The following is a 55,067-nucleotide window of genomic DNA, read 5'->3' as shown; positions in this document are numbered from 1 at the left end:
GGTGGGCGATGTTGTACCGCCCACGCGCCGCCGGCGCTTCTCCGAAACTGCGATTTCGAGGTCGGGCCGCTGCGCGGCGCCCAGCACGCACCCCGGCACCCGCCCGGGGGCCTGCACCGCCGCGCGCGCGTCCAGGCGCAACTGCCCCGGATGCGCCCCGGTGACCTCGCGGAACACCCGCCCGAACGTACCCAGGCTGCTCCAGCCGGTGCGGAAGGCGATCTCGGACACCGGCAGGTCGGTCTCGCGCAGCAGCGCGGAAGCGCGCTCGATGCGACGCGTCAGCAGGTAGCGGTGCGGCGGCAGCCCGAAGGCCTGCTTGAACTCCCGCGCGAAGTGCGCCGGCGATAACGCGCTGACCTCGGCCAGGCGGCGCACCGGCCAGTCCTCGTGCGAGGCGGCATCCATGCGGTCCTTGGCCCGCAGCAGGCGGCGCAGCAGTTTGGGGTCCTGGGGCATGCGGTTGGCGACGCGCGTCGTTCGGATGGTGGCCGAGCGCGAGCATACGGCACGGGCGGGTCACCGTTTCGACGCCGGAACGCGCCTCCACCCCTGTCTCAGATCTTCGGTTGCTCGGCCGTGAGTGTCAGCTTGATCGATGTGTAGAACGGATCCGGCCAAACCCCTTCGAAGCCCGAGGCCGCAAGTTCCTTATGCACGCATCGCGCCAGAGGCGTCTCCCCTTCACGCCAACTGCGGGTAACTGTGCCTTCGGCATTCAACCGGAACACCAGCGTGAACACCTTCAGATCCATGCCCGGCTGCGCGCAGGCACCCAGCGCCGACGCCAAGGCATCCCCCTGGGATTGCAACAATTGATTGCGCATACCCGAGGACAGGTTTGCCTCGTTGGTATCGGCAAGCGCCTTGGCCTCTTCGAACTTGACCGGGTCCGCGACTGCCAGGGAAGCCGCCATAAACATCAGCTTGAGCATTGCGAGCACTCCTTGGGTCCAAGTGGAAAGTTCACTTTGACCGCGCTACTGGAAGTGAACCTGACCCCGTTCTTGGAAGTGAACCTGGCCCCGATCTTCGAAAGCGCACTCTGACCCCCGTTCCCGGACTTCGTTCGCCAGGCCCGATCAGTCGCGCAGCAGCATCCGGCATATCGCGCCCGTGCAGGTGCCACCGGCTGGATCGAGAATGACCGAGTGGCCCGGGTCGCCGGTGGGAAAAGGCGCCCGGGTGTCAAGGATGAACGCCACCGCATTCGCACCGGAGAGCCCACCCGGGATTTCCATGTCGCCGAGCACGACGTAGGCCGGCAGGCGACGGATATGCTCGTCGAAGCCCGGGCCGATTCCCCCGGGATTGTTCGACGCATAGCGCATCTTCCAGTAGGCCAGGTCCGCGCCGCTGGCCGGCCGCAACACGCCGGAGCGCACCAGGGCAACCAGCCCTTCTCGGCCCGAAGGTGGCATCGGGTACAGACGCGCCAGCGGCGGCGGCGCGGGCGCGTCGGTCGAGGCAGCACCGGGCGTCGGTCGCGCTTCGGCCGGAACCGTCGCTGCATCTGTCCCTGCCCCGGCCGTGGCGCGCGACGCAGGCGCATGCGCAACAGGCGTGATCGGCTCGGCATCAGGCGCCGGCGTCACGACGACATGCTGCGGGGCATGCACATCGTCCGCCCACAGGGCTTCGGCCGCCTTGACGGCGTTCCGGCCGATCCAGTCCGCATTCAACAGCGCCAGACCCAGGACCACCAATGCGCCCACCACGACCCGCATCCCTCGGGAGTGCTTTTCCTCACCCACGGTCTGCTGCTCGTTCATCCTGCGCTCCCCCCCCCTAGATATCGCCTCGACTAGCAGAACTTGGAAGTGAACCTGAAGACTCATCTCGGCCACGTTTCAGGCGCCGAACAGCGCCGACAGGTCATCGGAGAACTTGAACCGCGAGACGATCCATCCGGAGTCCCCCTTGTACCAGACGAACATCCACAGTGCGCCATGCCTCTCTAGCCGTTGCAGGAACACAGACCGAATTACCGATCCACCGACGCTGTCGTTGCTCAGCAGCTCGTAGTCCAGGCTCTTTCCGAAGCTCTTCTCGTAAGCTGTTCCCGCCTGTACAGCACCTTCGATCGCCTTCTCGAACTCGGCGCCCGCTACCTGCATATGAGGCGCCAGGAGCATCAAGCCCTGTTGCGTCCTGCCCGCGACGATCTCCTGCATGACCCGGCCCGATACCCGCACGGCTTCATCGGCGCTCTCCACGCCCACCGGATCAACGGCTTCCAGCTTCACGACCTGCGGCGGCGGAGTCTTGTCGCCATTCGTGCGACGGTCGACAAGTGCTGCGAGCTTCCTTTCGTACTCGGCATAAGCCGCGTCCGAGTCGACCAATGGCTCCATGACAAGCATGGCGGCCTTGTTCGCGGCGAGCGACGCCCCAAGGAAACGCCGACCGAGCTCACTGCCGTAGAACTCCAGCAGGGCACGACGATCGGCCTCTGACAGCGCATCGGTCAGCGTACTCGCCACAGTCTCCATCATCGGCAACCGCGCGTACTCGCAACCGGCCTGCAGCATCTCCACGTAGGCCCGTCGGGCCTCGGGCCATTCCGGGTCAGTCGCCTTGAAGCCACCAAGCATCATGGGATGGTCGGCGACCTTGGCCTCGACATCTTCGGCCGCAGCGTTGTCCCTGCATACTCGCTCCGAGTCGGTGAGCGATTGAGCGAATGCCATCGCGTCGGCCAGCTGCCAAGCCGACTCCGCGGGCTGATCGGCTAGCGCGTGCCCCGTGATCCCCAACTGCAGGATCACACAGAACCACAACACTCGACGATGAATCATCTGCGACACAAGCCTTCCCCAATCCTGTTCATTCAGCAGCCCCCGTCCTTCCTAGTCTCGTCGCGCCTTTCCGGCACCTTGTCCAGCGCCACCAGCGTTACCGCCCAGATCGCATACAGCACCACCATCATCGCCATGACGTTGACCACCGAAGCGAGTTGAACCCAAGCCCGTTTTCGACCTGAGCGCACCACCTCTTTTCACTCAAGAAGTGAACCTGACCCCGTTAGCCGCTCACACCATCACCCCATCACTCAGCCAGCCGCCTGGTACGCCTGACCTGCAAAGTAGAGTCCGAACAAGGAGACGACCAGCAGGAACAGCCCGTAGCGCATGCGGAAGGGAATGGGGTTCCGCTCCAGACCCGGCTCGATGGCCTTCGGGTCCAGGATCCAGCCGTGATTGCACTCGGGGCAGGCCAGCTGATAGCGCTTGCTGTAGGTCATGCCAAAGAACAGATCGACACCCGCGTACTTGTACTGTAGCTGGGGCACGAAGTCCCTCTCCTCATCGCACCTGGGGCAGTGCCTTGCCTCCGCGGCACCGATGACAACCATGTTCTCGCCTTGAGTAATCAAGAACATCATGCGGAGCCCCCTTTCACCCGATAACGTATCGCCCCCACTCCGGCACCTCTCAGTCCAGCAGCCCGCTTTGAGGACTGGAAGTCAACCTGACCCCGCTAGCTTTAGTGACCCCGTCAGCTATCGACGGGGAACAACTGGTCGAGCAGGTCACTGGCAGATAGAGGCCCGACAAATCGCCGAACAGGAACGTCGCGGTAGTTCGCGCGCACCTTTCGCTCACCTTCCGCCGATCGGCGCCCCGGAGATCGTGAGACACGCAAATCCCCTATGTCCGACATTGGCTCACCAGGCCCTGCCCCGAAGAATCGAAAACTTTCCAGAGAAAGATCCTGAGATCGATGCGACATGAGCACGATGCACGAGCCAACCATTTCGGAGAAAGAGAGGCGTACTGAGCAATGAACGGGTATCTTCCCAGAATGCGCTTGCTTGAGCTGGATATAACGGACCTGCTTGCCAAGAGTGAGGACGATATCGAACCCAGAATCGTCAACCTCCGCATTGAATACCTGAAGCGATGCCAACGGATCGCGCAACCAGACCACAGAAGAAAGACTGGCAACAAGTGCATGCCGCAGCACGTTCTCCACGTAACTAGAGCGCTCTGCCAGCGCCTTGATGCGCAACTCCTGATGCAATCCGCTCACGCCTCCTCCCGCAGCCGCTACACGCCTCGTGCACTCATGGACAACGGATATCGCGCGGCTCAAAGAGCAGCACGCCAACACCTTTACGGAAGTGAACCTGACTCCGTTAGCGTTGGAAGCCAAGCCGACCCCGCTAGCCACCCCGTTAGCTAGATCCGCTGCTCGTTGCTCAGCCCTGCTCAGCCTCAATTCCCTGACGCGCGAACAACTCTATTCTCGGCAACACATACTGCATTGCTGAACGAGCGTGCCGGAAAGAGTAGTGCTTATAAGCTTCTAAGACGCGCCCATTCGGTGACGGTTTCGCACCTGCAGCAACCTCAGCCTCGTACTTTGCGATGATACCTTCGCGTCGCTCACGGGACGGCATTGCAGCGACAAGGTAAGCGCGAACGATGTCGCCGTAGCCCCGATCCGAATCAAAGAACTTCCTTCCCTCCAAGTTCTCACTGAGGATTCTCACTAACTCTTCGGCATCTATCACGCCATCAACGAAATCTTGATATACAACGTTCCGCTTAACCTTCAATACTATAAGTGGACAAAGAAGCAGAGGATGTAGATACGAATTTTCTCCAACTCCCGAAAGCGAAAGCGCCAACAGTGTGAAGCACTTTTGTTGATCCCTAAGAGAACAACCCGTTGCACCGAACATTGCCACGAATGCTGATATGACCTGCGCCTTATCGTACTGGAGCTCAGGGTGGGATCTAGATCTGAAGAACCCCTCTAGATCGTAATTTTCGAGCTGAGCTTGGACGAATTGTCTTGTGCTGGGAGTTGGCAGCGCCAGTGAGAGATCGAAGAATCTCCGCAGATAATCTTCTGCCGCAGCCTCCAGTCCATAGACGTGCCTGATTGAGTTCGACAGCTGTCGCGTGTCGGTTGCAACCACAAAAAGAACCCCGGGCACCGAGAAAAGATGCTTGACGGTTTCCAGAACTCGGATCGCATAGTCGGGTCTGCAGCGATCCAACTCGTCAACGATAATCACCAATGACGCACCGGCATCGTCACTCCCGGAGACTTTTAGAGCGAAATCTTCGAGGGCGGCTCGGAAGCTGCGAATGGAGTCCCGGGACTCCTCGTATCGCTTAATCTCATCTTCGGCAATTTTCTCAGCAGCCGACGCGAGCACCTCTTCCGTAACCTCGGAGAGATCGAGCAGCCCGAGCGTGCCTGCCTTCACCAAAGCCGGAACTGCTCTTGCAGCAACGCGCGCACCGACCTTTTTTAGCTTCTTAAGCTCAATTCCTGCGCGTTGAGCCGGGTCGATTCCAAAAGCATCGATGCCAACACTCAATTCCCCAATCAATGCGATCAGGGGGTCAGACGAAAAATCGGTCTCCCAAGCATTGAAGTAGAGCGAGCGAACGCCCTCGCTTTGGAGATGATGGCGCCACATCTTGAGGAATGTCGTCTTGCCGTTACCCCACGGAGCTTCGAGATTTACGACGAACGATGCACTCGTAGTTTGAGCCAGGGAAGTCAGAGCCTCCGCAAAGGGCTTAAGACCGAAGCAGTCGACCCCAAAGGGGTCTTCCGGATTGACCTCCAGCGGCGGCGGCTTCAGAAGAGAGCTCAATCAATCACCCGCACTTGCTGTACCCGCAATTCAAGCAAGTCGCGCACCCGTCCATAATCACCAGCGCCTTGGTGCTGCACTTGTGGCACATGGTGGCGCTGGGCGGGAAGCTGGTGCCGTCGCCGGTGACGGCGATATCCTCGGTGCCGGCGCTCGCGGCGGCCGGTGCCGCGGTCACGTCACTGTTTTTTTTTGAGCGCTCCTCGAACTGCTTGCGCTTCTCGGCGATCAGGGCCTTCTGGTGGGCGCTCATCTCCGGGTCGTGGATCAGGCCGATGGACTTCATGTGCTCCTCGACCACGGCGCCGATCTCGGCCACCAGGGAGGGCATGTACACGCCGCCGGCCTTGAAGTAGCCGCCGCGCGGGTCGAACACGGCCTTCATCTCCTCCACCAGGAAGGTCACGTCGCCGCCCTTGCGGAACACGGCCGACATGATCCGCGTCAGGCCGACGATCCACTGGAAGTGGTCCATCGACTTGGAGTTGATGAACACCTCGAACGGGCGGCGCAGCTCGTGCTCGGTGCCGGCGTTGAGGACGATGTCGTTGATGGTCACGTACATGGCATGCTCGACCATCGGCGACTTGATCTTGTAGGTGCTGCCGATCAGGACTTCCGGGCGCTCGATGCGCTCGTGCATGTGGATGATGTTGTCCTTGGCCGCCTCGGCCTCCATCACGGCCCGGTCGACCGGCGCGGCGACCACCGGCGGCGCGGCTTCGCGCGCCTTCTCCTCGGCGGTGACCACGGCGTAACCCTTGATTTTCTTGTCGATCTTGACGGCCATCTTGCGTGTCCTGTGTGCGTTGCGTGGGAGCGGCGACGGCGCCGCCACCGTCCCTCCCCGTCACGGGGAGGGACGTCTTGCGTGGGTGCTGCTTACTTCTTGGCGGCTTTCTTGGCCGGGGCCTTCTTGGCCGGTGCGCGCTTGGCGGCGGCCTTCTTCGGGGCGGCCTTCTTCGGGGCGGCCTTCTTCATCGCCTTCTTGGCCGGGGCCTTCCTGGCGGCGGCCTTCTTGGCGGGTGCCTTCTTCACGGCCTTCTTGGTCGCGGCCTTCTTCGCCGGCGCCTTCTTCATGGCCTTCTTCGCCGCGACCTTCTTCGCCGGAGCCTTCTTGGCCGCCTTCTTCGGAGCCGCCTTCTTCGCGGTCTTCTTGGTGGTCTTCTTGGCCGCAGCCTTCTTCGCCGGCTTGGCCCCCTTTTTGGGGGTCTTCTTGCCCAGCTTCTTGCGCAGGGCCTCGGCCTCGGCGGTGGCGGCGTCCTTGGCGGCGGTCAGCTTCTTCTTGGCCGTGGACATGGTCTTGCTCACGGCCTTGCCGACCTTGGCGGTGCGCTTCTTGACCGCCTTGCTGACCTTGGCGGTTTCCTTCTTCACCGCCTTGGTGGCCTTGGTCGCGGTCTTGCTCGCGGCCTTGCGCGCCTTCGTGGCGGCCTTCTTCGCCTTCTTCACCGTGTTGCTGGTGGTGGTGGCGATCGCGGTGCCGACCTCGGACGCGGTTTCCTTGACGCTCTCGGCGGCCTCGGACAGGGTCGCCGTCACACCATTGCCATTGCTCATGGAGCCCTCCTGGGGGCGCTCTTGGTTTGTGGTAATCGGGGACACGCTAGCTTTCCGGGCGCCATGCAGCGGTGAAGCGGTCGCGGCGGGCGCCCGGAAACAGCGCGCGCCGCGGCCTTCAAGCCTCAGAACTTGCCGTAATACCCTTCCTTGAGCGCATCGAAGAGGTTGGCGGCGGTGTGGGTCTCGCCGTCGTACTCGATCTCCTCGTTGCCCTTGACCTCCAGGATCGAGCCGTCCTCCAGCTCGAAGCGGTAGGTGGTGTTCTCCAGGTCCTTCTCCTTGACCAGCACGCCCTGGAAGGCGGCCGGGTTGAAGCGGAACGTGGTGCAACCCTTCAGGCCCTGCTCGTAGGCGTAACGGTAGATGTCCTTGAAGTCCTCGTACGGGTAGTCCGTGGGGACGTTGGCGGTCTTGGAGATCGAGCTGTCCACCCACTTCTGCGCGGCGGCCTGGACGTCGACGTGCTCCTTGGGGGAGATGTCGTCGGCGGCGATGAAGTAGTCCGGCAGCTTGGCCTCGGCCTCTTCGGCGAACGGCATCGCCTTGGCGTTGACCAGGTGGCGGTAGGCCAGCAGCTCGTAGCTGTAGACGTCCACCTTCTCCTTGGACTTCTTGCCCTCGCGGATCACATTGCGGCTGTAGTGGTGCGCGAAACTGGGCTCGATGCCGTTGGAGGCGTTGTTGGCCAGCGACAGCGAGATGGTGCCGGTCGGGGCGATCGAGCTGTGGTGGGTGAAGCGCGAACCGACCTCGGCCAGCTCGTCCACCAGCTCCGGCGCCACCGACGCGATGCGCTGCATGTAGCGGCTGTAGCGGGCGTGCAGCACCTTGCCCGGGATCTCCTGGCCGATGCGCCAGCCGTCCTTCGCCATTTCCGGGCGCTGGCGCAGCATTTGCGCGGTGACCTCGAAGCGCTCCTCCATGATCGGCGCCGGGCCCTTCTCGATGGCCAGCGACAGGCCCACTTCCCAGCCGGCCACGGCCATGTCGCGGGCGATCTGCTCGGTGAAGCCCAGGCTCTCGGGCGAGCCGTACTTCATCTTGAGCATGGTCAGGGTGCTGCCCAGGCCGAGGAAGCCCATGCCGTGGCGGCGCTTGCGCATGATCTCGTCCCTTTGCTGTTGCAAAGGAAGACCGTTGACCTCGACCACGTTGTCGAGCATGCGGGTGAACACGCGCACGACTTCCTTGTATTCCTCCCAGTCGAAGCGCGCCTTGTCGGTGAACGCGTCGCGCACGAAGGTGGTCAGGTTGACCGAGCCGAGCAGGCAGGCGCCGTACGGCGGCAGCGGCTGCTCGCCGCAGGGGTTGGTGGCGCGGATGTTCTCGCACCACCAGTTGTTGTTCATCTCGTTGACCTTGTCGATCAGGATGAAGCCCGGCTCGGCGTAGTCGTAGGTGGAGACCATGATCATGTCCCACAGGTGGCGGGCGCGGATGTGCCCGTACACCTTGCAGGCCACCAGGCCGTCGTCGCGGGTGATGTAGTTCTCGTGGGTCGGCCAGTCGCGCCAGACCACCTTGTCGGCGTCGGCCAGGTCGATGTCGCCCTCTTCCTTGCGGCTGACCGGGAACACCAGCGGCCAGTCGCTGTCGTCGGCCACCGCCTTCATGAAGCCGTCGGTGATCAGCAGCGACAGGTTGAACTGGCGCAGGCGGCCGTCCTCGCGCTTGGCGCGGATGAAGTCCTTCACGTCCGGATGGCTGACGTCGAACGTGCCCATCTGCGCGCCGCGGCGGCCGCCGGCGCTGGAGACGGTGAAGCACATCTTGTCGTAGATATCCATGAAGGACATCGGGCCGGAGGTGTAGGCGCCGGCGCCGGCGACGAACGCGCCGCGCGGGCGCAGCGTGCTGAATTCGTAGCCGATGCCGCAGCCGGCCTTCAGGGTCAGGCCGGCCTCGTGGACCTTCTCCAGGATCCCGTCCATCGAGTCGGTGATGGTGCCCGAGACGGTGCAGTTGATCGTGCTGGTGGCCGGCTTGTGCTCCAGCGCGCCGGCGTTGGAGGTGATGCGGCCGGCCGGGATCGCACCGCGGCGCAGCGCCCACAGGAAGCGCTCGTACCAGTAGGCCTTCTTCTCGTCGGTCTGCTCGGCGTCGGCCAGGGCGCGGGCCACGCGCTGGTAGGTGCCGTCGATGTCCGCGTCCAGGGGCACGCCCTGCTTGGTCTTCAGGCGGTACTTCTTGTCCCAGATGTCCTGGGAGGCGGGCTGCAGCGGGATCTCGCCGCTCGTCTTGGTGTTGTCCTGGACCACTTCGAGGCGCACCGTGCTCATGCTGGTTGTTTCTCCTTTACCGCACCTGGATTCGTACTTCCGGGGCCGGACGGGAGCGGGGACGGCAACGCCGGCGGGTCGCGTGGATGCGCGCCGCTCGCCGGGTCAGACGGTGGTGTTCCAGCGGCCGGAAAGGCCGCTACCTGCTGTCTTTTGCTGCCGCATCCGCTCGCCACCCCCCGGCGATTTGACCTTGCGAGGCGTGTTCAGGGAAACACCATCGCTTGGGCCTGGATTCCGTCGCACCGCTACATCTTGTGGCGCAACAGGCCGTCAAGCTACGCCCGGTCCATTACAGTGTCAACCACTTGCGTGACCGGGTTTGCAGTGTTCCAGCCGGGTGCGCGGACGGGCCGGGAGCCGGCGCGGCGGAGCGGCAGCCGGGCATGGCGGACGCTACTTCACCGGCTGTTAAAACCGGGCGCAGCAGACTCGTTCAGGTTCATGAGAACCCCCCGTCAAACCCCCTGCCCGTCGAGGAATCCGGCCCGATGCGTCCCGCTGCCACCCTGCTCGCCCTGACCTGCGCCGCCGCCTTCGGCGGCTTCGCCGCCACCGCGGTGGACGGACTGCTGGACAACCGCGCCGAGGCGACCCCGGCGCCGGCCCCGGTGGCCCCGCTCGCGCCGGCGCCGCTGCCGCTGCCGGCCGCCGCCGCGGCGCTTCCGGCCGCGATCGACGGCCAGGCCCTGCCCTCGCTGGCGCCGATGCTCAAGCAGGTGATGCCGGCGGTGGTGAGCGTGCACACCAAGCAGCGGGTCAAGGTGCGCAACCCGTTCTTCGACGACCCGATGTTCCGGCGCCTGTTCCCGCAGGTGCCGCAGGAGCGGATCAACGAGTCGCTGGGCTCGGGCGTGATCATCGACGCCGCCCGCGGCTACGTGCTGACCAACCACCACGTGATCGAGGGCGCCGACGACGTCTCGGTCACCCTGGCCGACGGCCGCACCCTCAAGGCCGAGTTCCTCGGCTCGGACCGCGACACCGACGTGGCCCTGATCCGGATCCCGGCCGAGAACCTGGCCGGCCTGCCGCTGGGCGACAGCGGCCGGCTGCAGGTGGGCGACTACGTGGTCGCCATCGGCAACCCGTTCGGCCTCAACCAGACGGTGACCTCGGGGATTGTGTCGGCGGTCGGCCGCAGCGGCATCCGCGGGCTGGGCTACCAGAACTTCATCCAGACCGACGCCTCGATCAACCCGGGCAATTCCGGCGGCGCGCTGGTCAACCTGCGCGGCGAGCTGGTCGGCATCAACACCGCCAGCCTCAACCCGCAGGGCAGCATGGCCGGCAACATCGGCCTGGGCCTGGCGATCCCGTCCAACCTGGCGCGCGACGTAGTCCAGCAACTGGTGACCACCGGCGAGGTGCGCCGTGGCACGCTGGGCATCGACGCCCAGGCGCTGGACGCGCGCCTGGCGCGCAGCCTGGGCCTGGCCGAGGGCCAGCAGGGCGCGCTGGTGACCCAGGTGTACGCCGGTTCGGGCGCGGCGGCGGCGGGCATCCGGCCGGGCGACGTGATCATCGGCGCCGGCGACCAGCGCATCGCCGACCCGTTCGCGCTGCATAACTTCGAAGGCCTGCAGCCGGTCGGCGAGCGGGTGCCGCTGCAGGTGCTGCGCGACGGCAAGACGCTGACCCTCAGCGCGACCCTGCGCGAGCAGCCGCGGGCGCTCGATGGCGGCACGGTGGATCCGCGCCTGGCCGGCGCGCGCCTGGCCGAGCTCCCCGAAGCCCAGCGCCAGGCGCGCGGCCGCGGCGGCGTGCTGGTGGAGGAGGTGCAGCCGGGCAGCCGCGCCGCGCGCAACCAGCTGCGCCCGGGCGACGTGATCGTGGCCACCACCGCCGGCCCGGTCGCCGACCTGCCGGCGCTGCGCTCGAGCCTGGCGCAGGCACCGCAGCAGTTGGTGCTGCTGGTCACCCGCGGTAACGTGCAGGGCCGGCTGCTGATGCAGTGAGGCGGCGCCGCGGGGCCGTCGGGCCGGGTCCTTCGCGCCGGGATCTACGTTGGAGCCGTAACGGGGCCTACACCGGGCCCGTGATTCCATGGCCACGTCACGCCATGCCGGCGTCGCCCCCACCGCACGTCCACCAGGAGAACCCCGATGACCCCGACCTCCACCGAGAACATGAAAGAGAACCTGGCCGAAGCCGGTTCGCACCTGAAGGCCGCCGCCGGCGCCGCCGGCGAGGCGATCAAGGGGGCCGGCAGCGCCGCCGGGGACGAGCTGCGCCTGGGCCGGGCCAACGTCAAGGCCGAACTGGCCGACAGCGCGCTGGCCGGGCTGGCCGCCGCCGAACTCGGTGGCGATGCCGCGCGCGAGCAGATGGACGCACTGATGGACAAGGGCCGCGACCTGATCGACAGCGCCTCGGAACTGATCCGCGAGCGTCCGCTGGCTTCGTTCGGCGTGGCCTTCGCCGCCGGCTGGCTGGTCGCCGCGCTGACCCGCCGCGACCGCTGAGCCGGTCGCCACGGCCATGAGCGAAGGGGAACGCCCGGGCCCGCCCGGCGGCGCGGGTGCGCCGCCGCTGGACGAGACCCTGCGCACGATCGGCGAGGCCGGCAAGGCCTCGCTGGGCGCCACCCGCGATTCGCTGCGCGCGCTGCGCGCGCTGGTCTCGGCCGACCTGGCCCTGGCCCGCAGCGCGCTGGGCCGCGGCATCGCCTGGGCCGGGGTGGCGATCGTGTTCGGCGCCTCGGCCTGGCTGCTGGCCACCGCCGCGGGCGTGGCGCTGATGCAGCGCTTCGGCCTGTCGTGGCTGGCCTCGCTGAGCATCGCGGCGGTGTTCAACCTGTGCATCACCGCGCTGGCGGCGTGGCGCACTTCGCGCTTCTTCGACTACATGGGCCTGCACGCCACCCGCCGTCAGCTCAGCCGCATGGGACTGTTCGACGAATACGGCGACGAGCACGGCGACGACCTCGACGAGCCGCCAGGCAACGCCGGCAACGGCACTGGCACCGGCGTCGGCGACGACCCGGCGCCACGCGCCGATGCGGTGGCCGCCTCGGTGACCACCGCGGCCACGCCTGCGCAGGAGCCGCCGCGATGAGGTTCGAACTGCTGCGGCAGCGGGTCGAGCGCGCCGAAACGCGGGTGGAGTCGTGCATGGACCGCGCGTACTCGCACCGGCAGGTATTCCGCGAGGCCTGGCGCCGCGGCTGGACGCCGGGGCGGATCGTGGTCGCCGGCCTGCTGTCGGGGTTCCTGGTCGGCCGCGCCGAACCACTGTCCAAGGTGGGCGGTGCGCGCTGGCTGCAGATGCTGGGCACGGTCTCGACCATGCTCGCCTCGCTGCGCGCGGCCGCCGCGTCCGAAGAGGCGGGCGAGGCGGCCGATGCCGCCGCCGATGTCGCCGCCGAAGCCGCGGTCCAGTCCGGTGCGGCCGGACCGGTGCCGGCCGCGGGTACCGCGCCCGCGGCGACACTCGCCGCGCCCGGCGATGGGCAGCGGGTGCGGGCACCGTCGCCGGCCGAAGCGGCCACCGAAGTTTCCGAACGCTGATCCTTCCCTCCCACGCGTTGCCGGCCGGCGGTTCCGGCCGCTCGACCGAGCCCGCGCCGCATGACCGAGTCCACGCCCCTGCCGCCTGCCGCCGAGCCGGTCGAACCGCTGCCGGTCCCGATCGACGCGCACATGCCGCGGCCGCGGCCGCGCGCCTCCACCGCGCTGGTGGTGCTGGCCACGCTGGCGGTGGGGTTCACCCTGTGGGCGGCGCAGGACGTGATCCTGCCGGTCCTGCTGGCGGCGTTCTTCGCGCTGATCGGCAACCCGCTGATCCGGCTGCTGCGGCGCCTGTACGTGCCGCGCTTCCTGGCCGCGGTGCTGGTGCTGGTCGCCGGGCTCGCCGGCGCCGGTGCGCTGGCGGTGCAGCTGGCCGCGCCGGCGGCCGAATGGGCCGAGCAGGCGCCACGCGAGGCGCGCAAGCTCGGCCGCCAGCTGCAGGACCTGACCCGGCCGATGCACGAGGCCAACCGCATCGCCGAGGACATGGCGCGCGCGGCCGCCGGCGAAACCAACCGCAAGGTCGAAGTGGTGCGCACCCGGGTCGACGACCCGTACGCGGCGCTGACCCGCACCCCGCAGATGGCCGCCTCGGTGCTGGCGGTGGTGCTGCTGACGTTCTTCTTCATGGTCTATGGCGAGAACCTGCAGCGCAACGCGATCGCGCTGCTGCCCGGGCGCCAGCAGAAGAAGTTCACGGTGGAGATCCTGCACGGCATCGAGCGCGAGGTCTCGCGCTACGTGCTGACCATCAGCCTGATCAACGCGGTGGTCGGCCTGGCGTTCGCCGGGATCCTCTACCTGCTGGATTTCCAGGCGCAGGAGGCGCTGCTGTGGGGCACGGCGGTGATGCTGCTCAACTACGCCCCGTACGTGGGCCCGCTGATCGGCATGTGCATGATGCTGCTGGTCGGCTTCGTCGCCTTCGACGAGACCTGGCGCTCGCTGCTGCCGGCGGTGGCGTACCTGGTGCTGCACACGATCGAGGGGCAGATCGTCACCCCGATCGTGCTCGGGCGGCGGATGGCGCTGTCGCCGCTGGTGCTGATCCTGGCGCTGATGCTGTTCGGGTGGATGTGGGGGATCATCGGCCTGCTGCTGTCGGTGCCGCTGCTGGTCTGCGTGAAGCTGGTGCTGGAGCACGTGGAAGGCATGGGCGGCTGGGCGCGGCTGCTGGAGTAGTCGCGCCGGCTCCGTAGAGCGGGGCCTGCCCCGCTGCGCAGCCGGGCGAGCCCGGCTCTACGTCCGGGGCCTGGTTTGACGCGACGTCGCGGCCGGGCGGGCCCGGCCCTACAATGCCCCGGTGAGCTTCACCGTCCGCGCCATCACCCTAGACCTCGACGACACCCTGTGGCCGTTCGCGCCGATCGGCGCGCGCATCGACCAGGTGCTGCACGACTGGATGCTCGAGCACAGCCCGGCCACCGCGGCGATGTATCCGGTGGCGGCGATGCGCGAACTGCGCGAGCGCTCCTTCCGCGAGCACCCGCACCTGCACCACGACCTGTCGGCGCTGCGCCGGCTGACCCTGCGCGAGGCGCTGGAGGCCAGCGGCGCGTCGCTGGACCTGCTCGAACCGGCCTACGAGGCGTTCTACGCCGCGCGCAACCAGGTCGAGTACTACCCCGACGCGCTCGACGGCCTGGCCCGGATCGCCGCGCGGGTGCCGGTGGCCGCGCTCAGCAACGGCAACGCCGACCTGGAGCGGGTCGGCATCGCCCACCTGTTCGCGTTCCAGCTCGGCGCGCGCGAGCACGGCGCGGCCAAGCCGCAGGCCAGCATCTTCCACGCCGCCTGCGCGCGGCTGGGCTGCGGCCACGGCGAGGTGCTGCACGTGGGCGACCACATCGAGATGGACGTGGCCGGCGCCGCGCGCGCCGGGCTGCGCAGCTGCTGGATCAACCGCGAGGACCGCACCTGGCAGCACGAGGAGATCGTGCCCGACCTGCAGTTCACCACCCTCACCGCGCTGGCCGACTGGCTGGACGCGCACATGCCCGATCGCCACCCCGCGCCGAGTAACGCTGCCGGCGCCCCGGCGCGGACCGACAACCGAGACCACGTCGCATGAACCACAACGCCCATTACGCCGACCCCGGCAGTTCCGCGCTGCCGCTGCACCTGCTCGACCGCGACGGCTACGGCGCCTGGCGCTCGGCGCAGCCGGCGACGGTGTCGGCGTGGCTGGATGCGCAGGAGTTCCAGCCCGCGCCGGGCTCGGTGGCGCTGCTGCCGGGCGAGGGCGGCATCGCCGGGGCGATCGTCGGCATCGGCGATCCGCTGGATCCGTGCAGCTACGCGCATGCGCCGACCGCACTGCCGTCCGGCGCCTGGGCGCCGGCAGCCGACCTGGCCCCGGATCAACGCGCGGCGCTGCAGCTGGGCTGGGGCCTGGGCAGCTACCGCTTCGAGCGCTACAAGAACCCGCCGCGCGCGCCGGCGCGGCTGCGCCTGCCGCAACTCGATGGCGAGGCGCTGGACGTGCTGCTGGCGACCATGCGCGTGCGCGACTGGGTCAACACGCCGACCCAGGACATGGGCCCGCAGCACCTGGAGGCGATCGCCCGCGAGCTGGCCGCCGAGCACGGCGCGCACGTCGAGGTGGTCGCCGGCGAATCGCTGCTGGCGCACAACTTCCCGGCGATCCACGCGGTCGGCCGCGCCTCGCACCGCGCGCCGCGGCTGATCGAGCTGCGCTGGGGCGACCCCTCGCACCCGCACGTGGTGCTGGTCGGCAAGGGCGTGTGCTTCGACACCGGCGGGCTGGACATCAAGCCGGCCGACGGCATGCGCAACATGAAGAAGGACATGGGCGGCGCCGCGCACGCGCTGGCGCTGGCCGCGCTGGTGATGTCGCGCAAGCTGCCGGTGCGGTTGAGCCTGCTGGTGCCGGCGGTGGAGAACGCGATCGGCCCGGACGCGTTCCGCCCGGGCGAGGTGATCGCCACCCGCGCCGGGGTCAGCGTGGAGATCGACAACACCGACGCCGAAGGCCGGGTGATCCTGTGCGACGCCCTCACCTATGCCGGCGAACAGAAGCCGGCGTTGATCGTCGATTTCGCCACCCTCACCGGTGCCGCACGCATCGCGCTGGGCCCGGACCTGCCGGCGCTGTTCGCCAACGACGACGCGCTGGCGGCCGAGTGGATCGCCAGCGGCGAGCGCACCCGCGACCCGGTGTGGCGCATGCCGCTGTGGCGCCCGTACCTGCGCTACCTGACCAGCAATGTCGCCGACCTGGCCAACGCCGGCTCGCGCATGGCCGGCGCGGTAACCGCGGCGCTGTACCTGGAGCGGTTCGTGCCCGGTGGCACGCCGTGGGCGCACCTGGACACCTACGCCTGGAACGACAGCAGCCGCCCCGGCCGTCCTGCCGGCGGCGAAGCGCTGGGGCTGCGCTCGGCCTGGGCATTGCTGAAGGCGCGCTACGGGTAGGAGCGGATTCATCGGCGACCCGAGATCGTCGGACATCGCGACATTGCACGCGGCGGGCGGGCGCCACGGTCTTCGACGGCGCGCTGGAATGCGGCTCCGGGTGAGGGCGTCGGGTCGCCCATGAGGATGGGCTCCTACCAGTGGCCGGCAGGCCAGACGGCACCGTGATTCTGTGTAGGAGCCGATTCATCGGCGACCCGAGATCGTCGGACATCGCGACATTGCACGCGGCGCGCGGGCGCCACGGTCTTCGACGGCGCGCTGGAATGCGGCTCCGGGCGACGGCGTCGGGTCGCCCATGAGGATGGGCTCCTACCAGTGGCCGGCAGGCCAGACGGCACCGTGATTCTGTGTAGGAGCCGATTCATCGGCGACCCGAGATCGTCGGACATCGCGGCATTGCACGCGGCGCGCGGGCGCCACGGTCTTCGACGGCGCGCTGGAATGCGGCTCCGGGGGAGGGCGTCGGGTCGCCAGCAAGCTGGGCTCCTACAGCCAGCCCTTTTGGCGGGCCAGGCGGGCGGCCTCGATCCGGTTGCCGGCGCCGAGCTTGCCGATCGCCTCGGACAGGTAGTTGCGCACGGTGCCCTGGGAGAGGTTGAGCTGGGCGGCGATCTCGCCGGAGGTGCGGCCCTCGCCGGCCAGGCGCAGCACCTGGCGCTCGCGATCGTTGAGCGGATCGGCTTCGCCCCAGGCCTCCACCGCCAGTTCCGGGTCGATCGCGCGGCCACCGTGGCGCACCTTGCGCAGCGCCTCGGCCAGGCGCTCGGCCGGGGCGTCCTTGAGCAGGTAGCCGACCACGCCGGCGTCCAGTGCACGGCGCAGGAAGCCGGCGCGGGCGAAGGTGGTGACGATCACCACCTTGACCGGAAGCTCGTGGCGGGCGATGCGCTGGGCCAGCTCCAGGCCGGTCAGGCCCGGCATCTCGATGTCGGTGACCAGCACGTCCGGCTGCAACCGCTGCAACTCGCGCCACGCGCTCTCGCCGTCGGCCACCGCGCCGACGACCTCGATGTCCGCCTCCATGCCCAGCAGCGCGGCCAGCGCGCCGCGGACCATGGCCTGGTCTTCGGCCAGCAGGACGCGGATCATCGGCGGTGGCGTGGCATCTCGGTCATGGCACGACGGTAGCAAAGGCGCCATCGATGTAGGAGCCCATCCTCATGGGCGACCCGACCAGGCGAACCATGCCAGCCCGCGGCCACTGGTGCTGGTACTGGTACTGGTACTGGCGATGTTCCGCACCGGCCGCGCGGGACCGCCCCTGAAGATGGGCGCCTGCAGTCCGGGACGCGCGCGGCGGGTGCAGAGCGTCGCCAGCGCCTGTGGCCGCGTCCATGCAATCCCAGGCATGGCATGGACGGTAGCCGGGTCCGCCTCGTCGGGTCGCCCATGAGGATGGGCTCCTACAGCTGCACGATGCACCACGGGAGACCGCGGAACGCAGGCATCCACTGCGGCCGGCACGCGGCGGAACCGGCGCGCAGTGCAGCGATGGCGGCAGCAGGGATGCCGCGCGCGCTACGGGTGGGCCGGTTCGGCGGCGACCGCCGACCAGTGCGGCAGTTCGGCCACCAGCCGCGTGCCGCGCGGCGACGCGGGCTCGATCGACAGGCTGCCGCCCAGCGCCTGCAGCCGCTCGCGCATGCCGGCCAGGCCGTTGCCGGGGCGGATCGCGCCGCCACGCCCGTCGTCCTCGACCTGCAGTCGCCAGTGCTGCGCCTGCCGGCGCAGGCTGATCCGCACCGCGCTGGCGCGCGCATGCCGGTGGATGTTGGTCACCGCTTCGCGCACGCACAGGGCCAGCACGGTCTCCTGCGCCGGCGGCAGGTCGTCGGTGTGCGCGTCGACCGACAGCGACACGCCCTCGCCTTCCAGCAGCACCTTGGCCGCGGCCAGCTCGGCCGCCAGCTCCGCGGCACGGATGCCGGTGACCGCGCGCCGCACCTGGGCCAACGCATCGCGCGCAACCTGGCCCAGCTCGCCGATCTCGCGCCGGGCCGCGCGCGGGTCGCTGTCCAGCAGGCGACCTGCGAGGTCGGCCTTGAGCGCGACCAGCGACAGGGTGTGGCCGAGCAGGTCGTGCAGGTCGCGGCCGATGCGTTCGCGCTCGGCGGTGGTGGCCAGACGGCGCACCTCTTCCTGCGACAGGCGCAGCTGGGCGTCCTTGCGGTGGCGCTGGCGCTCGACGTGGACCAGCAGGCCGACCACCAGCGTGGTCACCGGCAACCACACCACCGCCGACCACGGGTAGCCGATCGAGCGGGCGGACACCAGCAGCACGACGTTGGCCAGCAGCAGGGCCGCCGCATAGCGCCAGCCGTTGCGCCAGGGATGCGCGCCGAGCATCACGCAGCCGAACACGAAGTAGCTCATGCCGCCCGGATACCAGGGCAACAGCAGCAGGCACAGCAGCATCATGCCGATCGCACAGGCGCCGACCCGGCGTGCCGGCAGCGCCAGGGCGCCGACATAGAGGGCGATGAACAGCGGGTAGGACACCGCGGTCAGCAGCCACCAGCGCGCGTCGTAACCCTGCGGGGTGAACACCGGGGTCACGAACACCCACATCGTCCACAGCAGGTGGACGTACTCGGCCCAGGCGGGCGCGCCGCGACACTGGCTCTGCATCAGCACCGAGTCGGGCGCGGGCCGGAACCAGCGCGGTGCGAATCCTTCGAACTTCAGCGCGCCCATGGCGATCACCGGGTCAGGAAGCCGCCAGGCGGCGACGGGCCAGGAACAGGAACAGCGCGGCGATGCACAGCAGCACGCCGGCGTGCAGCCAGGGCACGGCGCCTTCGGCGAACCCCACCTGCCGCTGCGCCAGCCGCGCCAGATGGTACGACGGCCACAGCGGCGCGATCGACTTCAGCGCGCCCGGCAGCATCGACAGCGGGATGAACAAGCCCGACAGGAACGCCATCGGCAGGTAGACCAGGTTGATCAGCGCCGGCGCGCCGCGCCCGCCGACCAGGGTGCCCAGCCACAGGCCCAGCGCGCTGAACGGCAGCACCCCCAGCAGGCAGGTCGCGACCAGGCCCAGCCACTGCAGCGGTGGCAGCCGCACGCCGGCCACGGTGGCGGCCAGCACCGACAGCAGCACCAGCACGATCGCGCTGAACAGCATCGCCATCGCCACCTTGGCCAGCAGGTAGGCGCCCGGCGGCATCGGCTGGGCGCGCTTGAGCACCAGCAGCCCCTGCTCGCGGTCCAGGGCCACGGTCACGCCGAAACCGAACAGGGCCACGCCCATGATCCCGAACACGCTATAGCCGGCGAGCAGGTAGCGCGCGGCTTCGGGCGACCGGTTGCCGCCGAAGATCTCGCCGAACAGCAGGTAGAACAGCGGCGGGAACAGCAGTACCGGCAGCGAGAACGACGGCGAGCGCCACAGGCGCAGGAATTCGAAGCGCGCCTCCTGCAGGTAGGCGTTCCACGCCGGCGCCGGCAGGGCGTCGGGATGGGTACGGGCATGGGCGTCCATCAGGCGGCCTCCTCGGCGTTCATCGGTGTCCCGGACCGTGCGGTGAGCGCGAGGAAGGCGTCGGCCAGGCCGGCGCGGCGCACCTCCAGTTCCGACAGCGACGGATCCTCGGCCAGCAGCCGGCGCACGACCGGCTCGGCCTGCGCGGCGATCACCTGCAGGCGTCCGTCCGCGCCGGCGCGGGCGTCCTGCACCCCCGCCCAGGCGGCCACCTGCGCCGGCGCGAGCGCGCTGACGCAACCGATCCGCCGCTGCGACACGCGCGCGCGCATCTCCTCGACCGTGCCCTGCGCCAGCAACCGGCCGTGGTCGATCACCATCACCCGGTCGGCCAGCGCCTCGGCCTCTTCCAGGTAGTGGGTGGTCAGCAGGACCGCGCAGCCCTGCGCGGCCAGCTCGCGGATCGCGCGCCACAGGCCCTGGCGCGCGTCGATGTCCAGGCCGGTGGTCGGTTCGTCGAGGAACAGCAACTGCGGCCGGCCGCACACGGCCATGGCGAACTGCACGCGCCGCTGCTGGCCGCCGGACAGCTGGCCGTAGCGGCGACGCTGCACCTCCTGCAGCCCGGCCAGGGCCAGGCATTCCTCCAGCGCGCGCGGCTGCGGGTAGTAGCTGCGGGCCAGCGCGACCAGCTCGCGCACCTGCAGCGTGTCGGGGATGCCGGCGGTCTGCAGCATCACCCCGGTGCGGCGCCGCGCCTGCAGCGAGTGCGGCGGCAGGCCGAACAGCTCGGCGGTGCCGGCATCGGGCGCGTGCAGGCCCAGCAGCAGGCCGATCGCGGTGGTCTTGCCGGCGCCGTTGGGACCGAGCAGTGCCAGCACCTGGCCGGCATGCAGTTCGAGGTCGAGCTGCTCCAGCGCGCGGGTGCGGCCGTACTGCTTGCCGGCCTGCTGCAGTCGCGCCAGCGGCGCGCGGGGTACGGTGTGCATGCGTGGTGGCCTGCGGGGAATTCGCGGCCAGTGTCGTCGGCCGCACGCGGGCGCGGCAGTCGCCGGCTGCAGGCAAAGCGCATGACAGGTGTCACTACGTCGCTGGCGGGGTGGCCGGCACGATGCACCGGTCGCCCGCGCCCCGTGTCGAATGGCGGCTGGCCCGTTCGTCCTGGCATGGAGGTATTCCATTCCGGAGGGAGCGCCGCCCGCCACAAAGTGACTTCCGGCAACTGGTCGCCGTGTACCCTTGCCGCGGACACTGGACCGGGAACCCCTAGAGAACGCAATGAACGCTTCCGCCGAACTGCTCAAGGAACTGAAGCTCGAGCGCAGCCGCACGCCGTCCACCCCGCCGCCGTCGCGGCGCGGGCTGTGGATCGGGCTGGGCGTGGCCGCGGCCGTGCTGCTGGCCGCCGCGGCCGCATGGCTGCTGCTCGGTGGCGAGAAGGCGCCGGAAGTGCGCACCGCGCCGGTGGTGGCGATCGCTTCCGGCGGCGGCGGCAGCGCCTCGGTGCTCGACGCCAGCGGCTACGTCGTGGCCCGGCGCATGGCCACGGTCTCGGCCAAGGTCACCGGCCGGGTCAAGGAAGTGCTGATCGAGGAAGGCATGCGGGTGGAGGAAGGCCAGGTGCTGGCGCGCCTGGACCCGATCGACGCCGACGCGCAGCGGACCCTGGCGGCCTCGCAGGTCTCGGCCTCGCGGAGCCAGGCCGACAGCGTGCAGGCACAACTGGTGGAGGCCGAAGCCAACGCCAACCGGCTCTCGCAGCTGGTCGGCCAGCAGCTGGTTTCGCGCGCCCAGTACGAACAGGCCATCGCCCAGCGCGACGCGCTGCGCGCGCAACTGGCGACCGCCCGGCGCAACTCCCAGGTCGCCGGCGACCAGCTGCGCATCGCCGACCAGGGCGTGGACAACACCATCGTCCGCGCGCCGTTCTCCGGCATCGTCACTTCCAAGGCCGCGCAGCCGGGCGAGATCGTTTCGCCGCTGGCCACCGGCGGCTATACCCGCACCGGCATCGGCACCATCGTCGACATGGAGTCGCTGGAAGTGGAGGTCGAGGTGGGCGAGTCCTACATCGGCCGGGTGCAGCCGAAGATGCCGGTGGAAACCGTGCTCAACGCCTACCCGGACTGGCGCATCCCCGGCGAGGTGATCGCGATCATCCCGGCCGCCGACCGCGGCAAGGCCACGGTCAAGGTGCGGGTGGCGCTGAAGGAGAAGGACGCGCGCATCGTGCCGGACATGGGCGTGCGGGTGAGCTTCCTCGAGGCGGCACCGGCGCCGGGCGAAACGGAGAAGCCGCAGGGCGTGCGCGTGCCGGCCGCGGCGATCGTCCAGCGCGAAGGCGCCGACGTGGCCTTCGTCGTCGGCGGCGAGGACACGGTCGAGCAGCGCGCTGTGAAGACCGGCATCGCCATGGGCCAGGACCGCCAGGTGCTGTCGGGGCTGGCCGCGGGCGAGACCGTGGTGCTCGATGCACCGGAAACCCTGCAGGACGGCGACACGGTGCGCCTGGCGGGCGCCGGCGACACCGAGTAGCACGGTTGCCGGCGTGACAGGCGCGCCTGCGCGCGCGAACCATCCATCACCCCGCCTGCGCGGCTTGCGCGCCGGCCCAGACGAGGAAGTCGAACGATGTCCACCCTGGTCACCCTCCGCAACATCACCAAGACCTACCAGCGCGGCCCAGAGAAGGTGCAGGTGCTGCACGGCATCGACCTCGACATCCCGCGCGGCGACTTCGTCGCGCTGATGGGACCGTCGGGATCGGGCAAGACCACTCTGCTCAACCTGATCGGCGGGCTGGACACGCCCACCGGCGGCGAGATCGAGATCGAGGGCGAGCGCATCGACCGGCTCTCGGCCGGCCAGCTCTCCAACTGGCGCAGCGTCCACGTCGGCTTCGTGTTCCAGTTCTACAACCTGATGCCGATGCTGACCGCGCAGAAGAACGTCGAACTGCCGCTGCTGCTGACCAAGCTCGGCGCCGCCGACCGCGCGCGCCGCGCACAGATCGCGCTGACCCTGGTCGGCCTGGCCGACCGCCGCAGCCACCGCCCCAACGAACTGTCCGGCGGCCAGCAGCAGCGCGTGGCGATCGCCCGGGCGATCGTCTCCGACCCGACCTTCCTGATCTGCGACGAGCCGACCGGCGACCTGGACCGCCATTCGGCCGAGGAGATCCTGGACCTGCTGCGCATGCTCAACCGCGAGCACGGCAAGACCATCATCATGGTCACCCACGACCCGAAGGCGGCCGAGTACGCGACCCACACCATCCACCTGGACAAGGGCGAACTGGCCGACGCGCCGGTCGCCCACTGACCGGAGGACGACGCGATGAAATACCTCTCGCTCGTATGGGCGCAGCTGTTCCGCAGCAAGACGCGGACGCTGCTGACCCTGCTGTCGGTGGTCACCGCCTTCCTGCTGTTCGGCATGCTCGATTCGGTGCGCGTGGCCTTCAACTCCGGCGGCAGCGTCGATGGCGCCAACCGCCTGGTCACCACCTCGCGCCTGTCGATCACCCAGAGCCTGCCGGTGCGGCTGGAGCAGCAGATCCGCACGGTGCCCGGGGTCAAGGACGTGACCTACGCGATGTGGTTCGGCGGCATCTACCAGGACCCGAAGAACTTCTTCCCGAGCTTCTCGGTGGCGCCGAACTACTTCGACGTCTACACCAACCTGCAGCTGCCGCCCGAGCAGCTCAAGGCGTTCCAGGACACCCGCACCGGCGCGGTGGTCGGCGAGACCCTGGCCAAGGAGTTCGGCTGGAAGATCGGCGACACCATCCCGCTGCAGGCGACGATCTTCCCGCGCCAGGGCAGCAACGACTGGCCGCTGCAGCTGGTCGGCATCTTCCGCTCCAAGGACCGCGCCGCCGCCAGCGGCGAGGAACGCCAGCTGGTGATGAACTGGACCTACTTCGACGAATCCAACGACTACATCAAGGGCCAGGTCAGCTGGTACACGGTCGCCCTGGACAACGCCAACCAGGCCTCGCGCGTGGCCCAGGCCATCGACGCGCTGTCGATGAACTCCGACCGCGAGACCAAGAGCCAGACCGAGTCGGCGTTCCAGCAGTCCTTCGCCAAGCAGTTCGCCGACATCGGCCTGATCGTCACCTCGATCATGGGCGCGGTGTTCTTCACCCTGCTGCTGCTGACCGGCAACACCATGGCCCAGGCGGTGCGCGAGCGCATCCCCGAGCTGGCGATCCTGAAGACGCTGGGCTTCAAGGACGGCCTGGTGCTGGTGCTGGTGCTGGTGGAGTCGGTGCTGCTGGTCGGCCTGGGCGGGGTGATCGGCATGGGGCTGGCGCGGGTGATCCTGCCCGGACTGGCGAGCAAGGCCCAGGGCATGCTGCCGGCGACCATTCCGCTGCAGACCTGGATCGTGGGCGCCGTGCTGATCGTGCTGATCGGCCTGGTGGTGGGCGTGCTGCCGGCGCTGCGCGCCAAGCGGCTGAAGATCGTCGATGCACTGGCTGGCCGCTGAGGAGAACCGACCATGAAGAAGCAATGGCTTTGGAACCTGCTGACGATCCTGCTGCTGGTCGTCGGCCTGGGCCTGTGGATCTGGCTGCCCTGGCAGGGCGTGCTCGGCGTGGCGGTGGCGCTGGCGCTGTGGCTGTTCCTGACCCGCAGCGGCCGGCTGGCGCTGGCGGCGACCGGTATCGGCATCGCCAGCCTGCCGCAGCGCTGGGGCGCCTCGTCGGTGATCGTGGTCGGCATCGCCGGCGTGGTCGCGGTGCTGGTGGCGATGCTGTCGATGGGTCGCGGCTTCCAGTCGACCATGAACAGCACCGGCGACGAGACCACCGCGATCGTGCTGCGCGGCGGCTCGCAGGCCGAGACCAACTCGGTGATCATGCGCGACCAGGTGCCGCTGATCTCCAGCCTGCCGGGCATCGCCCGCGACGGCGAGGGCCGGCCGCTGGTGTCGCCGGAACTGTCGCAGGTGGTGAACCTGGTCTCGCGCGAGGACGGCACCGACGTCAACGCGCAGTTCCGCGGCGTCGGCGAGCTGGGCTGGGCGGTGCACGACCGGGTCAAGATCGTCGAGGGCCGCATGTACGGCAGCGGCCTGCGCGAGATCGTCGTCGGCCAGGGCGCGCAGAAACAGTTCCGCGACCTGGACGTGGGCAGCACGCTCACCCTCGGCAACCAGCAGTGGCAGGTGGTGGGCAAGTTCGCCTCCGGCGACGTGCACGACTCGGAGATCTGGACCGACGCCCAGACCCTGGCCAGCACCTACAACCGCGGCGCCTGGCAGCTGGTGAGCGTGCGCACCGAGGGCAAGGCCGGGTTCGAGCAGTTCAAGGCGGCGATGGCGGCCGACCCGCGGCTCAAGCTGGACGTGGAGACCACCAAGGCCTACTACGCCAAGCAGAGCGGCCAGCTCAACCAGCTGCTGACGATCCTGGGCACCGTGATCGGCGCGATCATGGCGGTAGGCGCGGTGTTCGGCGCGCTCAACACCATGTACGCGGCCGTGGCCGGCCGCGCCCGCGAGATCGCGACCATGCGCGCGATCGGCTTCCGCGGCCTGCCGGTGGTCGTGGCGGTGATGCTGGAGACGATGCTGCTGGCGCTGGTCGGCGGCGTGCTCGGCGGGCTGCTGGCGTGGCTGATCTTCAACGGCTACAGCGCCTCGACCATGGGCAGCAACTTCAGTGCGGTGGTGTTCCAGTTCAAGGTGACGCCCGAGCTGCTGTGGTCGGGCCTGAAGTGGGCGCTGGGCATCGGCCTGGTCGGCGGACTGTTCCCGGCGCTGCGCGCCGCGCGCTTGCCGATCACCGCCGCCCTGCGCGCGCTCTGAGGCGACCGGACTACGGCGCCGGCTCCACTGAACGGAGCCGGCGCTGTCATCGCACTGTCACCTCGATGCGGTAGAAGGCGGCGCCGGTCGCGCGCTACGGTGTGGCGCCGTCGTCCGATGCGACCGCCATGTCCGCCTTTCCCCTGCCCTCGACGCCAGCCCGCGCGGCCTGGCCGCGCCGCGTGCTGCCGCGGCTGCTGCTGCTCGCCGCCGCCTGCCTGCTGCTGGCCGGCTTCACCCATTCGCGCACCCGCGAGCTGGCCGATCCCGCCGGTGCGCTGGCCGCGCGCCTGGCCGCGCCGGGCGGCGTGTCGCCGCTGCTGCCCAGCGCCAGGATCGAAGCCCTGCTCGCCACCGTACCGAGCCGCAGCGGCCACGTGGCCACGGCGGACGGAGTGCCGGTGTTCTGGCGCGCGCTGGACCCGGGCGACTACCGCATGCATTACGCCTGGCTGGGCGCGCATGGCGGCCAGCGCCAGCGCATGGACTACACGCTTTCGATGCGAGCGCCGGTCCGCGCGGTCGCACCACGCGGCACCGTGGTCCTGCTGCACGGCTGGATGATGGACGGCGGCTCGCTGCTGCCGTGGTCGGTGGAACTGGCCCAGCGCGGCTACCGCACCATCACCCTGGACCTGCGCAACCACGGCCGCTCCGGCAGTGCGCCGTCCGGCTACGGCACGCGCGAGGCCGGCGACGTCGTCGCCGTGCTGCGCCAGCTGCGCGCGCGCGGCGAGGTGACCGGACCGCTGCACGTGATGGGCGTGTCCTACGGCGCGGCCACGGCGATCTTCGCCGCCCGCGACCTCGGCGGGCCGTCCGACGGCAACGAGGTCGACGACCTGCAGCTCGGTGGCGTGGTCGCGATGGAGTCGTTCGACAACGCCGGCCGCGCGATCCGCGACATGGTCCCGCACATGCTGCAGCGCGCGCCCGACAGCACCGGCGAATGGCTGGCCCAGGCCTGGCTGCGCTGGCGCTTCGACCCGCGCCTGCTGGACGCGGCGATCGCCGACGCCGACCGCCGCCTGGCGCTGGACCTGGACCGGATCGACGTCGGCGCTGCCCTGGCGCAGGCGCCTGCCTGCGTCCTGCTGATCCACGGCCGCGACGACGCGCACGTGCCGGTGGCGCATGGCCGCGCGCTGGCCGCCGCGGCCCCGCGCGCCCGCTACCTGGAACTGCCCGGCGAAGACCACCTGAGCCTGCCGATGCGGCTCGACCGGCTCGCGCCGACGGTGGAGGACTGGTTCGCGCGCACGCCGGTCACCGGCAATGGCGCCTGCCCGCAGCCGCTGGCACCGCGGCACGGCTGAACGCCGGCACGTCCCGCTCCCTGTAGGAGCCCATCTTCATGGGCGACACGGGCGTCGGGTCATCGATCGAGTCGCCTGTGCCGACGGCGTCGGGTCGCTGATCGAGTCGCCTGTGCCGACGGCGTCGGGTCGCTGATCGAGTCGCCTGTGCCGACGGCGTCGGGTCGCCCATGAAGATGGGCTCCTACGCGCGCGGCTGGTGCCGGCTGCGCCACAGACCCTCGCCCGCATACAGCGCCAGGCCCAGCCAGATCGCACCGAAGCCGACCGCGCGCGCGGTATCGAACGGCTCGTGGAAGAACCACACGCCCAGCAGCAGCTGCAGCGTCGGCGCGATGTACTGCAGCAACCCGACCACGCTCAGCGGGATCCGGCGCACGCCGTAGGCGAAGCCGATCAGCGGCACCGCCGTGACCACCCCGCCGAACACCAGCAACAGGTCGGTGCCCAGGCCCCACGCGCCGGAGAAGCCGCCGCCATGGCCGGCCTCGGCCCATAGCACATAGGCCAGTGCCGGCAGGAACAGGTACAGGCTTTCCAGCCCCAGCCCGGCCACCGGATCGACCGCGACCAGCTTGCGCACCAGCCCGTACAGCCCGAACGAAGCAGCCAGTCCCAGCGCGATCCACGGCGGCGATCCCGCGCTGACCGTCAGCCAGGCCACGCCCGCCGCCGCGCATCCGACCGCGATCCACTGCAGCCGGCGCAACCGCTCGTGCAGCACCAGCACGCCGAGCACCACGTTGACCAGCGGATTGATGAAGTAGCCCAGGCTGGTCTCGACCACGTGGCCGGCGTTGACCGCCCAGATGTACAGGCCCCAGTTGAACGCGATCAGCACGCTGCTGAGCGCCAGCGCCGGCAGCGCGCGCGGTTGCGCGGCCAGCCGCCGCAGCCAGCCCCAGCCATCGCGCAGCAGCAGCCAGCCGACCACCAGCAGCGCGCTCCACACCACCCGGTGGGCCATGATCTGCAGCGCCGGCACCGCCTTGAGCAGGTGCCAGTACACCGGCACCACCCCCCAGATCACGAAGGTCGCGGCGGTGACCGCCAGCCCGCGGCGATCGACGGCCGCGTCCGCGCGTGCGCTCATCGGCGCAGCACCCGCGCCAGGGTGATCGTGACCACGCCGGCCAGGATCACCGCCATTGCGCCGAGGTCGTGCGCGGTGAAGCGCTCGCCGGCCAGCCAGGCGCCGAGCGCCACCGCGATCGCCGGGTTCACGTAGGCATAGCTGCTGACCAGGGCCGGGCGCACGTGGTGCAGCAGCCAGACGTAGGTGCTGAAGGCGATGATCGAGCCGAACACGGCCAGGTACAGCAGCGCCAGGGTGCCGTGCAGCGTCGGCGCCGCATCGAAACTCTCGCCGCGCAGCAGGCCCACGACGATCAGCATCACGCTGCCGCACAGCATCTGGCCGGCGGCGGCCATGAACGGCGACGGCAGGTCGCGCCCGCGCGACCACACCGAACCGAAGGCCCAGCCGACCGGCGCGACCAGCAGCAGCACCAGTCCGGCGGTGCTGGCGCTGAGGCTGCTGCCGGCGTTGAGCCAGACCACGCCGGCGAAACCGATCGCGATGCCCAGCCATTCCACCCGGCTCGGGCGCTGCCCGAACATCGCCCCGAACAGGCCCATCCACAGCGGCACCGACGCCACCGCCACCGCCGCAAGCCCGGACGACACGCTCTGCTCGGCCAGGACCACGAAGCCATTGCCCAGCAGCAACAGCATCAAGCCCATCACGGCGAGGTTCTTCCACTGCGCACCGGTGGGCGCCGGCACGCCGCGCCAGCGCAGGAAGGCGTACATCGCGCCGCCGGCGACCAGGAAGCGCGCGCCGGACACCGCCAACAGCGGCGGCCAGCCGCCTTCCAGGGCGAAGCGGATCGCCAGGTAGGTCGAACCCCAGACCACGTAGACGATGGCCAGGGCGACGACGACGGCCAGGCCGGCGGCCTGCGCCGGAGCCTGTGCGGGTGCGGACATGGAATAGACGCCGGGGGACGGCCGCAGATTCTAATCCAGAGGACGGGCCGCCCCCGTGCCAGCGGTGGCGCTTCAGCTTTGCGGCGGTGCGCGCCGCGGCCGCCTGAAGGGCCGGCAACGGACGCCTGCGTCCGCTTCACCGCATGGCTCGGGCCGGCGCAGAATCGGGCACGGCCCCACCGAGGAACGTGCCATGCGAACCCGTTACCTGCTGCCATTGCTGGCCGCGCTGGTCTTGGCGCCGACGCTGGCCGGCGCGCGCAGCGTGGTCACCGACCCGGCCCTGCCTCGCGCCCTGCCCGCCGACGGGCCGGTGAGCGTCGAGTGGACCGACCCGGCCCAGTTCTCCGACATCCGCTTCAGCAATAACCGCTGGGAAGCACAGCAGGGCAGCTGGGTGGCCGAACTGGCCCGCCACCTCCAGCAACAGGCGGCGCGGCGCCTGCCCGCCGGGCAGCAGATGGAGGTGACCATCACCGACATCCAGCGCGCCGGCCGCTACGAGCCCTGGATGGGCATCAACTACGGCCACGTGCGGGTGATGCGCGACATCTATCCGCCGCGGATGACGCTCAACGTGCGCATCACCGGCGCCGACGGCCAGGTCCTGGCCGAGGGCGAGCGCAAGCTGTCGGACATGAGCTACCTGCAGAATGCCACGCCGGTCGATACCGACAACCTGCGCTTCGAGAAGCGCATGATCGACGACTGGCTGCGGCGCGAACTGCCGGCGCCGCAGGCCTGACCGCCGCGGCCCGCCGGCCTCAGAACTCCCGCGCCAGCGCCCGCTCGATCTGCTCGCGCGGGGCGTTGGTGTAGTTCTTGGGAAGCTCGGCCAGCAGCCGGCTGCGCGCGCCCTCGTGCAGGTGCGGCCGGATCTGGCCCAGCGTCTGCGGATCGGCGGCCAGCACCAGGTGCGCGTAGCGGCCCTCCAGTGCGTCCTGGTTGAGCCGGTGCGCCAGCTGCCGGGCAAAGGAGGCCTCGTCGATCTCGCGCGCCGGCACGTCCGCCGGCAGCACCGATGGCATCACGCCTTCGGCCGGGTCGAGGACCAGGGCCTCCTCCTGGTGCAGCTTCACCGCGCCGTTCTCGCCGCCGAGGTTGCGGAACAGCCGGGCCGACGCACCGTCGGCCACCAGCACCCAGGTTTCGCGTGGGATCCTGCGCATGGCATCTCCTGCATCCAAGTGAGCGTTGAACCTAGGCGGCCGGGTGTTAGGGCCGCGCGCAGGGATCGTCACGATTCCGTAGACGGGCGGCGCACCCCCGGCCCGGAAGGGGCGCGGGCTTGCAGTGGCCGGCCGTTGCCTCCATCTGTGACCTCATGCCGGCCACGGTCGTGCATCATCCCCGCTGCAACCCAGGAGACGCCATGAGCCGCTTCGACCTCAGCCCGCCCACCCCGCAGCAGCGCGATGCGCTGGTCGCCGGACTCTCCGCCGAGGAAGCGCGCGTGCTGCTCCAGCACGGGACCGAGGCCCCGTTCTGCGGGGTGTTCCTCGACAACAAGCGCGAAGGCACCTACTGCTGCCGGCTGTGCGGACTGCCGCTGTTCCGCTCCAGCACCAAGTTCGATTCGGGGACCGGCTGGCCCAGCTTCTTCGCCCCGTACGACGAGGCCCACCTGGGCCGCATCCGCGATACCAGCCACGGCATGGTCCGCACCGAGATCGTCTGCGCGCGCTGCGGCAGCCACCTGGGCCACGTGTTTCCCGACGGTCCGCCACCGACCGGCGAGCGCCATTGCCTGAACTCGGTATCCCTGGCCTTCGTCGACGCCGCCGACCCGCTCCCCGATCCCCTGCGCCGCGGCGGTGCCGAAGCCGGGCCTGCCTGAACGCAGTGCCGCCTGCACGCGGTTACCATGCACCCTCCGTGTCTGTCCCAGGTGCGTCGCGCATGAAATACCTGCTGCTGGTCTACATCGATCCGGAACTGCTCGACCAGGCCACCGCCGAGCAATACGACGGCGAGATGCGCCACTGCATCCGCCATGCCGACACGCTCGCATCGCAGGGCACCCTGTTGGGCTTCAACAAGCTCGAATCGCCGGCGCAGGCGCGCACCGTGCGCATCCGCGAGGGCCGCTCCACCGTGTTCGACGGGCCGTTCGCCGAGACCAAGGAAGTGCTGGCCGGCTACAACCTGGTCGAGGCCGACTCGCTGGAGCAGGCGGTCGAGCTGGCCAGCCGGTTCCCCTGGGCACGCTACGGCAGCATGGAAGTGCGGCCGGTGGCGGACATGGAAGCCGAACGCGAACGCGTCGGCGCCTGATCCGCGCCGCACCGCTCCCTCCACCCGGCCCCTCCGCAACGCAGCCCACGGGCGTGCCGGTTTCACGCATCCTGCGCGCGGCGGCCTGCTAGCGTGCGCGCTGGTCCGAAACCCCGACGGAGGTGGCCCATGCGCGTGCTGGTCCTGCTGTTCGCCCTGGCGATGCCGGTGGTGTCCTGGTGGTCGCAGTCCGGCGCGTTCGGCCCGGACAACGGCACGGTTTCCGACCGCTATCCCACGCTGCTGGTCGCGGCCGGGTATGCCTTCTCGATCTGGGGCCTGATCTTCCTGCTCGACGTGGTGTACGCGGCATGGCAGGCGACCGGACGGCGTCGCGACGACGCCCTGCTCGGCCGGATCGCCCCGGCCGCTGCCGCCGGTTTCGCCCTGACCGCGGTATGGATGCCGCTGTTCTCGCAGGGGCTGTTCTGGTTGTGCCTGCTGGTGATCTTCGGCGCCCTGGGCTGCCTGGCCTGGGCCGCCCTGCAGCTGTCGCGCGCCGAGCACGGCCGCACCTGGGCCTGGTTGCCACTGTCGCTGCACGCCGGCTGGCTCTCGCTGGCGGCGTTCCTCAACCTGGCGCAGTCGGCGCTGGCCTTCGGATGGACCCAGCAGGATGCGCAGCTGGTGCCGAGCCTGCTGCTGTTCGCGGCCGCGGCCGCGCTGCTGCTGGAGCTCAACCGGCGCATGCGCGGCAACTTCGCCTACGCCGCCGCCGCGCTCTGGGGCCTGGTCGCCGTGGTGGTCGAGCAGTCGCGCTCCGCCCTGCCCGGCGCCGGCATCGCCACCTGGGTGGCCGCGGCGATCGCGGCGCTGCTGGCGGCGCAGACCTTGTGGCTGCGCGCCCGGCGCCGGGCCTGACACCCTCGCCGCGGCAGCCTCAGCCGCAACCGGACGCGTCGTCCTCGCCCACGCACAGCCGGAACGCCGCGGGCAGGCCTTCGACCTGGCGGCGTTTGCCCACGGTCAGCGCGAACGCGTCCAGCGTCTTCCGCGTGCACGCGCCTGCCTCGTTCGCGGCACCGGCCGCGCCTTCGCAGCGCTCCTCGTAGATGCGGTAGTGGCAACCGCCGCTGCGGCTGGCGAAGCACTCGAAGGTGGCGACGCCGTCCACCGTCGTGGTCTTGCTGAAGAGGGTCTCGGTGCCCTGGTCGACTACGCGGGTGATGCTGGTGGTGCTCGGGCGCGTATCGCAGCCGAACAGCGAGAGCAGGCAGGACAGCAGGGTGGTCAGCAGTCGCATTTCACACCTCGGGAAACGGGAGGGCCGGCCCCCGCCGGGGAGCGGGACAGGCCGGCGATGGCGGATACGGCGGTCCGGCTCACATGCCCTTGAACAGCGCCATGAACGGCACGCTGACCGGCAACGTTTCGCTGCGCCCCTTCAGCCGCAACGTGCCCTTGCCGCTGTCGTCGCGGACCACCGACGCCACGGCCTTGAGGTTGACGATGGTCGAGCGGTGGACCTGGCGGAACTGCCGCGGGTCCAGCGCCTCGAGCAGTTCCTTCAGCGGCGTGCGCAACAGGGCCTCGCCCTCGGCGGTCACGACCACCGTGTACTTGCTGTCGGCGCGGAAGTAGGCGACCTCGTCGAGCATGATCAGCTTGGTTTCGCGGCCGCTGTTGGCGGTGATCCAGGCCAGCGGCGGCGCGGCTTCCGGCTCGGCCGGCCGCTTGGCGAGGTGCTGCAGCAGCGCCTCGAGCGTGGCCGGGTCCGGCCGTCCGGCGGCCACCCGCGCCTGCAGTCGCTGCACCGTCGCCTGCAGGCGGTCGCGCGCCACCGGCTTGAGCAGGTAGTCGACCGCGCCTTGCTCGAAGGCGTCGATCGCATACTGATCGTAGGCGGTGACGAACACGACCTGGGTGCGCGGGCTCACCTCCGACAGCGCGGCGGCGACCTCGATCCCGGTCAGGCCCGGCATGCGGATGTCGAGGAAGGCCACGTCAGGCTTGTGCTCGGCGATGGCTTCCAGCGCGCTGGCGCCATCCTCGCATTCGGCCACGATCCGCAGGCCCGGCCACACCTCGCCCAGCTGCAGCAGCAGCGAGGTGCGCAGCAGCTCCTCGTCCTCGGCGACGACACACTCAAACATCGCGACGCTCCTCGGTGCCGGTGCCGGTGCCGGTGTCGGCGGGCAGCGGCAGGGTCAGGGTGGCGGCCACGCCACTGGGGAAGTTGGACACGATCGAGAACGAGGCGCGCTCGTCGTAGGTCAGGCGCAGGCGTTCGCGCAGGTTCTTCAGGCCGATGCCGGTGCCCGCGGTCGCGCTGCCGAAGCCTTGGCCATCGTCGGCCACGGTCACGGTGGCGTGGTCCTCGAAGCGGCGCGCCAGGATCCAGACGGTGCCGCCGCCGGGCTTGGGCTCGAGCCCGTGCTTGATCGCGTTCTCCACCAGCGTCTGCAGCATCATCGACGGCAGCTGCAGGGCCTTGAGCGATTCGGGCACCTCGACCTTCAGTTCCAGCCGCGCGCCCATCCGGATCTTGAGGATCTCCAGGTAGGCGCGGGTGCGCTCCAGTTCCTCGCCCAGGGTGGACAGGGTGTCGTGCTCGCGCGGCAGCGAACGGCGCAGGTACTGGATCAGGTGGCCGAGCATCTCGTCGGCGCGCGGCGGGTCGGTGCGCGCCAGCACCTGGGCGTTGGCCAGGGTGTTGTAGAGGAAGTGCGGCTCGACCTGTGCCTGCAGCAGGTTCAGCCGGGCCACGGTCAGCGCGTTGTCGGTGGCGCTGCGCTCGGCCTGCGCCTGTTCGTCGCGGCGCTGCTCGGCGACGCGGCGGGTGACCGAGCGCTGCAGCGCCTCGGCGTTCTCGTAGCTGGTGCCCTCGTCCAGGGCGAACAGGTCGACCCAGTGCGGCGCGTCGGGCTCGCACAGCAGGGTGGCGCTGCTGGTGCCCTCGCCCGGCACCACCGTGGCCAGGACGCGGTCGCGGGTGATGGCGAAGCGCGCCAGCACGTTCCATTTCGAGGGCTGGTTGCCGCCGAACGGATCGCTGCGGCGCACCTTCGCCCGTACCTGCAGGCTGCCGCGCGAGGCCTCGATGTCCTCCACCCGCGGCAGCTCGCGCACCGCCGCCTCGACCAGGTCGAAGGCCGCGCCGGCGTCCAGCGGCAGTTCGATCCGCCGTTGCTGGTGGTTGCTCAGCACCGCCGCATCCAGGCGGCCGGCGGCCAGGCGTACCCGGCGCAGGTGAGTGACCGCGCCCAGCACCGCCAGGGCCATCGAACCCCAGGCCAGCAGCCAGAAGATCGCGCCGACATCGCCGAACAGCCCGCCCCAGACGAAACCGGCCAGCAGGATCGCCACGGCCCAGGCGAAGAGGATGCGCAGGATCAGGAACAGGCTGGCGGACACGTGGCACCGGGAAGCGTTTCAGGTGCCGCGGAGCATAGCCGCCGCCCGCGCCGGCGGAAGCCCGCATGCGACGAAGCCGGGAATCGGACGACGAAACCCCGCCAGGGACCGCTCCGGTTCCGGCCCTCCCGGGCGGGTAGGTCGGGATCGCGCGGCTAGGCGCTGTCGGTGCTCTCGGTGTTGCCGGCCGCGCCGGCCACGTCGTCCAGGCGCGACCAGGCGCGCTCGAACACGGTGCGCGCCTCCTCCTCGGTCAGCAGGCTGGCGCTGACGTCCTCGCGCTGCAGGTACAGGCGCGCCGCTTCCGCCCGCGGCGCGCGCGGATGGTTGAGGAACACGTCGTAGGCCGCGCACACCACCGGCCAGTAGCGGGCGAAGCTGCGCATCGCGCGTGCCCGCGGCAGCGCGTGGTAGCGCTGGCGCCAGTGTTCGCGCTCGCGGTCGAGGTCGATCATGACCACCTTCCGTGGTGGTGGTTGCGCGTTGTCCATGGTTGCTGCCCGCTGTGACCGGCGTCGCCGGCATTGGCCACCCTGCGGCGCGAGCATTCCATCGCCGACGTCGGGAGCGGGTGAAAGCAGGCGCGCGCCTCTGAAGCGTTCAGTCCTCGCGCGTGATCAGGGTGATCTCGCCGCTGGTTTCCAGCACGGCGATCTCGATCCGGCGATCGTCGTCGCACTGGGCCTTGCGCTTGGCCGACTCGAAATCGGCGCGGCTCACGTTCTGGCGGCGCAGCGCCTCCCAGAACACTTCGCCCTTGCGCGCCAGCACCACCGGCTCGCCCTCCACCATCCGGTCGGCGGCCTGGCTGCGCGCGGTGACGAAACCCACGCCCCAGTTCAGCCCCAGCAGGGTCGCCGCCAGGATCAGTCCACCGACGAGCGAGGTGTCTTCGCCGATCAGCGAGTTCTGCACCGCGGTGCCGAGCAGGACCACCAGCAGCAGGTCGAACGGGGTGAACTGCCCGACCGTGCGCTTGCCGGTCAGCCGCACCAGCACCAGGACCACGACATAGACCGCCACCGCGCGCAGGACGAACTCCCACCACGGCATCGCCAGCTCGAACAGGCTTTCCAGCATCGGAGCACTCCGCCGTCGCGCCACCGCGACCGTGCGCCATTGGTGTCCGCGCTGCGTAAAACGGCGGTGAATTCACCCGCGGGGGTACGCCGCTGCGGCCGTGGAGGGAGGCGGACCCAACGGGCGTCCCCGTAGAGCGGGGCTTGCACCGCTACATGCGCGGCGGCACGGCCTTGGAGTGGCGGGGCAAGCCCCGCTCTACGCAACACCGCACGGCCTTGGAGCAGCGGGGCAAGCCCCGCTCTACGAAACACGGCACGGCCCGGGAGCAGCGGGGCAAGGCCCGCTCTACGCGGCCAGGGCCATGCCGGCGGCGTGGCCCGAGGCCCAGGCCCACTGGAAGTTGTAACCGCCCAGCCAGCCGGTCACGTCCAGCACTTCGCCGACGAAGTACAGGCCGGGCACTTGGCGCGACTGCATCGTGCTGGACGAGACGCCATCGGTGTCCACGCCGCCCAGGGTGACCTCGGCGGTGCGGTAGCCTTCGGTACCGCTGGCGACCAGGGGCCAGTCGGCCAGCACCGCGGCGACCTCGCGCAGTTGCGGCGGATCGAACTGGCGCATCGGCCGGTTCGGCAACCAGAACTCGCACAGGCGCTGGGCGAATCGCCGCGGCAACGCATCGGCCAGCACCGTCTTCAGCTCCGCATCCGGGCGCTGCTTCTGCTGCACCCGCAGCCACTCGTGCGCGTCGCGCCCCGGCAGCAGGTCCAGCCGCAGTTCGTCGCCGGGCTGCCAGTAGGACGAGATCTGCAGGATCGCCGGCCCGCTGACGCCACGGTGGGTGAACAACAGCGCCTCGGCGAAGGACTGCCCGTTGCAGCGCGCCTGCACCGGCAGCGCCACCCCGGACAGGTCGGCCAGGCGCTCCTGGTGCTTGCCGCTGAGGGTCAGCGGCACCAGGCCTGCGCGCGTGGGCAGCACCGCATGGCCGAAGCGGCGCGCCAGTTCGTAGCCGAAGCCGGTCGCGCCCAGGCTGGGAATCGACAGGCCCCCGCTGGCCACGACCAGCGCCGGCGCGGCGAACGCGCCCTGCGCGGTGCGCAGCCGGAAGCCGCCGCCATCGGCTTGCTCGACCGACTCGATCGCGCAGTGGGTGCGGATCTCCACTCCGGCCGCGGCGCATTCGTCCAGCAGCATCTTCACCACCAGCTTGGACGACACGTCGCAGAACAGCTGGCCCAGGGTCTTCTCGTGCCAGGCGATGCGGTGCCGGTCGACCAGGTCGATGAAGTGCCAGGGCGTGTAGCGCGCCAGCGCCGACTTGCAGAAATGCGGGTTCGCCGACAGGTAGTTGGCCGGCGTGGTCCCGGTGTTGGTGAAGTTGCAGCGCCCGCCGCCGGACATCAGGATCTTCTTGCCGACCTTGTTGGCGTGCTCGACCACCAGCACGCGCAGGCCGCGGCCGCCGGCGGTGAGCGCGGCCATCAGGCCGGCGGCGCCGGCACCGACGACGATCGCGTCGCAGTGCTGCAAGGTCAGGCCGCCGCGGTACCGGTGCGCAGGACCGGGCGCACGACCAGCTCCCTGCCCTCGGCATCGAGCAGGCTGACCTCGCCGTCCTGGACCATCACCGTCCAGCGCAGCCCGCGCGAGTAGAGGGCGGCCAGCGCCTGGACCTGGTCGTCCGGCAGGTCGAGCACCACCAGGTTGTCGTGGCGGGCCAGCGTGCGCGCGCTCTTCTCCCACCACAGGTCGGCGGCGCGGCCGCCGTAGTTGAGCACCACCACCTCGCGCGCACGGCCGCAGGCCTTGCGCACCCGCGACTCGTCCGGCTGGCCCAGCTCGATCCAGCGTTCGACCTCGCCGGTGTAGTCGCGCTGCCACAGGTCCGGGTCTTCGTCGGTGCTCAGGCCGCGGCCGAACTCCAGGCGCTCGTCGGCGTACAGGGCGAACGCCAGCAGGCGCACGACCAGGCGCTCGTCGGTCTCGGACGGATGCTGGGCCAGGGTCAGCGGGTGGGTCGCGTAGTAATGGCGATCCATGTCGCTGATCTGCAGTTCGGCACGCACGACGGTGGCTTTCAGTGCCATGGACAGTCCTGGGGTGGCCAGCTCCGGTCGGAGGCGGCGCGGTGGCGGAGGGAAAGTTGCATGATACCGCCCCCCGCCCGTCGCTCCCGGCTTCAAGGGCCACGCACGGGCATGCCTGCGCCGCGCCGGGCAGGTATGCTTGCGGCCCCGCCGGCGGTGCCGGCACGCCGTGCGGCATTGCGAATGAGCGACACCCCTCCCGATCGACTGGCCCTGGATCCGCGCAGCCCGTTCCACGACGCGGCGATCATCGAGCGCGGCGTGGGCATCCGCTTCAACGGCCAGGAACGCGACAACGTCGAGGAGTACTCGGTCAGCGAGGGCTGGATCCGGGTCCAGGTCGGCCGCTCGCGCGACCGGCGCGGCAATCCGATGACGATCAAGGTCAAGGGCACGGTCGAACCGTACTTCATCGAACCGGCCTGACCGGTCCGCACCCGCTCCTCAGCCGGCGCAGGCGGCGGCCATGCGGTCGTCGGCATGCCATAGCGCGCGGCGGGCCAGGTCGTAGGCGCTGTTGGCCGCATTGGGCAGCATGTGCTCGGCGCGCACCGGATCGGCGCCGGCCGCCTTGGCGGCCTCGACCTTCTGCAGTTCGTCCAGGTGCAGCAGCAGCGGCTGCATGAGTTTTTCCAGGCGCCCTCGATCGCAACGCCCGTACGCGGCCTCGAGCGCGGCCACCTGTTCGCGGATGCGGCGGCTCGCCGTGCCATCCAAGCCGGGCGCGGGCTGGTAGCTGATCGGCGCGGCCTTGTACGCGTCGCCGGTGGCCTCGCTGCCCAGGTCGGTGTCGCGCTCGTGCCGGGCCGGATTGAAGCGTACGTCGGGCGACGGGCGCGCGGTGGCGTGCTTGATGTCCTTGCCGAACAGGAACTCGGCGATCTTGCGCTGCGCCCGCAGGATCTGCTGCTGGACCACGTCGGCCGCATCGCCGTCGCTGATCCAGTCCTTGGCGAATCGCGTCGAACGCACTTCCACCGGGTTGCGTGGTTGCAGCAGGCGCGTGGCGGCGTCCTCGGCCGCTGGCGTCGCCATCCCATCGGCGGCGCTCCAGCGGTCGTCCGCCGGCAGGCGCACGCGACCGTCGGCGTCGTACAGCGGCGCGCCGGCCGCCGGCCGCGTCGCTGCCGGCCGCGCGCGGTCCGGCGTACCGGGGCTTGCCGCGGCTTCGGGCCCGCGTGGCGGGGGCGAGGCGCCGATGTCGCGCACGGCGGGCACCGGCGGCGAAGCCTCGGGCGGCAAGGCAGACCCTGCCGCGGGTGGGCGCGCGACGAACACCAATTGCACCCGGGACGGATCGGTGGGCGCGGCACGCAGCGCACGCGGTGGTCCGAGCAGGAGCTTCGCCGCCAGCACCAGCAACGCGAGCGTGGCCGCGGCTGCCACCAGGCGCGGCAGGAGGTCGTCATCCCGGCGTGAGGTCCACGGGTCGTGCACGGGGGAATGGCGTCTCCGCTTGTCGTAGGCCCCGATGACCGCGGGTGGGCCGCGCGAGTTCCCCGGCGCCCATGACATCGTGCACGCCGTTCATGCACGGGATATGCCAGCATCCCGTCTGCTTCCGCCTTCCGCAGCGTCCATGCCCGATACCGCCACCACCTCGTTAGACGGCATCGAGTTCCTTCGCGGCGGAGGCCTGGTAGCCGGGCGGATCGCCCGCCACGACTGGTCGGCGCATCCGCTGGGCCCGCCGGCCCGGTGGCCGCCCGAGTTGAAGACGGTGCTGTCGATCATGCTCGGCTCGCGCTTCGCCATGTGCGTGGGCTGGGGCCCGGACCTGCTGCTCTTCTACAACGATCCGTACATGCAGGTGCTTGCCGCCAAGGAGCCGTCCGCGCTCGGCGAACCGATCCGCGAAGTATGGTCCGAACTGTGGGAGGACATCCGCCCGCTGGCGGAGACCGCCATGGCCGGCACCGCCACCTGGGTGGAAGACATGCACCTGCGCATGCAGCGGCATGGCTTTGCCGAGGACACCTGGTGGACCTTCACCTATACCCCGGTGCGCGATCCGGACGGGCGGGTGGTGGCGATGCTCAACGTCACCCACGAGACCACCCGCCGGGTACTGACCGAACAGCGGCTGGCCGACGAGAACAACCGCCTCGCGCGCATGTTCGAGCTGTCGCCGGCGTTCATGGCGCTGCTGCGTGGGCCCGGGCACCGCTTCGAGTTCGCCAATTCCAGCTACCTGCGCGTGGTCGGCGACCGGAACGTGATCGGCAAGGCGGTCGCCGAGGCCCTGCCGGACGCGACCGCCCAGGGCTGGGTGGACGTGCTCGACCGGGTCTACGCCTCCGGCGTGCCGTTCGTGGCCCAGGGCGCGGTGTTCCGCGAGCAGGCCGAGCCGGACGGACCGGTGACCGAGCGGCAGCTGGATTTCGTCTACCAGCCCATGCGCGCGCCCGACGGCAGCATCGACGGCATCTTCGTCACCGGCATGGACGTGAGCGCGCGCGCGCTCAGCGAAGCCCGGCTGCAGGCGCTCAACCAGGACCTTGAGCGCCAGGTCGCCGAACATGCGCAGGAGCGCTCGCTGACCTGGCAGGTCACGCCGGACATGCTCGGCGTGCTCAATGGCGACGGCGTACTGGAGAAGACCAACCCGGCCTGGGAACGCACGCTCGGCTGGACCAGCGCCGAGCTGGCCCGGCACCCGGTGCGCGATCTGGTCCACCCCGAGGACATGCCGGCGGCGATGGAGGCGCGGGCCCGGCTGCACGCCGGCGAGCCGATGCTCGGCTTCGAGTGCCGGCTGCGCACGCGCGACGGCGACTACCGCACGCTGTCGTGGGTGGCCTCGCCGGAGGGCGGCAAGTTCTACTGCAGCGCACGCGACGTGACCGAGCTCAACGCGGACGCGCGCGCGCTGGCCGATTCGCAGGCGCTGCTGCGCAGCCTGTTCGAGACCAGCCACCAGCTGCAGGGCCGCTGCGCGCTGGACGGCACCCTCGAGGACGCCAACCGGACTGCGCTGGACGCGATCGGGCGCGGGCTCGAGGAAGTGGTCGGCCTGCCGATGTGGGAGACGCCCTGGTTCGCCAGCTCGCCCGGCATGGGCGAGCGCATGCGCCAGGCGTTCGCGCGCGCGCGCGCCGGCGAGGTGGTGCGCGAGGAGATCACCCTGAGCCTGCCGGCCGGCCAGCGCACCTTCGACCTGTCGCTGCGGCCGCTGTACGACGCCTCGGGCAGGATCAGCGCGGTGGTGCCGGAGGCGCTGGACATCACCGAGCGCCGCGCTACCGAGGAGGCGCTGCGCCAGTCGCAGAAGCTCGAGGCGATGGGCCAGCTCACCGGTGGCGTGGCCCACGACTTCAACAACCTGCTCACCCCGATCATGGCGGCGCTGGAGCTGGCCGACGACCCCGACGCGCGCCCCGAGCGGCGCGCGCGCACCCTGGCGGTGGCGCGGCAGTCGGCCGAGCGCGCGGCCATGCTGGTGCAGCGCCTGCTGGCCTTCGCCCGGCGGCAGCCGCTGCAGGCGGTGGCGGTGGACATCGGCCTGCTGGTCGACGGCATCGCCGAGCTGCTGCGCAGCAGCTTCGATCCGCGCATCCGCATCGTCGTGGAACGCGGGTCGGCGCCGCTGCGCGCCCATGCCGACGGCAACCAGCTGGAGATGGCGCTGCTCAACCTCGGGGTGAACGCGCGCGACGCGATGCCCGACGGCGGCACGCTCACGCTGTCGGCACGCGGGCAGGCGCTAGAGTCTGGCCGCGACGCTGCGTTGCCGGCCGGGGACTATGTGGTGATCGCCGTGGCCGATACCGGCCGGGGCATGGACGAGGCCACCCGAAGGCGGGCGGTCGAGCCCTTCTTCACCACCAAGGGCCTGGGCAAGGGCACCGGCCTCGGGCTGTCGATGGTCCATGGCCTGGCGTCGCAGCTGGGCGGCGAACTGCGGATCGACAGCCTGCCCGGTCGCGGCACGACGATGGAGCTGTGGCTTCCGGCCACGGCGGCATGATTCCCTCCACCAAGACGACGAACGACAGGAAATTCCCGATGGCGACGAGCGAACCGCACAAGGCGGTGGCCCTGGTGGTGGACGACGAGGCGGGGGTGCGGATGTGCACGGCCGACGTCCTGCTCGACATGGGCTACGAGGTGGTGGAGGCCGATTCGGCCGAGGACGCCCTGCGCGAACTGGAACGCGGGCTGGTGCCGTCGCTGCTGATCACCGACCACCTGATGCCGGGCATGTCCGGTTCGGACCTGGCGCGGGAGGTGCGCGGCCGCCATCCGCAGGCGGCGGTGATCGTCGTATCCGGCTACACCGACGTGCAGCTGGAACCGGGCCTGGTGCTGCTCGGCAAGCCGTTCCGGCTGAAGGAGCTGCGCGACTGCGTGGAAGCGGCGACCGCGCGCGGCTGAGCCCATCCGGCGGCCGGACGATGGCGTAAGGCGTTCTCGTCGCCCGCCCGTAGAGCGGGGCTTGCCCCGCTGTCGTGGCCTCGTGGGCAGGAAGAGCAGCGGGGCAAGCCCCGCTCTACGCCGTGGCCTCGCGGAAAGACGAGCAGCGGGGCGAGCCCCGCTCTACGAGGCGCGACGGATTATTCGCCGGTCAGGTCGACCACGTCGAACGGGGTGACCGGATCGACGTCGGCGTCGTAGTCCACGTCGTCGCGCTCGAAGCCGAACAGCTTCAGGAAGTCGTGCTTGTAGGTCGCGTAGTCGGTGACCTCGAACAGGTTCTCCGTCGTCACCGTCGGCCACAGGTCGCGGCAGGCCTGCTGCACGTCGTCGCGCAGCTCGCGGTCGTCCAGGCGCAGGCGGTTGGAGTCGTCGGTCGGCGGCGGGTCGGTCGCGTACAGGTGCTCGCGGAAGGTGCGCTCGAGCTGCTCGATCGTGCCTTCGTGCAGGCCCTTGGCCTTCATGATCCGGTAGACGATGGCGATGTACAGCGGCATCACCGGGATGGCGGCGCTGGCCTGGGTCACCACCGACTTGAGCACGGCGACATTGCCCTGGCCACCGCCGGGCTTGAGCGCGGCGTCGATCGCATGCGCGGCGCGGTCCAGGTCTTCCTTGGCCTTGCCAAGCGCGCCGTGCCAGTAGATCGGCCAGGTGATCTCGGTGCCGATGTAGCTGAAGGCCACGGTCTTGGCGTCCGGCGCCAGCACGCCGGCCCTGGAGAGCGCGTCGATCCACAGCTCCCAGTCCTCGCCGCCCATCACCCGGATGGTGTCGGCGATCTCCTGCTCGCTGGCCGGCTCGACCGTGGCATGGATGACCTGGTCGCGGTTGGTGTCCACCGCGGTGGCCTCGTACGGCTGGCCGATCGGCTTGAGCGCCGAACGCTTGAGCTCGCCGGTGTCGGGCAGGCGGCGCACCGGCGAGGCCAGCGAGTAGACCACCAGGTCGATCGGCCCGCCCATCTCGCGGGCCAGCTCGATCGCCTTCTCCCGCACTTCGTCGGAGAACGCGTCGCCGTTGATCGAGCGGCTCCACAACCCGGCCTGCTTGGCCAGCTTGTCGAACGCGGCCGAGTTGTACCAGCCGGCGTTGCCGGTCTTCTTCTCGGTGCCGGGCTTCTCGAAGAACACGCCCAGGGTAGCGGCGCCGTAGCCGAACGCAGCGGTGATGCGCGCGGCCAGCCCGTAGCCGGTCGAGGAACCGATCACCAGCACCCGCTTGGGGCCGTCGTGGCGGATGCCCTTCGACTGCACGTACAGGACCTGGTCCAGCACGTTCTTCTCGCAGCCCACGGGATGGGCGGTGGTGCAGATGAAGCCTCGGACCTTGGGATGGATGACCACGCGGACTCTCTCGGATGCGGAGGGGAGCGCGGGCGCGGGGGGCGCCAGCGGAGAGGCACAGTCTAATTCCACCGGCCGAAAAACGACCCTTCTGCGGCGTATGGCGGGAATGCGCCGGCGACCCCGTCGCGGCCGAACGCGTAGAGCGGGGCTCTACCCCGCTGCCCTGGCGTGGCGACGGGCGGAGCGGCCAGCCGCGGATCGCATACCCGCCCTACGGGAATGACTCGGCGTCCGGGCGTGTGGGCACCGCCTGCGACTACAGCTTCAGGTCGCGGGCGCTTTTCCACGGACGCATGTCCGGTCTCCCCGGCTCCTACACGGCGGGGCAGGTCCGCTGGCGGCGCGACAGGCTGCGCGCGGCCCAGGCATAGATCGCCAGGCCCGCCACCGCCGTGGCGGCGCCGACGTAGCCGGTGGAGGTCCAGCCGAATCCGGCGGTGATCGCCATGCCGCCAAGCCAGGGACCCAGCGCGTTGGCGGTGTTGAACGCGGCGTGGTGCGAGGCCGCGGCCAGGGTCTGCGCGCCATCGGCCACGTCCATCAGGTGCGACTGCAGGATCGGCCCGAGCGCGCCCATCATGCCGATGCACACCGTGGCCAGCAGCAGGCTCCACGGCCAGTGCGCGGCCAGCGGGAACAGCAGCAGCATCGCCACCGCCCAGCCCAGCACCACCGGCACCGCGCGGAACTGCAGCCGGTCGAACAGCCAGCCGCCGAGGATGTTGCCGATGACCCCGCCCAGGCCGAAGCCGGCCACGCCCAGCGGAATCCAGGCCGGAGCCACGCCGGTGACCTGGACCATGGTCGGCGCCAGGTAGCTGAAGACCGAGAACATGCCGGCAAAACCGATCGCGCCGATCAGCAGCGCGTGCCATACCGGCAACCGGTTGAAGGCGCGCAGCTCGTCCAGCGGGCGTTCGCGCGCGCCTGTGTCCACCGCATGCGGCAGGGCCAAGGCGATCAGCGAGACGGTCACCAGCGAGACCAGCGACACCGCCGCGAAGGTCCAGCGCCAGCTGGCCAGCTGCCCCATCCAGGTCGCCAGCGGCGTGCCGACCAGGATCGCCAGGGTCAGGCCGAGCATCACCAGGCTCACCGCGCGGCCGCGCGCCTCCGGGCGGCTGATCGATACCGCCGTCAGCGCGGCCACGCCGAAGTAGGCGCCATGCGGCAGGCCGGCGATGAAGCGGAACAGCAGCAGGCTGCCGTAATCCGGCCCCAGCGCGCTGGCCAGGTTGCCCAGCGCGTAGAAGCCCATCAGCGCCAGCAACAGGGTCTTGCGCTTCATCGCCCCGCCCAGCACCGCCAGCAGCGGCGCGCCGACCACCACGCCCAGCGCATAGGCGCTGATCAGGTGGCCGACCTGCGGCTCGCTCACGCCCAGCTCGGCGGCCATGTTCGGCATCAGGCCCATGCCGGCGAATTCGCTGGTGCCGATGGCGAAGCCGCCCAGGGTCAGGGCGGCGAGGATCAGCGTGTAGCGGCCACGGCTGATCGGCAACGGCGGCGCGGCCGCGGGCGCGGCAGGGAGGGAAACGGACATGGCCGCCATTATGCTGCGATGCAGCAAGCTCGCCTAGGCCGGCGGGCAGCACGCTGGCGTCCTGTTCATGCAACGACGGGGACCGCCACGCGGGGCTTGGCGCGCTTCCCCGCGGGTGTTCACGACCTTGCGGGCATCGCGGCATCGCCTGAACCGCATCGGCCATCCGTTGCTGCCGGCACCCGCGTCCCAGACCGGTGTGTCGATCGCCTGGCGGCCCGGGCGTCGTGCATGTAGAGGCCAGCGACAAGCAGGGCCGACCTGGACTGCACGGGAGCGCCGGATGGGCAGGGTGATCGTCGAACAGATCGTCAGCATCGATGGCTACGTCGAGGATGCGCAGGGTGGCATCGGCTTCTTCTTCGATGCGCAGGAGCTCGAGGCGACCGACCAGGAGCAGCTGCGGATGCTGCGCTCGGTCGGCGCCATCGTCTTCGGCGCGCGTACCTACCGCATGTTCGCCGACTACTGGCCGCAGGCCGACCCGGTGGCCGAACCGGTGGCGGTGCCGATCCGCGAACTGCCCAAGTTCGTGGTCTCCTCCACCCTGGCCGCTGCGCCCTGGGATGCGGACCAGTCGGCCACCGTGCTCGGGGGCGACGGCGTGGCCGCGGTGCGCGGGCTGCGCGAACGCATCGACGGCGACCTCGTCATATGGGGCAGCCTCACCCTGGTCGATGCGCTGCTGGGTGCCGGCGAAGTGGACATCCTGCGCCTGCGCGTCGTGCCGGTGCTGCTGGGCGGGGGGCGTCCGCTCGCACCGCCGGGCACGGCCCCCCGGCGCTGGCGGCTGGCGCGCGTGGAGAGTTTCGGCGGCGGCGTGGCGGTGCTGGAGTACCACGCCTTGGCATGAACGCCGGGCTGGCGGCGCCAGGGCACGGCTGCCCTGCGTGCACCAGATCGCGCCGCGGCTCCCTATTCGTACAACCGCTGGCAGCGCTCGCAGAAGAACGCCCGCCGCCTGGCCAGCCCCAGGTGCTTGCGGTAGGCCAGGCGCTGGCCGTCGCGCGGACAGACCGTGCGGGTATGCACCTGGTAGTGCTTGCGCAGGACATGGGCCTTCTTCCAGCGCAGGAAGTCGAAACTGTACTCGCGCGCCTGGGCCACCAGTTCGCCCAGCTTGCGCGCCGACAGGGCGCCGACGCGGCTTTCCGGGTGCACGCGGATCCGGTGCAGGACCTCGTTCTTGATGATGTTGCCGACGCCGGAGAACACCTGCTGGTCCAGCAGCGCGTCGGCGGCCAGCGCCTGCGGCCGCGCACGCAGCTTGCGCCGCGCCCGGGCCGGATCCCAGGCGTCGTTCATCACGTCGGCGCTCCAGTCGTAGACCTCGTCCAGCGGCTGCTCGATGAATTTCACCGAGCAGGCATAGAAGTTCATCTCGCCGCCGCCGTCGAAATCCAGCGCCAGGCGCGGCGCGGCCTCCTTGCGTTCGTCGATGCGGTAGCTGCCGAACAGCATGAAGTGGATGCGCACGCTGAAGCCATCGAACTCCAGCAGGAAATGCTTGCCCCAGCTGCGCAGCGCGCGCAGCCGGCAGCCGGCCATCCGCTGGATCGGCTCGCGGCTGTTGCCGCGCACGTGGGCGACGCGCCGGCCGGCGAAACCGGCCGCTTCTTCCCTGAGGATGACGATGGACGGACCTTCCGGCACCGCCCCAGTATCGGCGCCGGCGGTGAGCCCGCCGTCAAGCCGGCATTGCGCGGCCGGGCACGGCGGACGTGACAGACTGTGCCCGCAACCGCGCCACGCCCCGCCTGCTGCCATGAACTACCTCGCCCACGTCTATCTCGCCCGCCCGGATCACGAAGCCATGCTCGGCGCGCTGCTGGGCGACTTCGTGTTCGGCACCGCCGCGCTGGCGGACTGGAGCCCGGTGGTGCGCCGCGAGATCCTCGTCCACCGCAGGGTCGACCGCTACACCGACGACCACCCGCAGGTCGCCCGCGCGCGTTCGCTGTTCGGCGAAGGCCGGCGCCGGTATGCCGGCATCGCCCTGGACGTGTACTACGACCACTGCCTGGCCCGCGACTGGGATCGCTGGAGCGAGCTGGCGCTGGACGACTTCACCGCGCCCTTCTACCGCTACCTGCTCTCGCGCCTGGACGAGCTGCCCGGTCGCCTGCACGCGATCGCCCCGCGGATCGCCGCGCACGACTGGCTGGGTTCGTACCGGGACCGGGCCAACGTCGACCTGGCCGTGACCCGGATCGCCACGCGCCTGTCGCGCAACGGCGAACGCCTGGTCGACTGCCTCGACGACCTGCGCACGCACGAAGCGGCCATCGCCGGCGGCTTCGAGGCCTTCTTCCCGCAGCTGGTCAGGCATGTCCAGGCGCTGCGGCGCGAAGGGCCGCTCGCGGGCGGATGACCGCGGCCGCTCGATTCCGCGTTTGTTTCCGCGTCGCCATCAGATCCTGCCGAGCCGGCCATGACCCTCGCCCTCTACGCCCACCCGTTCTCCTCCTACTCGCAGAAGGCGCTGGTCGCCCTCTACGCCAACCACACCGCGTTCGAGTACCGCAGCCTGGAGGAAGCGGCCCACCGCCACGACCTGGAGGTGTTGTGGCCGATCAAGCGCTTCCCGGTCCTGGTCGACGGCGAGCGGACGGTGGTCGAGGCGACCACGATCATCGAATACCTGCAGGTGCGCCGGCCCGGTCCGCTCCAGCTGCTGCCGGAAGACCCGATGGCGTCCGTCGGCGTGCGCATGCTCGACCGCTTCTTCGACAACTACGTCGCCCGGCCGCAGCAGAAGATCGTGTTCGATGCGCTGCGCCCGTCGCACGAGCGCGACGCCTACGGCGTGGTCGAAGCCCGGCGCCTGCTCGACACCGCCTACGCCTGGCTGGAGCGGCACCTGGCCGACGGCCGCCGCTGGGCTGCCGGCGATGCGCCCAGCCTGGCCGACTGCGGCGCGGCGCCCTTCCTGTTCTACGCCGACTGGACCCACCGCATCCCGGACGGCTTCCGGCGCGTGCACGGCTATCGTGCGCGCCTGCTCGCGTGGCCGCCGTTCGCGCGCGCGGTCGACGAGGCCCGCCCGTTCCGCGGCTACTTCCCGCTGGGCGCGCCGGACCGCGACTGAACCGCGGCCACGATGGCGGCGATCGTGAGGGGCGCGGCGGCATCCGGGGCCCGGTCCGCCGTCGCACCTCGGCAGCGGCCGCCCGATAAGCGTGCGCCGATCACCGGGGCCGCTTCCATCGCGCGCCGGCGCCGGTTCCGCCTCCCACCTGGACCACCCGTCGGGTAACGGCCCGCGGGCCCGCATTCGTGGTGCGCCCAGCGTCTCCACCCGCCTTGCTGCACCGCAAGCTGGACCTCGCCGCGTCGGATGTTAGCGTTAACACTGACCACGGGGGATCCAATGAACCGACCGAACCGGCGCAGCCGCCGCATCCGCCACACCGTCCTCGCCGCCGCGCTCCTGTGCGCCGGCCTGACCGCCCACGCCGGCACCGGCCTGCGCCTGGGCGAGGCCGGTTACTTCAGCAAGCCGGGGCTGGACGTGCTGGCCTTCAGCAACGTCTATGACGGCAACTTCAGCGACGCCAAGATCGCCGGCGTCGAGCTGATCCACCATGGCGTGCGCACCGCCACCAACGGCGACGTGCGGCTGGCGCCGACGCCGGAGCAGTGGGATGCGGCGGCCACCCTGCTCGAGCGCAAGGTCGACCCCGCCAGCGGCGCGGTGACCACGCGCATGCGCTTCGACGCGGAGGATTTCGAATATTCGGTGCGGGTCGCCCCGCGCGGCGACGGGGTCGCGATCCAGGTGCTGCTGGACCGGCCGCTGCCGCAGGCCCTGGCCGGCAAGGCCGGCTTCAACCTCGAGTTCCTGCCCTCGGCCTACTTCGGCAAGGCATGGCTCGCCGATGGCCGCGGCGGCCAGCTGCCGCTGTACCCGTCCGGCCCGAGCGGACGGGCCCAGGACGGCGGCACCGTGCGCCTGCCCATGGCCAGCGGCCGCCGCCTGGTGCTGGCGCCGGAGGATGCGCAGCGGCGCGTGTCGATCGAGTCCCCCGGCGCCGAGCTGCGCCTGTACGACGGCCGCAACCAGGCGCAGAACGGCTGGTACGTGGTGCGCTCGCTGCTGCCTTCGGGGAAGACCGGCACGGTGCTGGAGTGGCACCTCTCGGCCAGCACCGAGCCGGGCTGGACGCGCGAAACGGTGATCGGCCATTCGCAGGTGGGCTACCACCCGGCGCAGCGCAAGGTCGCGGTGCTGGAGACGGACCGCAACGCACCGGCGCCCGGCAACGCCCGCCTGCTGCGGGTGGACGGCGACGGCCACGCCCGCGAGGCGCTCGCGGCCGTCCCGCGGCGCTGGGGCCAGTACCTGCGCTACGACTACTACACCTTCGATTTCAGCGACGTGCGCGAGCCGGGCCTGTACCAGATCGAGGCCGCCGGCCAGCGCACCGCCGCCTTCCGCATCGCCGACGACGCCTATGCCACGGCCTGGCATCCGACCCTGGACGTGTTCTTCCCGGTGCAGATGGACCACATGTTCGTCAACGAGGCCTACCGGGTCTGGCACGGCCGCTCGCACATGGACGACGCCCGCCAGGTGGCGCCGGGCAAGGAGCACTTCGACCTGTACGGGCAGGGCCCGGAACTGGACTCGCCGTTCCAGCCGGGCGAGCACATCCCCGGCCTGGCGATCGGCGGCTGGTTCGATGCCGGCGACTTCGACCTGCGCACCCAGACCCACTACTCCACGGTGATGTCGCTGGTCGACACCTGGGAGTTGTTCGGGCCGCGGCGCGACGAGACCACGATCGACCAGGCGCGCAGGCACGTGGAGATCCACCGGCCCGACGGCGTGCCCGACCTGCTGCAGCAGATCGAACACGGCACGCTGATGCTGATCGCCCAGCACCGCGTGTTCGGCCACGCCATCCCCGGGATCGTCGAGCCGGACCTGGCCCAGTACACACACCTGGGCGACGCGGTGACCAAGACCGATGGCCGGGTCGACGATCCGTCCGACCCGGATTCGCCCCACGACGACCGCCTGGCCTTCACCAGCAATACCACCGCCCTCAACTACGGCTCGGCGGCGGCGCTGGCCGCGGCCAGCCGCGTGCTCGGCGGTCACGACACCGTGCTGGCGGCCGAGAGCCTGGCCACCGCGAGGAAGGTGTGGGCGTTCGAGCAGGGCCGCGAGCCGAACCTGTTCAAGGTCGGCAACACCACCGGCGGCGACCCGCAGGACGAGCAGCTGCGCGCGGCCGTGCAGCTGCTGCTGGCCACCGGCGAGGCCCAGTACGCGCAGGCCGTCGCCGCGCTGTGGCCGGAGATCGACGCGCGCTTCGGCTTCAATGCTGGCGCGGTGGTGCGCGTGCTGCCGGAGATGGACGATGCGTTCCGGGCGAAATTCCGCGAGCGCGCGGTGAAGTTCAAGGAGGAGCGCGCGGCGATGGTCGCCGACAATCCCTATGGCGTCCTGATCACCCGCGGCGGCTGGGCCGGCAACAGCGCGGTGGTGGGCATGGCCACCACCAACTACTGGCTGCATACCGCGTTTCCCGACCTGTTCGACATCGAGGACACGCTGCAGGGCCTGAACTACCTCTACGGCACCCACCCGGACTCGAACCTCTCGTTCGTCTCCGCGGTCGGCGCGCAGTCCAAGACCGTGGCCTACGGCAGCAACCGCGCCGACTTCAGCTTCATCGCCGGCGGCGTGGTCCCGGGCGTGCTGGTGCTCAAGCCCGACTTCCCCGAGAACAAGAACGACTGGCCGTTCCTGTGGGGGCAGAACGAGTACGTGATCGACCTGGGCGCGCGCTACCTGTTCCTGGTGCACGCGGCGCAGGCGCTGCTGCAGGAGCGCTAGCGCAAGGCCGCACGGGCGGGCGCGCGACGCGGGTTCCGCCCCTACGCCACCCGCCGCCGTGGATCGTCCGGCCGCTGGAACAGCACCCGCTGCGGCCGGTGCAGCACGAAGCCCTGGCCGTAGTCCACGCCCAGCTCGCGCAGCACCGCCAGGGTGTGCTCGCCATCGACCCATTCGGCCACCACCTTCAGCCCGCGCTGGTGGCCGATCTGGGCCACCGCATTGACGATCGCCCGGCTCATCGGGTCGCTGCCGAGGTCGCGGACGAAACTGCCGTCGATCTTGATCACGTCCACCGGCAGGTTCTTGAGGTAGCCGAACGAGGACATGCCGGCGCCGAAATCATCCAGCGCGATGCGGCAGCCGGCCGCGCGCAGGCGCTCGATCACCCGCACCACCCGCAGCAGGTTGCGCACCGCCACGGTCTCGGTGATCTCCAGGCAGATCCTCGCGGCGGGTACCTCGAACTCTTCGATGGTGTCGAGGATGAAATCGGCCAGGCCCTCGTCCTCGATGCTCGCCCCGGACAGGTTGATCGCGCAGGTGCGCAGCGCGTCGCCGCAGGGATGCAGCCGGGCGAAGTTCGACAGCGCGGTGCGGATCACCCAGCGGTCCACCAGCGGCATCAGCCCGTAGCGCTCGGCCGCCGGGATGAAGGCGCCGGGCAGGAACACGGTGCCGTCCTCCTCGCGCAGGCGCAGCAGCAGCTCGATGTGGATCGCGCCATCGGGCGCAGGCACCAGCGGCACCACCTCCTGGTAGTCGAGCAGCAGGCGATCCTGCTCCAGCGCCCAGCGCAGCCGGTTGGCCCACTCCATCTCGCTGCGGCGGCGGCTGGTGTCCTCGTCCTCGCGGTACGCGCAGACGCGGTTGCGGCCGCTTTCCTTGGCCTGGTAGCAGGCGCTGTCGGCCCACGCCAGAAGGTCCTTGAGCGTGCAGCCGTCGCGGTCGACCATGACCATGCCGATGCTCGCGCTGACCGCGTAGGTCCGCTCCTGCCAGACGAACATCACTCCTTCGATGCACTGGCGCAGGCCCTCGGCCAATGCCAGCGCCTGCGTGGCATCGACATCGAATGCCAGCAGCCCGAACTCGTCGCCGCCCAGCCGCGCCAGCAGGTCGCCGGGACGCAGGCGTGCGCGCATCGCATGCACCAGCTGCACCAGCAGCTGGTCGCCGGCCATGTGCCCGGAGACGTCGTTGATCAGCTTGAACTGGTCCAGGTCGATGTACAGCAGCGCGAAAGGCGCCGCGTCGGCGCGCCCCTGGCGCAGCTCCAGCGCCTCCTGCAGGCGGCGCTCGAACTCGCGCCGGTTGCACAGCTCGGTCAGGCCGTCGTGCGCGGCCTGGTAGCGCAGCCGCTCGGTGAGTTCGCGCTGTTCGCTGGTGTCGCTGGCCACCATCAGCAGGTAAGGCGCACCGTCGACCTCGACCTGCGCCAGCGACGCGCTGGCCCAGAACGCCTCGCCGTCGGCTGCCAGCACCAGTGCCTCCTGGCTTGCCCAGGTGCCGCCGGTGGTGGCTTCGGCCATCGCCTGGCCACCGAGCAGCGGATTGGCGAACAGCGACACCAGCGGCGTGCCGGCGACCCGGCCCAGGCGTTCGCGTGCGACCTGGTTGGCATAGGCGATGCGCCCGTCGCGGGCATCGGCCAGCAACACCAGCGCCGGCAGCAGTTCGTTGAGCACGCGGAAGCGCGCCTCGCTCTCGCCGAAGCGCGCATACATGCGCCGGCCCAGCTCGACCGCGCGGCGATGGGTGGTGGCCTGCGACAGCAAAAGCAGCGACAGCAGCACGCTGATCGCGATGCCGGTGGCGACGATCAGGTGCAACCGGGCGGTGTCGACCGCCGCCGAACGCGGCCAGGTCGTCAGTTCCCAGCGGCGGCCGCCGAAGTCGACCCGGCGGACCTGCAAGGCGGCGCCGGCCGCCGGCACCGGCGCGGTGGCGAACACCTCGTCCTGCCCGGGTTCGGCCCCCAGGTCACGGATGTGCACGTGCAGGTGGTCGAGGATCTGGCCCTGCAACGCCTGCCGCAGCATCGGCTCCAACCGCAGGCTGATCGCCAGTGCGCCTATTTCCCGCGCGCGGCGCTGTTCCAGCGTCAGCGGGCTCGGTCCGCGCGAGTACACCGGCAGGCGCACGGTGACCCCGCGGGCGGCAGCGCCGCCGCTGAACTGCAGCAGCGGAAAGGGCGCGGAGATCGAGGGCGCATCGGCATCGCGTGCGCGGTGCAGGGCGACCAGGTTGCGGGGCTGGGTGGCGATGTCCAGCCCGACCAGCATCTCGTTGCCGCGCAGCGGCGCGGCGAACTCGTAGCGGTAGCCGACATGGCCGCGCGCACCGGCCGCCGGGTCGCGCCGCGCGAACACCACGGCCACCAGCCCCGGCACCCGCTCGCGGGTGCGCAGGTTGGCCTGGTACTGGGCGAACAGCGCCTGGTCCATGTGGTCGTTGGACAGGAACACGGTCTGCATGGCCCGCAACGCCTGTGCGGCCGCGTCCAGCGGCGCCTGCGCGCGCGCCTGGGCGGCATCGGCCAGCGACTGCTGCATCACCTCGGCGCGGTGCTGCGCGGCCCGCCATTCGCGCCGGGCGAGCTCGGCGGTGAACAGCAGGCCGACCACCAGCACCAGCAACGCCCAGGCCGGGGACGCACGCAGGCGATCGCCGGGGCTTGCCTCCGGCGCGGCCTGGATGTGGTCCTGGAAAGGCATGCGGATCCTCTACGGCCGGGCGGCCGGTGCCGGTCGCACGGGGAGCATCGGCCCCGCGTCGCGTCCGGGCGGCTGGCGCCCATTCTGTTACAAGGTCGGTCGCTCCGCTGGATTCTTGAACCGGGCGGCGTTATCGGGCCGGGCCGCGGCGCCACGCGCCACGGTCGCAGCGGGCCTGGCACGGCGAAGCCGGCCCGCCCCGCCGCTCCGCCGGCCGGGCACGCCTGCGCGCTCACGTGCCGTCCGGGGCGGTGGAACGACACGGCCGCCTCGCTCAGGGCGACGACGGCTCGTAGCGGTAGTGCCAGGGCTCATCCGGCCGGCGCAGCGGGCCGCTGAGGCTGGCGCCGGACTCGCGTACCGCCGCGGCCAGGCGCGCGGCCCAGCCGTCGGCGATCCAGCGCGACTGCACGCTGCGGCTGTCGGTGCCGGCGACCAGGGTGTCGCCCTGCACCACCTGGAAATCGTAGGCCAGCGCCTGGCCATGCGACGACAGTCCCGGCGCGGCCAGGTTGACCGCGGCCGGCGGCCGCCAGCTGCGCAGCCAGCGCTCGAACAGCGCTTCGCGGCCAGGCCTGCAGGCGCGGGTCGCCGCCCGCAGCAGCGCGTCGGCGGCAGCGCCCACGGAGGCGTTGCCGTTCCACTTGCGCACCTGCTCGTCCAGGCTGCGCACCTGGAGGTTCACATGCAGCGCATAGCCGGGATTGGCCGCGGCGAACGCCGCCTGCACCCGGGCCACGTCGGCATGGGCGGCGCGTTGTGCGGCCGATCCCTCGTACGCCTCGATCCGTTCCTGGCTCCAGCTCCACTGCCCGGCGAGGTCGGCGGCACGCAGGTAGCTGCGCACCGCCAGCAGCTGGCGGCCCTGCCCTTCGATACGGTCCAAGGCTTCGCCTGCCTGCACCGGCAGGCTCGCCGCCGCCGCGTCGAAGCAAGCGCCGGGGACGGCGGGCGCGGCATGGGACCACTGCGAGGCCAGCAGCAGGACGATGCCTGCGGTGCCCGGGAGGAAATCCATCGCCACGCCAGCTCCATCGATCCGGAAGCGGCAGCGTAGGCCGGGCGGGATGAAGGCCGCCTCACGGCAGGAGGCGGAGCCCGGTCGGTTACGATGCCCGGCCCTGGTTGCCGCCCGCGCCCGTGCCCCACTACACCGGTCCACTGCTGTTGCGCGAAAGCGCCCACGCGCTGCTGGCCGCGCGCGAGTCCGGCCATCCCGAGTGGACCGGCTCGCTCGACCTGGGCCGCAGCGTGGATACGGCCGCCCTGGGGCCGGACCACTGGCGCTGGCGCGGCGCGACCTATCCGTGGCCGGGCGCGCTCAAGGACCGCACGATCTACTGGTTCGACGGCGAGGACTGGGCGCCGGCCGCCCGCTACGCCGGTTCGCTGATCAAGCTGGTGCCGACGGAATGGGACGTGCCCACGTTCGAGATCGACGGCATCAAGATGCTGCCGACCTCCAGGGAATCGCCGCTGGACGATGCCCGGCGCAAGGTCGCGCTGG

At 70.5% G+C, this 55,067-nt stretch carries 53 protein-coding genes and 1 pseudogene (2 of these 54 only partly in view); 24 read left to right on the top strand and 30 right to left on the bottom strand.

Features of this window, described 5'->3' with window-relative positions; translation table 11 throughout:
• The 10 genes from ABKA19_RS03995 to ABKA19_RS03950 all read right to left on the bottom strand — a co-directional run.
• A protein-coding gene (locus ABKA19_RS03995) for a helix-turn-helix transcriptional regulator (RefSeq protein ID WP_353687754.1) crosses the window boundary here: on the bottom strand, positions 1 to 459 show its 5' portion. 21 nt of this gene lie to the left of the window's left edge; the window shows 459 of its 480 coding nt (coding positions 1–459); it begins with the start codon at positions 457 to 459; its stop codon lies beyond the left edge, outside the window.
• Between the two features lie 98 nt (positions 460 to 557).
• The gene (locus ABKA19_RS03990; protein ID WP_353687753.1) at positions 558 to 935 is read right to left on the bottom strand and encodes a hypothetical protein; all 378 of its coding nucleotides are present in this window, start codon (positions 933 to 935) and stop codon (positions 558 to 560) included.
• Between the two features lie 147 nt (positions 936 to 1,082).
• On the bottom strand, positions 1,083 to 1,772 hold the full coding sequence (locus ABKA19_RS03985; RefSeq protein ID WP_353687752.1) for a hypothetical protein: 690 nt from the start codon (positions 1,770 to 1,772) through the stop codon (positions 1,083 to 1,085).
• A gap of 78 nt (positions 1,773 to 1,850) precedes the next feature.
• A complete protein-coding gene (locus ABKA19_RS03980; protein ID WP_353688043.1) occupies positions 1,851 to 2,798 on the bottom strand; it encodes a DUF2059 domain-containing protein in 948 nt (315 codons plus the stop codon).
• A 254-nt stretch (positions 2,799 to 3,052) separates the two neighbouring features.
• A complete protein-coding gene (locus tag ABKA19_RS03975) occupies positions 3,053 to 3,385 on the bottom strand; it encodes a hypothetical protein (RefSeq protein ID WP_353687751.1) in 333 nt (110 codons plus the stop codon).
• Positions 3,386 to 3,498: 113 nt separating this feature from the next.
• Positions 3,499 to 4,032: a hypothetical protein gene (locus ABKA19_RS03970; protein WP_353687750.1), complete on the bottom strand. Its 534-nt coding sequence runs from the start codon at positions 4,030 to 4,032 to the stop codon at positions 3,499 to 3,501.
• A 169-nt stretch (positions 4,033 to 4,201) separates the two neighbouring features.
• On the bottom strand, positions 4,202 to 5,617 hold the full coding sequence (locus ABKA19_RS03965) for a KAP family P-loop NTPase fold protein (protein WP_353687749.1): 1,416 nt from the start codon (positions 5,615 to 5,617) through the stop codon (positions 4,202 to 4,204).
• A gap of 4 nt (positions 5,618 to 5,621) precedes the next feature.
• Positions 5,622 to 6,407: a TSCPD domain-containing protein gene (locus tag ABKA19_RS03960; RefSeq protein WP_162378288.1), complete on the bottom strand. Its 786-nt coding sequence runs from the start codon at positions 6,405 to 6,407 to the stop codon at positions 5,622 to 5,624.
• A 92-nt stretch (positions 6,408 to 6,499) separates the two neighbouring features.
• A complete protein-coding gene (locus ABKA19_RS03955; RefSeq protein WP_353687748.1) occupies positions 6,500 to 7,177 on the bottom strand; it encodes a hypothetical protein in 678 nt (225 codons plus the stop codon).
• A gap of 125 nt (positions 7,178 to 7,302) precedes the next feature.
• The gene (locus ABKA19_RS03950; protein ID WP_353687747.1) at positions 7,303 to 9,459 is read right to left on the bottom strand and encodes an adenosylcobalamin-dependent ribonucleoside-diphosphate reductase; all 2,157 of its coding nucleotides are present in this window, start codon (positions 9,457 to 9,459) and stop codon (positions 7,303 to 7,305) included.
• Positions 9,460 to 9,950: 491 nt separating this feature from the next.
• On the opposite strand from ABKA19_RS03950, the gene ABKA19_RS03945 reads away from it, so the two are divergent.
• The 7 genes and pseudogenes from ABKA19_RS03945 to ABKA19_RS03915 all read left to right on the top strand — a co-directional run bounded on the left by ABKA19_RS03945 (position 9,951) and on the right by ABKA19_RS03915 (position 16,403).
• Positions 9,951 to 11,417 (top strand): Do family serine endopeptidase, encoded by a 1,467-nt coding sequence (locus ABKA19_RS03945; RefSeq protein WP_353687746.1) that lies wholly within the window; start codon positions 9,951 to 9,953, stop codon positions 11,415 to 11,417.
• A 147-nt stretch (positions 11,418 to 11,564) separates the two neighbouring features.
• Positions 11,565 to 11,924 carry a hypothetical protein gene (locus ABKA19_RS03940; RefSeq protein WP_162378284.1) on the top strand — a complete coding sequence of 120 codons (360 nt, stop codon included), beginning with the start codon at positions 11,565 to 11,567 and terminating at the stop codon, positions 11,922 to 11,924.
• 16 nt (positions 11,925 to 11,940) lie between these two features.
• A pseudogene (locus tag ABKA19_RS03935) lies at positions 11,941 to 12,360 on the top strand (phage holin family protein); the annotation flags it as partial.
• A 152-nt stretch (positions 12,361 to 12,512) separates the two neighbouring features.
• Positions 12,513 to 12,968, top strand: coding sequence for a hypothetical protein (locus ABKA19_RS03930; RefSeq protein WP_353687745.1), 456 nt, complete (start codon positions 12,513 to 12,515; stop codon positions 12,966 to 12,968).
• 60 nt (positions 12,969 to 13,028) lie between these two features.
• On the top strand, positions 13,029 to 14,150 hold the full coding sequence (locus ABKA19_RS03925) for an AI-2E family transporter (protein ID WP_502945699.1): 1,122 nt from the start codon (positions 13,029 to 13,031) through the stop codon (positions 14,148 to 14,150).
• Between the two features lie 121 nt (positions 14,151 to 14,271).
• Positions 14,272 to 15,039, top strand: coding sequence for an HAD family hydrolase (locus ABKA19_RS03920; protein ID WP_353687744.1), 768 nt, complete (start codon positions 14,272 to 14,274; stop codon positions 15,037 to 15,039).
• Positions 15,036 to 16,403, top strand: coding sequence for a leucyl aminopeptidase family protein (locus ABKA19_RS03915; protein WP_353687743.1), 1,368 nt, complete (start codon positions 15,036 to 15,038; stop codon positions 16,401 to 16,403). The genes ABKA19_RS03920 and ABKA19_RS03915 overlap by 4 nt, the downstream gene beginning before the upstream one ends.
• A gap of 489 nt (positions 16,404 to 16,892) precedes the next feature.
• Here ABKA19_RS03915 and ABKA19_RS03910 read toward each other — a convergent pair whose 3' ends face one another.
• From ABKA19_RS03910 to ABKA19_RS03895, 4 genes are all read right to left on the bottom strand, one after another.
• On the bottom strand, positions 16,893 to 17,495 hold the full coding sequence (locus ABKA19_RS03910; RefSeq protein ID WP_353687742.1) for a response regulator transcription factor: 603 nt from the start codon (positions 17,493 to 17,495) through the stop codon (positions 16,893 to 16,895).
• Positions 17,496 to 17,924: 429 nt separating this feature from the next.
• Positions 17,925 to 19,100 carry a sensor histidine kinase gene (locus ABKA19_RS03905; RefSeq protein ID WP_353687741.1) on the bottom strand — a complete coding sequence of 392 codons (1,176 nt, stop codon included), beginning with the start codon at positions 19,098 to 19,100 and terminating at the stop codon, positions 17,925 to 17,927.
• 13 nt (positions 19,101 to 19,113) lie between these two features.
• Positions 19,114 to 19,890: an ABC transporter permease gene (locus ABKA19_RS03900; protein ID WP_353687740.1), complete on the bottom strand. Its 777-nt coding sequence runs from the start codon at positions 19,888 to 19,890 to the stop codon at positions 19,114 to 19,116.
• Entirely contained in the window at positions 19,890 to 20,819 is a 930-nt protein-coding gene (locus ABKA19_RS03895; protein ID WP_353687739.1) for an ABC transporter ATP-binding protein, read from the bottom strand. The genes ABKA19_RS03900 and ABKA19_RS03895 overlap by 1 nt, the downstream gene beginning before the upstream one ends.
• Positions 20,820 to 21,108: 289 nt before the next feature.
• Between ABKA19_RS03895 and ABKA19_RS03890 the strand changes: the two genes are divergently transcribed.
• The 5 genes from ABKA19_RS03890 (at position 21,109) to ABKA19_RS03870 (ending at position 26,963) form a co-directional block, all read left to right on the top strand.
• The gene (locus tag ABKA19_RS03890) at positions 21,109 to 22,365 is read left to right on the top strand and encodes an efflux RND transporter periplasmic adaptor subunit (RefSeq protein WP_353687738.1); all 1,257 of its coding nucleotides are present in this window, start codon (positions 21,109 to 21,111) and stop codon (positions 22,363 to 22,365) included.
• A 96-nt stretch (positions 22,366 to 22,461) separates the two neighbouring features.
• Positions 22,462 to 23,151 carry an ABC transporter ATP-binding protein gene (locus tag ABKA19_RS03885; RefSeq protein WP_162378274.1) on the top strand — a complete coding sequence of 230 codons (690 nt, stop codon included), beginning with the start codon at positions 22,462 to 22,464 and terminating at the stop codon, positions 23,149 to 23,151.
• Positions 23,152 to 23,166: 15 nt separating this feature from the next.
• The gene (locus tag ABKA19_RS03880; protein ID WP_162378273.1) at positions 23,167 to 24,324 is read left to right on the top strand and encodes an ABC transporter permease; all 1,158 of its coding nucleotides are present in this window, start codon (positions 23,167 to 23,169) and stop codon (positions 24,322 to 24,324) included.
• Positions 24,325 to 24,336: 12 nt separating this feature from the next.
• Entirely contained in the window at positions 24,337 to 25,647 is a 1,311-nt protein-coding gene (locus ABKA19_RS03875; protein ID WP_353687737.1) for an ABC transporter permease, read from the top strand.
• A gap of 185 nt (positions 25,648 to 25,832) precedes the next feature.
• The gene (locus tag ABKA19_RS03870) at positions 25,833 to 26,963 is read left to right on the top strand and encodes an alpha/beta fold hydrolase (RefSeq protein ID WP_353688041.1); all 1,131 of its coding nucleotides are present in this window, start codon (positions 25,833 to 25,835) and stop codon (positions 26,961 to 26,963) included.
• 184 nt (positions 26,964 to 27,147) lie between these two features.
• Here ABKA19_RS03870 and rarD read toward each other — a convergent pair whose 3' ends face one another.
• Together rarD and yedA are read right to left on the bottom strand one after the other, a co-directional pair.
• A complete protein-coding gene (rarD, locus tag ABKA19_RS03865) occupies positions 27,148 to 28,056 on the bottom strand; it encodes an EamA family transporter RarD (protein ID WP_353687736.1) in 909 nt (302 codons plus the stop codon).
• Positions 28,053 to 28,952 carry a drug/metabolite exporter YedA gene (yedA, locus tag ABKA19_RS03860; protein ID WP_353687735.1) on the bottom strand — a complete coding sequence of 300 codons (900 nt, stop codon included), beginning with the start codon at positions 28,950 to 28,952 and terminating at the stop codon, positions 28,053 to 28,055. The genes rarD and yedA overlap by 4 nt, the downstream gene beginning before the upstream one ends.
• A gap of 193 nt (positions 28,953 to 29,145) precedes the next feature.
• On the opposite strand from yedA, the gene ABKA19_RS03855 reads away from it, so the two are divergent.
• A complete protein-coding gene (locus ABKA19_RS03855; protein ID WP_353687734.1) occupies positions 29,146 to 29,697 on the top strand; it encodes a DUF3016 domain-containing protein in 552 nt (183 codons plus the stop codon).
• A 19-nt stretch (positions 29,698 to 29,716) separates the two neighbouring features.
• Here ABKA19_RS03855 and ABKA19_RS03850 read toward each other — a convergent pair whose 3' ends face one another.
• Positions 29,717 to 30,121, bottom strand: coding sequence for a host attachment family protein (locus ABKA19_RS03850; RefSeq protein ID WP_353687733.1), 405 nt, complete (start codon positions 30,119 to 30,121; stop codon positions 29,717 to 29,719).
• A 203-nt stretch (positions 30,122 to 30,324) separates the two neighbouring features.
• Between ABKA19_RS03850 and msrB the strand changes: the two genes are divergently transcribed.
• The 3 genes from msrB (at position 30,325) to ABKA19_RS03835 (ending at position 32,087) form a co-directional block, all read left to right on the top strand.
• Positions 30,325 to 30,789 carry a peptide-methionine (R)-S-oxide reductase MsrB gene (msrB, locus tag ABKA19_RS03845; protein ID WP_162378266.1) on the top strand — a complete coding sequence of 155 codons (465 nt, stop codon included), beginning with the start codon at positions 30,325 to 30,327 and terminating at the stop codon, positions 30,787 to 30,789.
• Positions 30,790 to 30,851: 62 nt separating this feature from the next.
• Positions 30,852 to 31,226 carry a YciI family protein gene (locus tag ABKA19_RS03840; RefSeq protein WP_353687732.1) on the top strand — a complete coding sequence of 125 codons (375 nt, stop codon included), beginning with the start codon at positions 30,852 to 30,854 and terminating at the stop codon, positions 31,224 to 31,226.
• 129 nt (positions 31,227 to 31,355) lie between these two features.
• The gene (locus ABKA19_RS03835) at positions 31,356 to 32,087 is read left to right on the top strand and encodes a TspO-related membrane protein (protein ID WP_353687731.1); all 732 of its coding nucleotides are present in this window, start codon (positions 31,356 to 31,358) and stop codon (positions 32,085 to 32,087) included.
• Positions 32,088 to 32,106: 19 nt separating this feature from the next.
• Here the strand turns inward: ABKA19_RS03835 and ABKA19_RS03830 are convergent, their stop codons facing one another.
• The 7 genes from ABKA19_RS03830 to ABKA19_RS03800 all read right to left on the bottom strand — a co-directional run bounded on the left by ABKA19_RS03830 (position 32,107) and on the right by ABKA19_RS03800 (position 37,693).
• Positions 32,107 to 32,469 (bottom strand): hypothetical protein, encoded by a 363-nt coding sequence (locus ABKA19_RS03830; protein ID WP_353687730.1) that lies wholly within the window; start codon positions 32,467 to 32,469, stop codon positions 32,107 to 32,109.
• A gap of 79 nt (positions 32,470 to 32,548) precedes the next feature.
• Positions 32,549 to 33,319, bottom strand: a complete 771-nt coding sequence (locus ABKA19_RS03825; RefSeq protein WP_353687729.1) for a LytR/AlgR family response regulator transcription factor — start codon at positions 33,317 to 33,319, stop codon at positions 32,549 to 32,551.
• Positions 33,312 to 34,580 carry a histidine kinase gene (locus tag ABKA19_RS03820; protein ID WP_353687728.1) on the bottom strand — a complete coding sequence of 423 codons (1,269 nt, stop codon included), beginning with the start codon at positions 34,578 to 34,580 and terminating at the stop codon, positions 33,312 to 33,314. The genes ABKA19_RS03825 and ABKA19_RS03820 overlap by 8 nt, the downstream gene beginning before the upstream one ends.
• Before the next feature lie 155 nt (positions 34,581 to 34,735).
• Positions 34,736 to 35,035 (bottom strand): hypothetical protein, encoded by a 300-nt coding sequence (locus ABKA19_RS03815; protein ID WP_353687727.1) that lies wholly within the window; start codon positions 35,033 to 35,035, stop codon positions 34,736 to 34,738.
• Positions 35,036 to 35,180: 145 nt separating this feature from the next.
• Positions 35,181 to 35,657, bottom strand: a complete 477-nt coding sequence (locus ABKA19_RS03810) for a DUF421 domain-containing protein (protein WP_353688040.1) — start codon at positions 35,655 to 35,657, stop codon at positions 35,181 to 35,183.
• 291 nt (positions 35,658 to 35,948) lie between these two features.
• Complete coding sequence (locus tag ABKA19_RS03805; protein WP_502945698.1) at positions 35,949 to 37,136, bottom strand: BaiN/RdsA family NAD(P)/FAD-dependent oxidoreductase; 1,188 nt, start codon at positions 37,134 to 37,136, stop codon at positions 35,949 to 35,951.
• Positions 37,137 to 37,138: 2 nt separating this feature from the next.
• Positions 37,139 to 37,693 (bottom strand): YaeQ family protein, encoded by a 555-nt coding sequence (locus ABKA19_RS03800; RefSeq protein WP_353687726.1) that lies wholly within the window; start codon positions 37,691 to 37,693, stop codon positions 37,139 to 37,141.
• A gap of 183 nt (positions 37,694 to 37,876) precedes the next feature.
• Between ABKA19_RS03800 and ABKA19_RS03795 the strand changes: the two genes are divergently transcribed.
• Entirely contained in the window at positions 37,877 to 38,119 is a 243-nt protein-coding gene (locus ABKA19_RS03795) for a DUF3297 family protein (protein WP_162378259.1), read from the top strand.
• Between the two features lie 18 nt (positions 38,120 to 38,137).
• Here ABKA19_RS03795 and ABKA19_RS03790 read toward each other — a convergent pair whose 3' ends face one another.
• Positions 38,138 to 39,130: a hypothetical protein gene (locus tag ABKA19_RS03790; protein WP_353687725.1), complete on the bottom strand. Its 993-nt coding sequence runs from the start codon at positions 39,128 to 39,130 to the stop codon at positions 38,138 to 38,140.
• 142 nt (positions 39,131 to 39,272) lie between these two features.
• Here ABKA19_RS03790 and ABKA19_RS03785 point away from each other — a divergent pair, with 142 nt between their 5' ends.
• Both ABKA19_RS03785 and ABKA19_RS03780 read left to right on the top strand, forming a co-directional pair.
• A complete protein-coding gene (locus ABKA19_RS03785; RefSeq protein WP_353687724.1) occupies positions 39,273 to 41,660 on the top strand; it encodes a PAS domain-containing protein in 2,388 nt (795 codons plus the stop codon).
• Positions 41,661 to 41,698: 38 nt separating this feature from the next.
• Positions 41,699 to 42,067, top strand: a complete 369-nt coding sequence (locus tag ABKA19_RS03780; protein ID WP_162378256.1) for a response regulator — start codon at positions 41,699 to 41,701, stop codon at positions 42,065 to 42,067.
• A gap of 179 nt (positions 42,068 to 42,246) precedes the next feature.
• On the opposite strand, the gene fabV is transcribed toward ABKA19_RS03780, so the two are convergent.
• Positions 42,247 to 43,452, bottom strand: a complete 1,206-nt coding sequence (fabV, locus tag ABKA19_RS03775) for an enoyl-ACP reductase FabV (protein WP_353687723.1) — start codon at positions 43,450 to 43,452, stop codon at positions 42,247 to 42,249.
• Positions 43,453 to 43,768: 316 nt separating this feature from the next.
• The gene (locus ABKA19_RS03770) at positions 43,769 to 44,998 is read right to left on the bottom strand and encodes an MFS transporter (protein WP_353687722.1); all 1,230 of its coding nucleotides are present in this window, start codon (positions 44,996 to 44,998) and stop codon (positions 43,769 to 43,771) included.
• A gap of 283 nt (positions 44,999 to 45,281) precedes the next feature.
• On the opposite strand from ABKA19_RS03770, the gene ABKA19_RS03765 reads away from it, so the two are divergent.
• Entirely contained in the window at positions 45,282 to 45,851 is a 570-nt protein-coding gene (locus tag ABKA19_RS03765) for a dihydrofolate reductase family protein (RefSeq protein ID WP_353687721.1), read from the top strand.
• Positions 45,852 to 45,913: 62 nt separating this feature from the next.
• Here ABKA19_RS03765 and ABKA19_RS03760 read toward each other — a convergent pair whose 3' ends face one another.
• The gene (locus ABKA19_RS03760) at positions 45,914 to 46,651 is read right to left on the bottom strand and encodes a DNA-formamidopyrimidine glycosylase family protein (RefSeq protein WP_353687720.1); all 738 of its coding nucleotides are present in this window, start codon (positions 46,649 to 46,651) and stop codon (positions 45,914 to 45,916) included.
• Positions 46,652 to 46,763: 112 nt separating this feature from the next.
• Between ABKA19_RS03760 and ABKA19_RS03755 the strand changes: the two genes are divergently transcribed.
• From ABKA19_RS03755 to ABKA19_RS03745, 3 genes are all read left to right on the top strand, one after another.
• A complete protein-coding gene (locus tag ABKA19_RS03755) occupies positions 46,764 to 47,369 on the top strand; it encodes an acyl carrier protein phosphodiesterase (RefSeq protein ID WP_353687719.1) in 606 nt (201 codons plus the stop codon).
• A gap of 60 nt (positions 47,370 to 47,429) precedes the next feature.
• A complete protein-coding gene (locus tag ABKA19_RS03750; RefSeq protein ID WP_353687718.1) occupies positions 47,430 to 48,086 on the top strand; it encodes a glutathione S-transferase family protein in 657 nt (218 codons plus the stop codon).
• A 282-nt stretch (positions 48,087 to 48,368) separates the two neighbouring features.
• Complete coding sequence (locus ABKA19_RS03745; protein WP_353687717.1) at positions 48,369 to 50,843, top strand: glycoside hydrolase family 9 protein; 2,475 nt, start codon at positions 48,369 to 48,371, stop codon at positions 50,841 to 50,843.
• A 41-nt stretch (positions 50,844 to 50,884) separates the two neighbouring features.
• Here the strand turns inward: ABKA19_RS03745 and ABKA19_RS03740 are convergent, their stop codons facing one another.
• Together ABKA19_RS03740 and ABKA19_RS03735 are read right to left on the bottom strand one after the other, a co-directional pair.
• On the bottom strand, positions 50,885 to 53,560 hold the full coding sequence (locus tag ABKA19_RS03740) for a bifunctional diguanylate cyclase/phosphodiesterase (RefSeq protein ID WP_353687716.1): 2,676 nt from the start codon (positions 53,558 to 53,560) through the stop codon (positions 50,885 to 50,887).
• A gap of 274 nt (positions 53,561 to 53,834) precedes the next feature.
• Complete coding sequence (locus ABKA19_RS03735) at positions 53,835 to 54,578, bottom strand: hypothetical protein (RefSeq protein ID WP_353687715.1); 744 nt, start codon at positions 54,576 to 54,578, stop codon at positions 53,835 to 53,837.
• Between the two features lie 107 nt (positions 54,579 to 54,685).
• On the opposite strand from ABKA19_RS03735, the gene ABKA19_RS03730 reads away from it, so the two are divergent.
• A protein-coding gene (locus tag ABKA19_RS03730; protein ID WP_353687714.1) for a class I SAM-dependent methyltransferase crosses the window boundary here: on the top strand, positions 54,686 to 55,067 show its beginning. Its footprint extends 476 nt past the window's final position; only the first 382 of its 858 coding nucleotides appear in the window; the start codon lies at positions 54,686 to 54,688; the stop codon falls past the right edge of the window.

It is taken from the genome of Pseudoxanthomonas sp. Soil82 (assembly GCF_040446535.1).
Classification (GTDB): domain Bacteria; phylum Pseudomonadota; class Gammaproteobacteria; order Xanthomonadales; family Xanthomonadaceae; genus Pseudoxanthomonas; species Pseudoxanthomonas kaohsiungensis.
The sequence above is the reverse complement of the archived record's forward strand: the minus strand, read 5'-3'. Positions and strand labels throughout refer to the sequence as shown.

Bases quoted from the DNA above. Each gene is read 5' to 3' on its own strand.
- ABKA19_RS03990 (WP_353687753.1), bottom strand. From the start codon at position 935: ATGCTCAAGCTGATGTTTATGGCGGCTTCCCTGGCAGTCGCGGACCCG.
- ABKA19_RS03985 (WP_353687752.1), bottom strand. From the start codon at position 1,772: ATGAACGAGCAGCAGACCGTGGGTGAGGAAAAGCACTCCCGAGGGATG.
- ABKA19_RS03980 (WP_353688043.1), bottom strand. From the start codon at position 2,798: ATGATTCATCGTCGAGTGTTGTGGTTCTGTGTGATCCTGCAGTTGGGG.
- ABKA19_RS03975 (WP_353687751.1), bottom strand. From the start codon at position 3,385: ATGATGTTCTTGATTACTCAAGGCGAGAACATGGTTGTCATCGGTGCC.
- ABKA19_RS03960 (WP_162378288.1), bottom strand. From the start codon at position 6,407: ATGGCCGTCAAGATCGACAAGAAAATCAAGGGTTACGCCGTGGTCACC.
- ABKA19_RS03955 (WP_353687748.1), bottom strand. From the start codon at position 7,177: ATGAGCAATGGCAATGGTGTGACGGCGACCCTGTCCGAGGCCGCCGAG.
- ABKA19_RS03950 (WP_353687747.1), bottom strand. From the start codon at position 9,459: ATGAGCACGGTGCGCCTCGAAGTGGTCCAGGACAACACCAAGACGAGC.
- ABKA19_RS03945 (WP_353687746.1), top strand. From the start codon at position 9,951: ATGCGTCCCGCTGCCACCCTGCTCGCCCTGACCTGCGCCGCCGCCTTC.
- ABKA19_RS03940 (WP_162378284.1), top strand. From the start codon at position 11,565: ATGACCCCGACCTCCACCGAGAACATGAAAGAGAACCTGGCCGAAGCC.
- ABKA19_RS03930 (WP_353687745.1), top strand. From the start codon at position 12,513: ATGAGGTTCGAACTGCTGCGGCAGCGGGTCGAGCGCGCCGAAACGCGG.
- ABKA19_RS03925 (WP_502945699.1), top strand. From the start codon at position 13,029: ATGACCGAGTCCACGCCCCTGCCGCCTGCCGCCGAGCCGGTCGAACCG.
- ABKA19_RS03915 (WP_353687743.1), top strand. From the start codon at position 15,036: ATGAACCACAACGCCCATTACGCCGACCCCGGCAGTTCCGCGCTGCCG.
- ABKA19_RS03910 (WP_353687742.1), bottom strand. From the start codon at position 17,495: ATGATCCGCGTCCTGCTGGCCGAAGACCAGGCCATGGTCCGCGGCGCG.
- ABKA19_RS03905 (WP_353687741.1), bottom strand. From the start codon at position 19,100: ATGGGCGCGCTGAAGTTCGAAGGATTCGCACCGCGCTGGTTCCGGCCC.
- ABKA19_RS03900 (WP_353687740.1), bottom strand. From the start codon at position 19,890: ATGGACGCCCATGCCCGTACCCATCCCGACGCCCTGCCGGCGCCGGCG.
- ABKA19_RS03895 (WP_353687739.1), bottom strand. From the start codon at position 20,819: ATGCACACCGTACCCCGCGCGCCGCTGGCGCGACTGCAGCAGGCCGGC.
- ABKA19_RS03890 (WP_353687738.1), top strand. From the start codon at position 21,109: ATGAACGCTTCCGCCGAACTGCTCAAGGAACTGAAGCTCGAGCGCAGC.
- ABKA19_RS03885 (WP_162378274.1), top strand. From the start codon at position 22,462: ATGTCCACCCTGGTCACCCTCCGCAACATCACCAAGACCTACCAGCGC.
- ABKA19_RS03880 (WP_162378273.1), top strand. From the start codon at position 23,167: ATGAAATACCTCTCGCTCGTATGGGCGCAGCTGTTCCGCAGCAAGACG.
- ABKA19_RS03875 (WP_353687737.1), top strand. From the start codon at position 24,337: ATGAAGAAGCAATGGCTTTGGAACCTGCTGACGATCCTGCTGCTGGTC.
- rarD (WP_353687736.1), bottom strand. From the start codon at position 28,056: ATGAGCGCACGCGCGGACGCGGCCGTCGATCGCCGCGGGCTGGCGGTC.
- yedA (WP_353687735.1), bottom strand. From the start codon at position 28,952: ATGTCCGCACCCGCACAGGCTCCGGCGCAGGCCGCCGGCCTGGCCGTC.
- ABKA19_RS03855 (WP_353687734.1), top strand. From the start codon at position 29,146: ATGCGAACCCGTTACCTGCTGCCATTGCTGGCCGCGCTGGTCTTGGCG.
- ABKA19_RS03850 (WP_353687733.1), bottom strand. From the start codon at position 30,121: ATGCGCAGGATCCCACGCGAAACCTGGGTGCTGGTGGCCGACGGTGCG.
- msrB (WP_162378266.1), top strand. From the start codon at position 30,325: ATGAGCCGCTTCGACCTCAGCCCGCCCACCCCGCAGCAGCGCGATGCG.
- ABKA19_RS03840 (WP_353687732.1), top strand. From the start codon at position 30,852: ATGAAATACCTGCTGCTGGTCTACATCGATCCGGAACTGCTCGACCAG.
- ABKA19_RS03835 (WP_353687731.1), top strand. From the start codon at position 31,356: ATGCGCGTGCTGGTCCTGCTGTTCGCCCTGGCGATGCCGGTGGTGTCC.
- ABKA19_RS03830 (WP_353687730.1), bottom strand. From the start codon at position 32,469: ATGCGACTGCTGACCACCCTGCTGTCCTGCCTGCTCTCGCTGTTCGGC.
- ABKA19_RS03825 (WP_353687729.1), bottom strand. From the start codon at position 33,319: ATGTTTGAGTGTGTCGTCGCCGAGGACGAGGAGCTGCTGCGCACCTCG.
- ABKA19_RS03815 (WP_353687727.1), bottom strand. From the start codon at position 35,035: ATGATCGACCTCGACCGCGAGCGCGAACACTGGCGCCAGCGCTACCAC.
- ABKA19_RS03800 (WP_353687726.1), bottom strand. From the start codon at position 37,693: ATGGCACTGAAAGCCACCGTCGTGCGTGCCGAACTGCAGATCAGCGAC.
- ABKA19_RS03795 (WP_162378259.1), top strand. From the start codon at position 37,877: ATGAGCGACACCCCTCCCGATCGACTGGCCCTGGATCCGCGCAGCCCG.
- ABKA19_RS03785 (WP_353687724.1), top strand. From the start codon at position 39,273: ATGCCCGATACCGCCACCACCTCGTTAGACGGCATCGAGTTCCTTCGC.
- ABKA19_RS03780 (WP_162378256.1), top strand. From the start codon at position 41,699: ATGGCGACGAGCGAACCGCACAAGGCGGTGGCCCTGGTGGTGGACGAC.
- ABKA19_RS03770 (WP_353687722.1), bottom strand. From the start codon at position 44,998: ATGTCCGTTTCCCTCCCTGCCGCGCCCGCGGCCGCGCCGCCGTTGCCG.
- ABKA19_RS03765 (WP_353687721.1), top strand. From the start codon at position 45,282: ATGGGCAGGGTGATCGTCGAACAGATCGTCAGCATCGATGGCTACGTC.
- ABKA19_RS03755 (WP_353687719.1), top strand. From the start codon at position 46,764: ATGAACTACCTCGCCCACGTCTATCTCGCCCGCCCGGATCACGAAGCC.
- ABKA19_RS03750 (WP_353687718.1), top strand. From the start codon at position 47,430: ATGACCCTCGCCCTCTACGCCCACCCGTTCTCCTCCTACTCGCAGAAG.
- ABKA19_RS03745 (WP_353687717.1), top strand. From the start codon at position 48,369: ATGAACCGACCGAACCGGCGCAGCCGCCGCATCCGCCACACCGTCCTC.
- ABKA19_RS03740 (WP_353687716.1), bottom strand. From the start codon at position 53,560: ATGCCTTTCCAGGACCACATCCAGGCCGCGCCGGAGGCAAGCCCCGGC.
- ABKA19_RS03735 (WP_353687715.1), bottom strand. From the start codon at position 54,578: ATGGATTTCCTCCCGGGCACCGCAGGCATCGTCCTGCTGCTGGCCTCG.